Genomic DNA, 49,243 nt, shown 5'->3' with positions numbered 1-49,243 from the left:
AGCCTGCGCGTCGACCGACGCACCTACAAGGCCACCATCAGCATCGACGTCCTGTTGACAGAGCCGATCAGCCCGTAACTTCATGGCCTTGCCCTAAAGGCAGCCACCTGCCGTTTGCGCACGGCGATCCACGCCCTCCCGCCGCACTGGTCGAACGCGACGGCCGCCGGCATGGATTCACGCTTCCGGCCGGGTGCGTCGGGCGTAGGCGCGGGCGGCGCGGACGCGGTCGCCGCAGCGGGTGGAGCACCATTGGCGGCGCCCGTGGCGCAGCAGGTAGCGGTTGCAGGGGGCGGAGCCGCAGTTGGTGAGGCGGTCGGCGTCGGGGCCGGTGAGGAGGTCGGCCGCGTTGGCCGCGAGGGTCGCGAGGGCGCGGTCGAGGATCTCGTTGGTGGGGCACGGGGCCGCGCGGTAGGGGCCGTTCTTCTCGTCCCAGTACAGCAGCGCGGCCGTGGGAGCCCTGCTGAGCGCGTCGTTGACGGCGGACAGTGCCGGGGCCAGGGCCGGCAGCCCGGCGACGCGCGCGGCGAACAGTGATCTGAGGTGTTCGCGCAGGGAGCGAAGCTGCGCCGCGCACATCTCCTGCACCCCGGCGTCAGCCGGCGCGAGGCCGTGTTCGGTGAGCCACCGATTCGCGTCCCCGGGGGTGCCGAGGAGATCGGTGAAGTGCCCTCCGGGCAGCGCGACGGCGCTGTTGACGAAGTCGAGGGCGAGGTATTCCTCCGCCCCCGGCGCGGGCGGCGGCACGGATTCGGCGGTCGGGGGCTCGCTCATGACTGTCATGGTACGGCTTGCACTCATCCGTGAGACGCGGCTACCGTCACTCACGGATAAGCCGCTCAATATCCGTGAGGTTTCTATGTCCGGTACCAGTACGACCCCTGAGCAGATCCCCATCCGCGTCCTCGGCGGTCCGACCGCCCTCTTCGACTACGGGGGCCTGCGCTTCCTGACCGACCCGACCTTCGACGAGCCCCGCGACTACCACGTGCCGGGCGGCCGGCTGACCAAGACGGCACCCTCCTCCTCCGCGCCCGCCGATCTCGGCCGCATCGACGTGGTCCTGCTCTCCCACGACGAACACCCCGACAACCTCGACGAATCCGGCCGGGCCCTGCTCGCCGACGTCCCGCTGACCCTGACCACGCCCGGGGGCGGACAGCGACTGGGGGCGGGGGCCAGGGGGCTGGCCGACTGGGAGCCGGTCGAACTGGACCGCCCCGGCGGCGGCACGATCACCGTCACGGGCGTGCCCGCCCTCCACGGGCCCGGTGCGCGCGAGGAAGTCGAACCGGTCACCGGCCAGGTCGTCGGATTCGTCCTGACCGGGGAGGGGCTGCCGACGGTCTACGTCAGCGGCGACAACGCCTCGCTCGGCCTCGTCGAGGAGATCGCCGGACGGTTCGGCCCGGTGGACACCGCCATCCTGTTCGCCGGGGCTCCCCGCTTCTCCGTCCTCTTCGACGGCGCGCTGATCGTCCTCGACAGCGCGCAGACCGCCGAGGCCGCTCGGATCCTGGGCGCCCGCCGGGTGGTTCCCGTCCACTACGACAGCTGGGCGCACTTCACCGAGGGCCGTGACGAACTGGTCGCCGCCTTCACCGCCGCCGGGCTGCTCGACCGCCTGGACCTGGGCGACCGGGGCTGACCGTGCCCAGCGGCCCATGAGCCCCGGAATCAGACGCTGTACCCGCCGTCGACCCCCAGCGCCTGGCCGGTGATGAACCCGGCGCGCTCCGAGGCGAGAAACGCGACCGCCTCCGCGATGTCCTCCGCCCGGCCGAACCGGCGCAGCGGGATGTTGCGCCGGGTGACGGCGAGGGCGTCCTCGTCGAGTTCGCCGGAGCTGATCAGCCTGGCCGCGATCCCGTCCGTGAGCATGCCGGGGGCGACGCAGTTGACGCGGACGCCGTAGCGCCCCTCCTCGGCGGCGAGGGCGCGGGCCACCGCCTCGACCGCTCCTTTCGCGCCCGACGACAGCCCGTCGCGGACCGGGAAGCGGCGGGTGGCGACCGTGGTCACGGCGACGACCGCGCCCCGGCTCCTCCGCAGCGGCGGCAGCGCGGGATGGACGAGGTTGAAGAACGCCACCGCGTCGGCTTCGAGTTGGGCCCGGTACCGAGCGGGTGTGACCTTGCTGAGGTGGGTCATCGGGACGTGCGGCCCGGCCGCGTACACCAGGGTGTGCAGGCCGCCGCTCGCCGCGGCGGTGTCGGTGACGGCCCGCGCGGTGGCCTCCTCGTCGGTGAGGTCCACGCGCAGCGCGTGGACGCGGCGGCCGTACGTCCGCACCTCGTCGGCGAGGGCGTCGGCCGCTTCCCGGTTGGCCCGATAGGTGAAGGCGATGTCGCTGCCGCGCTCCGCGAGGAGCCGGACGACGGCCGCCCCGATGCCACCGGTGCCGCCCGCGACCAGGGCGACGCCCGGCCGGCCGGAGAAGTCGTGCACGGACATGTCTCACAACCCCAGGGACTCGGCGATGATGACCGCGTCCGCGCACAGAGGCGCGATCGGGTACTCCAGCATGTAGCCGTAATCGCCGAAGAGTTGAAGACATCGGTCGGAGGCGGCCGAGACCCGTGGGCGCCGGGCCACGGCAGCCCCTTACGACCGTGTCGGCCAGATCAGCGCCTGGGCGACGATGACCCGCTCACCGTTGAAGGTGACGGCGGGACCTTCGTGCAGTTCGTAGCCGAGACTGATCATCTCGCTCACACGCCGGCAGAACGTGGCGTCGTCCGGTCCGGTCAGGACACGGTAGATGGGCAATCCGTCCGGTGGTGTGCTCATGAGGTGAAGGATCCCAGAAGCGCTCGGCCACCGAGTCGGCGGGCCGACACTCGAGCTGTCGGCAATGAGCTACGCCCGCTCGGAGCGGAGGGCGGCTGCCCGGAGGAGGGCGTCCCGGCACGCGAGGACGGCGGGGTGCCGGCTGCGGCCGCGGCGTACGACGGTGAAGACGCGGCGCGTGCGCTGGCCGCGGGGGAGTCGCCGCAGGGTGACGGTCGGCGGCTGTCCGCTCCAGACGAGGTCGGGGAGGAAGGCCGCGGCGTGTTCCTGCTCGACGAGGCGGAGGTGGAGCAGCAGGTCGGTGGTCTCGAACCGTACGTCGGGTTCGAAGCCGGCGTTGCGGCACAGGGTCATGGCCCAGTGGCGCGCGGCTGTGCCCTCGGGTTCCATCACCCAGGGGTGGTCCGCCAGTGAGCGCAGCGTCGCCATCGGGCCGTTGTCATCCGGGCCGTTGTCATCCGGGCCGTCGGTGTCCGGGCCGTCGGCCGGCTTCGGCAGTGCGAGGTGCAGGGGGTCCTCGAGCAGGTCCTCCTGTTCGAGCTCGGCGGGCCGCGGGTTGGGGTTGCCGGGGTATTCCTCGGCGAGGACGAGGTCGAAGTCACGGGCTTGCAGGGCGGGCAGGGCCTTCTCCGGTTCCATGTGCGTGACATGGACGCGCAGCTGCGGGTGCAGTTCGCGCAGCAGGCTCAGTGCGGTCGGGACCAGGGCCAGGGCGGCCGTCTGGAACGAGGCGATGCGCAGGGTGCCGGTCAGCTCGGCGAGGGAGGTGGCGATATCGGCCTCCGCGCGCTCCAGGCGTTCGAGGACCGCTTCGGTGTGGGCGACCAGAATCTCGGCCTGCTCGGTCAGCCGCACCCGCCGGCCGACCGGTTCCAGCAGCGGGACGCCGACTTCGGCTTCCAGCTGGGAGAGCTGCTGGGAGACGGAAGAGGGAGCGTAGGACAGGGCGGTGGCGACGGCCGCCAGGGTGCCGCGGTGTTTGAGCTCGCGCAGCAGGCGCAGGCGGTGCAGGTCGAACATCGCCCGCTCACGCTCCTCCCGGCCGGCTCTGCTCGCCGTCACGGAGCGACAGCTTTTCTCGGTCGCCGACCAATAGTCGGTTTTTCCGATGAGTATAGGTCGAAAACATTCGCTGGACCGATCCCAGGAGGGTGTCGGACCCTGATCGTGTGCCTGAGAAACTTTCCTCCTCCCGTACGCCGCCGTGGCTTGTGCGGCCCGGTGCCCGTGTCTGGCGGTGTGATCCCGCACCCGCCGAGGTACGGGGCTTCCACGCCGCGCTGGCCGGCTACTCACCCACCCCGCTGACCGAACTTCCCCAGCTGGCCACCGAGTTGGGTGTCGGCCGGGTGTTCGTCAAGGACGAGTCATGCCGTCTGGGGCTGCCCGCCTTCAAGGCGCTGGGCGCGTCCTGGGCGGTCCACCGCGCCCTGGCCGAGCGGGCCGCGAGCGGCCACGCGGCGGGTCCGGTCACCCTGGTGACCGCCACCGACGGCAACCACGGCCGTGCGGTGGCCCGTACGGCACGCCTGCTCGGGCAGCACGCCCACGTCTTCGTCCCGCAGGGTGTGCACGCGCGGGCCGTGGCGGCCATCGTCGCCGAGCAGGCGGAGGTCACCGAGGTCGAGGGGGCGTACGACGAGGCCGTACGCCTGGCGGCCCGGGCGGCCGCCGCGCCGGACGCGGTGCTGGTCCAGGACACCGCCTGGCCGGGCTATGAGCAGATCCCGGGATGGATCGTCGAGGGCTACTCCACCCTCTGCGCCGAGATCGACGAGCAGTTGGCGGCCCAGGGCGTCGACGCCGGGCCCGACCTCGTCTCCATCCCGGTGGGCGTCGGGTCGCTGGCCCAGGCCGTGATCACTCACTACCGCAGCCACCCCTCGGGGCCGGCCCCGGCGCTGCTGTCGGTGGAGCCGGAGGCCGCGGCCTGCGTGCTGGAAAGCCTGACCCGCGGGGAACCCGTCAGCGTCACCACCGGCGAGACCACCATGGCCGGACTGAACTGCGGCACCCCGTCCAGCATCGCCTGGCCCCACCTGCACGGCGGGCTGGACGCCGCTGTCGCCGTCTCCGACGCCGACAGCGGCCAGGCGGCCGCCCGCCTGGCCGCCCTCGGCGTTTCCTCGGGCCCTTGCGGGGCCGCGACACTCGCCGGTCTGCGCGCGGTGCTCACCGGCGCGGGCGCCCTGGAACGCCGTGGCGCGCTGGGGCTCGACGCGACCTCGGTCGTCGTACTGCTGAGCACCGAGGGCGCGGCCGCCAACCCGCACTCCACCACCGACCACTGAGCACGACACCCGAAAGACCCCGCGTTGAACCACCGCTTCACCCTCCCGCCGGGGCTGCCCGCCGCGTGGGCCATGACGACGGCGCGTCCTCGAGACGCCGAAGAGGCGCCTGGTGCTCGGACGGACCACGGGCGTCGTCCTCATCGGCTTCGGGTTCGCGGTCGCGACCTCGGCCGGCCGATCCGCTCCCACCACCACCATTTCCGCCAACCCCCTGGAGACATGCCATGACAAGCCCGAAGATCGCTGTCAACGGTGACCGCCTGTGGCAGTCCCTCATGGACCTCGCCGAGATCGGCGCGTACGACGACGAACGCACCGGCCTGCGCGGCGTCAACCGCCTCGCCCTCACCGACGCCGACGCCGCCGGCCGCCGCCAGGTCATCGCCTGGATGGAGGAGGCCGGACTGGCCGTCCGTATCGACCGGATGGGCAACATCTACGGTCGCCGCGAGGGCACCGACCCGACCGCGGCCCCGGTCCTGACCGGCTCGCACATCGACAGCGTCGCCACCGCCGGCGCCTTCGACGGCTGCCTCGGCGTCCTGGGCGGCATCGAGGTCGTACGGACCCTGAACGAGCGCGGCATCACCACCCGCCGCCCGATCGAGGTCGGGGTCTTCACCGAGGAGGAGGGTGTCCGCTTCGGCACCGACATGCTCGGGAGCGCCGTGGCCGCCGGCCGCCTCACCCTGGAGTACGCCCACGCCCTGACCGACCGCGACGGCCACACCCTCGGCGGCGAACTGGTCCGCACCGGCTTCGCCGGCCCCGCCGGCGTACGCCTCGCCCCGCCCCACGCCTACGTCGAATGCCACATCGAACAGGGCCCCGTCCTCGCCGAGAACGACGTCACGGTCGGTGTGGTCACCGGAGTGCAGGGCATCTCCTGGCAGGAGATCACCATCCACGGCCGCGCCGCCCACGCCGGCACCACCCCCACCCATCTGCGTGCCGACGCCGGCCTCGCCGCCGCCCAGATCATCGTCCACCTGCGGTCCCTGGTCGACTCCGGGGAGTACGGCGATCTGCGCGCCACCGTCGGCCACCTGGTCGTCCACCCGGACCTGACCAACATCGTCCCGGCCCGCGCCGAGATGACCGTCGACCTGCGCAACCCCGACGACGCCCAGATGGCCCGCGCCGAGGAAGCGCTGGCAGCGTTCCTGCGCGAGTTGGAGAACAGCCGGCCGGGCCTGTCGACGGCCACCCGGCGGATGGCGAGGACCGGCTACGTACCCTTCGACGAGGGTGTGCGGAAGGTCATCGCCCAGGCCGCCGACGACCACGGCCTGGAGCACATCTCCCTGCTCTCCGGCGCCGGCCACGACGCCCAGGAGATCGCCGCGCTCTGCCCCACCGCCATGATCTTCGTGCGCGGCGAGTACGACGGCATCAGCCACAATCCCCGCGAGTACTCCACCCCCCAGGCGTGCGCCCACGGCATCGACGTCCTGGCCACCACCCTCCTTCGCCTGGCCGACCAGGACTGACCGCCGACAGCGCCCCGCCGCGGCCCGAGCAGAACACCGGGCCGCACCGCCCACGGCGGCCGGGGCACGGTGCTCGGCGACAGCGCCACCCCCGTATGCCACAGCCACCACCCCGCCCCCGGTCCCCGGGGCGGCATCGGACATGTCGGAAGGCCCCCATGCTCCCCGAGACCCCCTCGACTCCAGCGGCTCCCAATGCCCATGACCCTGACCCCGGACGCCTGCTGGCCGGGCTGATCTCCATCGACTCCGTCAACCCCGCCCTCGTCCCCGGCGGGGCCGGCGAGACCGTCATCGCCGATTTCTGCGGCCAATGGCTGACCGCCCGCGGCTTCGAGGTCCACAGACTGGAAAAGCACCCCGGCCGGCCCTCACTCGTCGCGATCGCCCGCGGCACCGGCGGGGGCCGCTCGCTCATGCTCAACGGCCACCTCGACACCGTCAGCCTCGCCGGTTACGACGGCGACCCGCTCGACCCGCAGATCCGCGACGGCAAGATGCACGGCCGCGGCACCTTCGACATGAAAGGAGGCATCGCCGCCATGATGGTCGCCGCCGCACGCGCCACCGCCCAGGGCCCCCTGCGCGGCGATGTGCTCGTCGCCTGCGTCGCCGACGAGGAGCACGGCAGCCACGGCACCGCGGAGGTGCTGGAGTCCTTCACCGCCGACGCGGCGATCGTCACCGAGCCCAGCCATCTCCAACTGACCCTCGCCCACAAGGGCTTCGCCTGGTTCGATGTGGAGATCGAGGGGCGAGCCGCCCACGGCTCGCGCCCCGACCTGGGCATCGACGCCATCGCCAAGGCCGGCCACTTCCTGGTCGCGCTGGAGCGACTGGGACAGCGGCTCGCGCAGGGCCCGGCCCACCCCCTCCTGGGCGCCGGCACCGTCCACGCCTCCGTCATCCACGGCGGCCAGGAACCCTCCACCTACCCGGCACACTGCCGTATCACCCTGGAACGCCGCACCGTCCCCGGCGAGAGCGCCAAGACCGTCGAGCGGGAGGTGACCGACGTCCTGGACCACCTCGCCGCCACGGTCCCCGACTTCCGCTACCGGCTCACCCCCGGCCTGCACCGCGAGCCCTTCGAGGCCGACCCCGAGGCGCCCATCGTCCGCACCCTCACCCGCCATGCCGAGCGGGCCCTCGGCCACCCGCCTGTCGTACGGGCCGAGCCCTTCTGGACCGACTGCGCCCTTCTGGACCGCGCGGGCATTCCCTGCTTGCTTTTCGGCGTCGACGGCGAGGGCGCCCACGCGGCCACCGAGTACGTCGACCTCGCCTCGCTGGACCGCCTCACCGACATCCTCACCGATACCATCACCGAGTTCTGTTCCTGAGCCCGCCGCCGGCCAGTGGCTCACGCCCATCGGCGCCGGGCGGTGACGGAGAGGACGAGGAGAACCAGCCCGGCGATCGGGGCCAGGGTGAAGGCGGCGGAGGCGCCCAGGCCGTCGGCAGTGCGGCCCGCGAGGGACGCCGCAAGCGCCGAACCGGCGGCGCCGGCGGAGTTGTTCCAGGTGAATGCCTCCGTGAGGACCGTCGCGGGGACGGACTTCTCGGTCAGGACGTTCAGCAGGACGAGCGTGGGCGGCACCGCCGCCTCCGTGACCACCACGGCCGCGCCGAGCCAGAGCGCGGAGGGTGCGAGGGGAAGCAGCAGCCCTGCGCCGGTCAGGTAGGCGGCGGCGATGACGAGTTGGAGATGTGCCGGGGCGCGGTACCGGCGCAGCCCGTACAGCCAGCCGGAGAGCAGCCCGCTGACGCCGGAGGCGGCGATGATCGGCGCGGCGGCCTCGGGCACGCCGTGTCCGGTGGCGAAGGCGCTCACCGAGACGCCCATGGTGCCGAAGTAGAGCCCGATGGCCAGGTTGAGCAGGGCGAGGAGGAGGAAGTCCGCCCGCAGCAGCGTCCGTTCGGAGTGGGGGCCGTTGGTGTGGCCGCGGGCGGGCCGGGGCGCGGTGCGGCGCTGGGCGGCCAGGGCGCCTCCTCCGCCCAGGATCAGGGCCGCGGCGATGGTGCTGGCCAGAGCCGCGTTGCCGGCCGCACCGAGCGCGGTGACCAGGACGGGCCCGAGGAGGAAGGCGGTGGCGTTGGCCAACGATTCCAGGGAGAAGGCGGTGTGCAGTTCACCGGTTCGCCCCTCGCGCAGCAGGTGGGCCCAGCGGGCCGCGGAGAGAGCCCCGAGCTGCGGGACTGCCGCACCGGCACAGACGGCTGAGAGGACCATGACGGCCGAGGAGGTGGCGGCCAGGACGCCGGCGATGGCGGTGCCATGGGCGAGGAGGGAGAACGGCAGGACGCGGATCTGGCCGAACCGGTCGACCAGACGGGCCAGAGCGGGGCCGATCAGGGCCTCGGCAAGGGCGAACCCGGCGGTGGCCAGGCCGGCGGTGCCGTAGGAGCCGGTGCGGGCGTGTACCAGCCAGACCAGGCCGAGGCCGGTCATGGCGATGCCGACGCGGCCCACGGCGGCGGCGAGGAAGAAAGCGGCGGCACCGGGGGCGCGCAGCAGCGGGCGGTAGCCGGATGTGGCGGACGGCATGAGGAGTCCTTCGTCGCCACCGGGCGGGGCGGGCCACCCCAGGTCGCCGGCGCCTGGCACCCCGCCGGGGTGCGAAAAAATGGTGCGACCCGTAGCCCGCCAGGGACGTCCATGACTGCGGAAGGACGGGACACGCGCCCTCGCCGCCACCCCGTTCACCAGGCGGAAGAGAAATGCCGGGCCCGGACCAAGGCGGGCCCGGGCGACTGGGAGGACGGTAACAGGACGGGGCAGGGTTTGTGCAGGGGCTTCCCGGACGGCGTGACCGCAGCGCCCCAAAGGCCGCTCCCGAGCGTCGGGAGCGGCCCTTCGTCACTTCCCCGTCAGTCGAGGATCGCGGTGGCTTCGATCTCGACGAGAAGGTCGGGCACGGCCAGTGCCGCGACCCCCAGCAGCGTGGCCGGCGGGGCCGGGGTGACCCCCAGCTTCGCGGTCGCCCGGGAGATCCCCTCCAGGAGGGCGGGCATCTTGTCGGGCGTCCAGTCGACGACGTAGAAGGTCAGTTTCGCCACGTCGTCGAAGGAGCCGCCGGCCTCGGCGAGGGCGGTGCCGATGTTGAGGTAGCACTGCTCGACCTGCGCGGCGAGGTCGCCCTCGCCGACCGTGACCCCTTCGGCGTCCCAGGCGACCTGTCCGGCGATGAAGACCAGCTTCGACCCGGACGCGATCGACACCTGCCGGTAGACATCGATTTTGGGCAATCCACTCGGGTTCACCAGGGTGATGGCCATACTGCCTGTCTCCTCATTCGATCTCTTGTGGTTACTCAGGAACTGTAGGAGAGTGGCCGCTGACATGGAAGAACGCACTTTTCAGTGACTGAGGAACCTTATGGTGACCAAGCGGTTCAAGGGCAGCCCGGCCGACGAAGCGGACCTGAGGCGCGCGGATTCCCTGGCGCGGGAGATCTTCACGGACGTCGCCAACAAGTGGGCGTTCCTGATCATCGAAATCCTCGGTGAGCGCACTTTGCGCTTCAGTGAGCTGCGGAGCGAGGTCGAGGGCATCAGCCACAAGATGCTCACCCAGAACCTGCGCATGCTGGAGCGCAACGGCCTGGTCGAGCGGACGGTGCACCCCACCGTGCCACCGCGGGTGGAGTACACCCTCACCGAGCCGGGCCGGGCCCTGCGGGCCACGGTCGATGCGATGTGTGGCTGGACGCACCAGTACCTGGGTCACATCGAGGCCGCCCGCCACCGCTTCGACGCCTGACGTGGGCACAAGCCGCACGCCCCGTCGCCTCGGCTGAGCCGTGGCCACGGGGCGCGCTCGACTTCCTGTCGCCTAGCCCAGCTCGACGAGGAGGTCACCGCCTTCGACCTGCTGGATCCGGCTGATGGCGAGACGGGACACCTTGCCCGCCTTGGGAGCGGTGATGGCGGCTTCCATCTTCATCGCTTCGATGGTGGCCACGGTGGCGCCCGCCTCGACCGTGTCGCCTTCGGCGACCGTGAGCGTGACGACGCCGGCGAAGGGGGCCGCGACATGGCCCGGGTTGGCCTTGTCGGCCTTCTGTGTCGCCGGGATGTCGGACGCCACGGAGGTGTCCCGCACCTGGATCGGCCGCAGTTGGCCGTTGAGTGAGGACATCACGGTACGCATACCGCGTTCGTCGGCCTCGCCGATGGCTTCCAGCTCGATGAGCAGCCGGACACCGGGCTCGAGGTCCACCGCGTACTCCTTGCCCGGGCGCAGCCCGTAGAAGAAGTCCTTGCTGGCCAGCAGGCTGGTGTCGCCGTAGTTCTGGCGGTGGGTGGCGAAGTCCCTGGTCGGCCCGGGGAACAGCAGCCGGTTCAGTGTCGCCCGCCGGTCCTTCTCCAGCAGTTCACGGTCCTCGGCGGACAGTCCGGGGGTCGGCTTGGGGCCCGGGCGGCCCTGCAGCGCCTTGGTGCGGAACGGCTCCGGCCAGCCGCCGGGCGGGGTGCCCAGCTCGCCGCGGAGGAAGCCGATGACCGAGTCGGGGATGTCGTACCTGTTCGGCTCGGCCTCGAAGTCCTCCGGTGCCACTCCGGCCCCGACCAGGTGCAGCGCCAGGTCGCCGACCACCTTCGACGAGGGGGTGACCTTCACCAGGTGGCCGAGCATCCGGTCGGCGGCGGCGTACACCGCCTCGACCTCCTCGAAGCGGTCGCCGAGGCCGAGTGCGATGGCCTGGGTGCGCAGATTGGACAGCTGTCCGCCGGGGATCTCGTGGTGGTAGACGCGCCCGGTCGGCGAGGCCAGACCGGCCTCGAACGGGGCGTAGACGGCGCGTACGGTCTCCCAGTACGGCTCCATGTCGCCAACGGCCTGGAGATCGAGGCCGGTGGGCCGGTCGGAGTGGTCGGTGGCGGCCACGATCGCCGACAGCGACGGCTGGCTGGTGGTGCCCGCCATGGAGGCCACCGCCCCGTCCACCGCGTCCGCGCCCGCCTGGATCGCCGCGAGGTAAGTCGCGAGCTGACCGCCGGCGGTGTCATGGGTGTGCAGGTGCACCGGCAGGTCGAACTCCCGGCGCAGCGCGGCCACGAGCTTGGCCGCGGCCGGGGCGCGCAGCAGCCCGGCCATGTCCTTGATCGCCAGCACGTGTGCGCCGGCGGCCACGATCTGCTCGGCCAGCTTCAGGTAGTAGTCGAGGGTGTACAGCTTCTCCGACGGGTCGGAGAGGTCGGCGGTATAGCAGAGCGCGACCTCGGCGATGGCGGTGCCGGTGTTCCGTACGGCGTCGATGGCGGGGCGCATCTGGCCGACGTCGTTGAGCGCGTCGAAGATCCGGAAGATGTCGATGCCGGTGGCCGTGGCCTCCTCGACGAAGGCGTCGGTCACCTCGGTCGGGTAGGGGGTGTAGCCGACGGTGTTGCGGCCGCGCAGCAGCATCTGCAGGCAGATGTTCGGCACCGCTTCGCGCAGCTGGGCCAGGCGCTCCCAGGGGTCCTCGGCGAGGAAACGCAGCGCGACGTCGTAGGTGGCGCCGCCCCAGCACTCCAGGGACAGCAGCTGCGGCAGCGTCCGCGCCACCACCGGGGCCACCGCGAGCAGGTCCTTCGTCCGCACGCGGGTGGCCAGCAGCGACTGATGCGCGTCACGGAAGGTGGTGTCGGTCACCCCGATGGTCGGCGAGGCGCGCAGCCACCGTGCGAAGCCCTCCGGGCCGAGTTCGGTGAGCTTCTGCCTGGAGCCGGCAGGCGGTTCGGCGTCGGGGGTCCGCGGCAGCTTGGCGGTCGGGTCGAGCAGCGCCGGCCGCTCGCCGTGGGGCTTGTTCACCGTGACGTCGGCGAGGTAGGTGAGCAGCTTCGTGCCGCGGTCGGCGGAGTGGCGCGCGGTCAGCAGCTGCGGCCGCTGCTCGATGAACGAGGTCGTGACCCGCCCGGCCCTGAAGTCCGGATCGTCCAGCACGGCCTGCAGGAACGGGATGTTCGTGGCCACCCCGCGGATGCGGAACTCGGCCACGGCGCGCCGGGCGCGGCCGACCGCGGTGGCGAAGTCCCGGCCCCGGCAGGTCAGCTTGACCAGCATCGAGTCGAAGTGCGCGCTGATCTCCGTGCCGGCGTGGGCGGTGCCGCCGTCCAGGCGGATGCCCGAACCGCCCGGCGAGCGGTACGCGCTGATCATGCCGACATCCGGGCGGAAGCCGTTGGCCGGATCCTCGGTGGTGATCCGGCACTGCAGAGCGGCCCCCCGCAGCTGGACGCTCTCCTGTGACAGCCCGAGATCGGCCAGCGTCTGGCCGGCGGCGATCCTCAGCTGGGCCTGCACCAGATCGACGTCGGTGACCTCCTCGGTCACCGTGTGCTCGACCTGGATGCGCGGGTTCATCTCGATGAACACGTGCTTCCCGGCACGGTCGAGCAGGAACTCCACCGTGCCCGCGTTGCGGTAGCCGATCTGCCGGGCGAACTTCACCGCGTCGTCGCAGATCCTCCGGCGGAGCTCCGGGTCGAGGTTCGGCGCGGGCGCCAGCTCGATCACCTTCTGGTGGCGGCGCTGCACCGAACAGTCACGCTCGAACAGGTGCATGACGTTGCCGTCGCCGTCGGCGAGGATCTGCACCTCGATGTGGCGTGGCTCGACGACGGCCTTCTCCAGAAAAACGGTGGGGTCGCCGAACGCGGAGGCCGCCTCGCGGGACGCCGCCTCGATGGACTCGCGCAGCGTCCTGCGGTCCTCGACCCGCCGCATACCGCGTCCGCCACCGCCGGCCACGGCCTTGACGAACACCGGGAAGCCGAGTTCCTCCGCCGCCCGGACCAGCTCGTCCACATCGGTGGAGGGCTGCGAGGAGCCGAGGACCGGGACGCCGGCCGCCCGGGCCGCGGCCACCGCCCGCGCCTTGTTCCCGGTCAGCTCCAGGATCTCCGCGTCAGGGCCGACGAACGTGATGCCCGCCTCCTGGCACGCACGGGCGAGCTCGGGGTTCTCGGACAGGAATCCGTACCCGGGGTAGACCGCGTCCGCGCCCGCTGCGCGCGCCGCGCGGACGATCTCCTCCACGGACAGATAGGCCCGCACCGGATGCCCGGGTTCGCCGATCTCGTACGCCTCATCGGCCTTCAGCCGGTGCAGCGAGTTGCGGTCTTCGTGCGGGAACACAGCGACGGTTTTCGCGCCCAGCTCGAAGCCGGCGCGGAACGCCCGAATCGCGATCTCACCACGGTTGGCAACGAGGATCTTCCGGAACATCGCTGTCCCCCTTGTTCGGTCGGGCCGTCGATCGGCTCTCCATCGCATCCTGGAAGCCCCGTGAACGTTAGTGGCACCAGGTGCCAAAGAAAAGAGATGCGACGCGTCTGATGGTGAAGAATATAAGCCGCAGAATCTCCGTAAATAGGAGGTATCGGTTGCGCCAAAGGGTCGATATCGAGCGCGAGGGGCTCCCGTATGTGGCACCCGGTGCCGCTCCGGCCGTCGCCCTCGGCCCGGCTCATGCCATCAGTGGGCCGCCGGGCTGTCCGCGCCGAAGGCCGCCCATGGCCCGAGGACAAACCCCTCGCCCTCCTTGCGGACCTCCATGGCGCCTGATCCGCCGAAGTGCGCGGGGACGACCAGTTCGCGGGCGGCGGCGGCCCGCTCGAGAATCCGGCGGCGGCTGGCCACTGCTTGTCCTGGGTCGAGACAGAAGCAGCTGTTCCAGCGGGGTTGGAGGATCTGCACCGGGCTGTGCAGCAGATCGCCGACGAAGACCGCCCGGTCGCCCGCCGATTCGAGCCGAAGCACCGAGGATCCGGGTGTGTGGCCGGGGGCTGCCTCCAGGGTGAGGTGTTCATCGATGCGGTAGGTGTCTTCCCACAGCACGGCCTGGCCCGATTGGTGGATCGGCGCGATGCTGTCCTCGTAGATCAGCCGGTCGTCCGCTCGTAGACCGTTTCCGTATGCGTTGTCCGGCCCGTAATGGAAGTCGTCGGCGGCCGGGATCAGGTACTGCGCGTTGGGGAACGTCGGCGCCCAGCCTCCGTCGACCCCGAGGGTGTTCCAGCCGACGTGATCACCGTGGAGATGGGTGTTGACGACGACGTCGACCTGCTCCGGGTGAACGCCGGCCCGTGTCAGCAGACCGAGGAAATCACCCTGCCACTGGTGGAAGTGTGGTGAGCCGGGCCGCTCGCGCCCGTTGCCGACCGAGGTGTCGACCAGGACGGTTCGTCCGCCGCTGCGCAACACCCAGGTCTGCAGTGCGACCACCACCCTGTCGCTGCCCGCGTCCCAGTGGCCCGGCGCGAGCCAGTCCTCGTTGTCCGTCCAGATCTCGGTGGTCGACTCCGGGACGAGGGTGCGGGCCGGCGCGTACGGGGCCTGCCACTCGACGACGCGGATGACCTCGACATCGCCCAACACGACGCTCTTGCCCCGGGAATTCTCGCTGTTCATGCCCTCGACCCTAGGGAGCGTCGGCAGAGCGCCTCAATGCTTGTCAGGCTCAACGCAATACGCGTCCGGCTCACATCGCCGTGGTCCGGGATAGGCTGGCGCGGTGGATGTGGTGAGTGACGCGATCGCGGCCGTGCGGATCGGACAGCCGTCCTCGAACCGGGTGCGGGTGAGCGGCAGCTGGTGCGCGCGACTCGCTCCGTATGACGGCGCGGGCTTCCATGTCGTCCTGAAAGGGAGCTGCTGGCTGCTTCCCGACGGCGGTGTTCCGGTCTCGCTCGGGACCGGAGACGCGGTGTTGCTCCCGCACGGCACGGGGCATGTGATCGCCGACTCGCCTGCCGACACGGAGGCCGTGAAGCGGGCGGTGTCGTTCGAGCGATGGCTGGAGGAGAGGGGGCCGCAGGAGCCACCGGCGCACGGAGAGGTGGAGATGCTGTGCGGCAAGTACCGGCTCGACCGCAGCCGCGCACACCCGCTCATGGCGGAGCTGCCCGAGGTCGTCCATCTGCCGCACCGTGTGGGCAGCCACCCCGAACTGCGCGCCGCGATCGTCCTGTTGGGCGGTGAGCTGGACGCACGGCGGCCCGGGTCGTGCGTCGCGGTCCCCAGCTTGCTCGACCTCTTCTTCGTCTACATGATCCGTTCCTGGATGGCCGAGGGCGCGGCCGGTGCGTGGCCGGCCGTACTGACCGATCCGGTGACGGCCGCCGCTTTGCGGGCACTGCACTCGGATCCGGCCGCCCCGTGGACCAACGACCGCCTGGCCGCCGAGGCGGGTGTCTCCCGCCCCACCCTGGCCCGCCGGTTCACCGCCCTGGTGGGCCGCCCTCCGATGGCGTACCTCACCTGGTGGCGCCTGACCCTCGCCGCCACTTTGCTCCGTGACACCGAAGAGCCCTTGGCCGCCATCGCCCACCGCGTCGGCTATGGCACCCCCTACGCCCTCTCACACGCTTTCAAAAGGGAGTTCGGAGCCACTCCGGGGCGCTTCCGCGCACAGCCAGCGGAGCGATCCGCGGTCTGAGCACCACCTACGGCACCGCCGTGTCCGGCATCCGGGCCGAGGCGCCGGGCCGGAGGTCACCCCATGTTCAGATGCTGGTGGATGCGGGCCGGGGTGCCGGGCCATGGCCGACCTGGAGGCGGAGCTCGCGCAGCTCCAGGCCGACGCGTAAGCGTGCGAGGTGGCGGCGCAGGGAGTTGCGTTAGCCTTGCGGCGACTTGTGCGAGAGGGAGACCGGATTGTCTACGTTCGTCGTGTTCGACCTTGAATTCACATCATGGCAGGGTGCGCTCGAGCGGGACTGGGGAGCGCCGGGGCAGCTTCGTGAGATTGTGCAGATCGGTGCGCTGCGCCTGGGTGAGGACTTTTCCGTCGTCGAGGAGTACGAGGCGCTGGTGCGACCCGTGGTCAATCCGCGACTGTCTTCCTACTTCACCGAGTTGACCGGAATCGACCAGGAGGCGGTGGACCGGGAGGGTGCTTCCGCGGCAGAGGCGCTGGGCGACTTCCTCGGGTTCTGCCGGGGGCAGTCGGTGCTCTCCTACGGTAACGACATGGTTGTTCTCGGGGAGAACGTGGGCTGGGTGCGAGCCCGGGGGGAAGAGGTCAAGAACGGGTATCTCGGCGCCCATTTCCTCAATGTTCGGCCCTGGCTGAACGCCGTCGCCCCGCAGACGGCAGAAGTGAACGTTGGCCGCCTGTGGCAGGTGCTCGACCTCCCCAAGCCCGCAGCGGGCAGCGAGCATTCAGCGCTTTTCGACTGCTATTCGTTCGCTGCGGCCATCAAGCACCTGTGCGGCACCGGGGCAGCCTTGCCCGAGGGCTGTGTGCGGCGTCTCTGACGGTGCGCCCTGTACGGCGTCTGTTCTCCCTGCTCAGCCGCGCTTTCCAGGGCGCTTCGGCGCGCCCGGGGAGCCGTCGTCGGAGCCGGTGTGACCGGGCCTGTGGGCGCCTTGACAACGGTTCGGCGCGGCCCGCAGACTGGCGTTGCGCACACCGCAATCCGTTTCGTTATATGCACCGAGGTGTCATGATGATTCCCGCGTGCCGTCTCGCGGATCTGCCGCGAGGCGAAGCCCCGCCGCCCCGCATCGCCTCCCGCCTGGCCGGGGACCCCGCGTGAGAACCGTGGCCGTGGTGGGCGCCTCGCTGGCCGGTCTGTCGGCCGCGCGCTCGCTGCGGAACCGGGGGTACGGTGGCCGGCTGGTCGTCATCGGCGACGAGGCCCACCGCCCGTACGACAGGCCGCCGTTGTCCAAGGAGTTCCTGACCGGCGTCATCGGGGAGGCCGATCTGGCGCTGGAGAGGGACGACGAGGAGCTTCAGGCGGAGTGGGTGCTCGGCGTCCGCGCCACCGGACTCGACCGCACCGGGCGGGCGATCGAGCTCGCCGACGGCCGGGAGGTACGAGCCGACGGCGTGGTCATCGCGACCGGCGCGGCCGCCCGCACCCTGCCCGGCACCGAGGGCCTTGCCGGAGTCCATGTGCTGCGCACCCTGGACGACGCCCGCGCCCTGCGGGAGCAACTGGCCCGGGGCGGGCGGCTGGTGGTGATCGGCGGCGGATTCATCGGCGCCGAGGTCGCCTCCACGGCCCATGCCCTCGGCCTCGACGTGACCGTGATCGAGGCGGCGCCGACACCGCTGGCCGGACCGCTCGGCGAGGCCATGGGCGGGGTCGTCTCCGCACTCCACGCCGACCACGGCGTGCGGCTGCTGTGCGGGGTGGGGGTCAAGGGGCTGAGCGGGGAGCGCCGGGTGGAGTCCGTACTGCTGGAGGACGGCCGCAGCGTTCCCGCCGACGCCGTGGTCGTCGGCGTGGGCGCGAGGCCCTGCGTCGACTGGCTGCGGGGATCCGGGATCGCACTCGACAACGGGGTGACGTGCGGCGCCGACGGCCGCACCAGTGTGGCCGGGGTGGTCGCCGTAGGGGACTGCGCCAACTGGTACGACCCGCACACCGGAACCCACCGCCGCGTCGAGCACTGGACCGGTGCCCTGGAGCGCCCCGACGCCGCCGTGGCCACGCTGCTCGCCCACGGTGCGAGGGAACCGGGCGTGCCCCGGCCGCCGTACTTCTGGTCCGATCAGTACGGGGTGAAGATCCAGTTCGTCGGCCACGCCGCCGGGGCCGACCGTGTGACGGTCGAGGAAGGCGCCACCGAAGACCGCAGTTTCCTGGCCGTCTACCGGCGGGCCGGCAGGCCGGTCGCCGTGCTCGGGATGGACCAGCCGCGGCTGTTCACCCGCTGGCGCAAGCAGCTCGCCACCGCCGCGTCCTGACACCACGCGCAGAACCGCCCTCCGTTGAGGAGGACGTCGTCCGAGGAGGGCGTCGTCGGTGCGCTCAGCCCAGGTGTCCCATGCGGCGGCTGATCTCCTCCGCGCCCTTGACCAGCACCGGAGCCAGTTCGTGCATACGCTCCTCGGTGAATCGGTACGAAGGCCCGGAGACGCTGATCGACGCCATGACCTGGCCTTCCCGGTCACGGATCGGTGCGGCCATGGCGTGCAGCCCGATCTCGAGCTCCTCCAGCGTCCAGGAGTAGCCGCGCTCCCGGGCCTCGGCGAGGTTCTTCTCGAGCTTCGTCCTGGACGCCATCGTGCGCGGGGTCAGTTTCTTCATGCCGGCCTCTGTCAACAGCGCGGCGCGTTCCTCGGCGGGCAGGTGGGCCAGGAGGATCTTGCCACTGGAGGTGGCGTGCAGCGGGGTCAGCTGGCCGACCCAGTTGTGCGCGGTGACGGCTCCCGGGCCGCGCACCTGGTAGAGGTTGACCGCGTAGTGTTCCTGCAGGACGGCGATGTTGACCGTCTCGCCGATTTCCTCGGCCAGGCGCTCGCACACCGGGCGACCCTGCTGGGTGATGTCGATGCGAGCCGTGACCGCGCCCGCCAGGCGTAGGATGCCGAAACTGAGCCGGTACTTGCCGCGTTCCCCCGACTGCTCCACCAGGTCGCGCGCCTCCAGGGCCCCGAGCAGGCGGAACGCGGTGGACTTGTGAACATCGATCTCGGTGGCGACTTCGCTGACGCCCGCCTCGCCACGCTGCGCCAGGATCTCGAGGACGCTGATGGCCCGGTCGACGGACTGCACCCCGCCGGTCTGGGGACCTGCCGTTTCGATATCCGGGGTGTAGTTGCTCATGGTGAAACTATACGCGGAATACACAACGTCCAGGCCGTCAAAACGGACGCCCGCCTCCGCAAGTTGCGTGCACCGCAACCTAGTGCGTATGGCGATACTCGTATTAGCATCCGTCGCGCATCTACAGCGCGAGCGAGACGAGGCACCATGGCTCCTCTGCAGTACGACTTCGTCATCGTCGGCGGTGGATCAGCCGGCAGCGCACTGGCAAACCGACTCTCGGCCGACCCCGGAAACCGGGTACTGGTCCTGGAGGCGGGCCGCTCCGACTACCCGTGGGACGTGTTCATCCACATGCCCGCGGCGCTGACCTACCCCATCGGCAGCCGTTTCTACGACTGGAAGTACGAGTCCGAGCCGGAGCCGCACATGGGTGGACGGCGCGTCTACCACGCCCGCGGCAAGGTACTGGGCGGCTCCAGCAGCATCAACGGCATGATCTTCCAGCGTGGCAACCCCATGGACTACGAGCGCTGGGCCGCCGACCCCGGCATGGAGACCTGGGACTACGCACACTGCCTGCCGTACTTCCGGCGGATGGAGAACTGCCTCGCGGCCGACCCCGACGACGAGTTCCGCGGCCATGACGGCCCCCTCGTCCTCGAGCGCGGCCCTGCGACGAACCCCCTGTTCACCGCCTTCCTCGAGGCCGTCCAGGAAGCGGGCCAGGCCCGCACCGACGACGTCAACGGCTACCGGCAGGAGGGCTTCGCGCCCTTCGACCGCAATGTTCACCGCGGGCGCCGCCTGTCGGCCTCCAAGGCGTATCTCAAGCCCGTGCGGAAACGGCCCAACCTCACCATCAGGACCCGCGCCTTCGTCAGCCGCGTCCTCTTCGAGGGCAAGCGTGCCGTCGGCGTCGAGTACCAGCACGGGCGCGGTGCGCCGCGGCAGGTCCGGGCGCGCGAGGTCATCCTGTGCGGCGGCGCGATCAACTCGCCGCAGCTGCTGCAGCTCTCCGGTGTCGGGAACGCCGCCGAGCTGTCCGCCCTCGGCGTCGACATCGTCCACGACCTGCCCGGCGTCGGCGAGAACATGCAGGACCACCTGGAGGTGTACGTCCAGTACGCCTGCAGACAGCCCGTCTCCATGCAGCCGTACATGGCGAAGTGGCGCGCCCCCTTCATCGGGTTGCAGTGGCTCTTCCGCAAGGGCCCCGCGGCCACCAACCACTTCGAGGCGGGTGGCTTCGCCCGCAGCAACGAGGACGTGGCCTACCCCAACCTGATGTTCCACTTCCTGCCCGTCGCGGTCCGCTACGACGGCTCCTCACCGGCCGGTGCCCATGGGTACCAGGTGCACGTGGGGCCCATGTACTCGGACGCCATCGGTTCGGTGAAGATCAAGAGCAGGGACCCGCGGGAACACCCCGCGCTGCGCTTCAACTACCTCTCCACCGAGCAGGACCGCCGCGAGTGGGTCGAGGCCATCAGGGTGGCCCGCCACCTCCTCAGCCAGCCGGCGCTCGCCGCCTACAACGGTGGCGAGATCTCGCCCGGCCCTTCCGTCGAGACCGACGAGGAGATCCTGGCCTGGGTGGCCAAGGAGGGCGAGACCGCTCTGCATCCCTCCTGTACCTGCAAGATGGGCACCGACGAGATGTCCGTCGTCGACCCGCTGAGCATGAAGGTGCACGGGCTGGAAGGGCTGCGCGTGGTGGACGCCTCGGTGATGCCGTACGTCACCAACGGGAACATCTACGCACCGGTGATGATGATCGCCGAGAAGGCGGCCGACCTGATCCTCGGCAAGGACCCGCTGCCACCCTCCACGGCCGCGTACTACCGGCACCGCGACGCCCAGGAGCAGGCCGGGTAGGCAGGCGCCGAACCCCTCCCCGCGCCCCGCGCGACACCGTGGTCACCGTCCCGGCGTCGCGCGGGACATGGGCCTGCCGCCCAACACCGAACTGCCGCTTTCGCGGACGTGTGCAAGTGAAATCGTGATTCGCCGCCCTCTTGACGTTTGTCGTCCATGCGGTGAAGGTGTTCCACCACAAGCAATTCAATGCGTGATGCGCAACGAATTCCGTTCGAAGGGCTCAGCCCGTGGCAGATCTGTATGTGGACGGAGAATGGCGCGATCCGGTGGCCGGTGGCCACCGTGAGATCCACTGTCCGGCGGACGGCACGCTCGTCAGGACGGTCTCGGAGGGAACGCGCCCCGACAGCAAGGCAGCGATCACCGCGGCCCGGCGTGCCTTCGACACCGGCCCCTGGCCGCACACCCCGGAGCGCGAGCGCGGCGCACTCCTGCTGCGCACCGCCGACATCCTCGAACGCGACACCGAGGAGTTCGCCCGCGCCGAGTCGCTGGACACCGGCAAGCGCCTGGTCGAGAGCGAGTTCGACATCGCCGATGTCGTCTCCTGCTTCCGCTACTACGGAGGCATCGCCGGCACCAACGCCGGCCGCGTGGTCGACACCGGTCGCGAGGACGCCCTCAGCCGGGTCACCCATGAACCCGTCGGCGTCTGCGCACTGATCACCCCCTGGAACTACCCGCTGCTCCAGGCATCGTGGAAGGTCGCCCCGGCGCTGCTCGCGGGCAACACGATCGTGCTCAAACCCAGTGAGCTCACGCCCTCCACCTCGATCCTGCTGATGCGGGCCCTGCAGGAGGCGGGGCTCCCGCCCGGCGCCGCCAATCTCGTGCTGGGCGCGGGACCCGAGGTGGGCGCGCCGCTCTCCGAGGACCCGGCCGTGGACATGGTGTCCTTCACCGGGGGCCTGGAGACCGGACGGCGCATCATGGCCACCGCCGCCACGACGGTGAAGAAGGTCGCGCTGGAACTCGGCGGCAAGAACCCGAACGTCGTCTTCGCCGACGCCGACTTCGAGACCGCCGTGGACTTCGCCCTCACCGCCGTCTTCCTGCACTCCGGGCAGGTCTGCTCCGCCGGCGCCCGCCTGATCGTCGAGGACCCTCTGCACGACGCCTTCGTCGAGGAGGTCGTACGCCGCGCCCGGCTCATCAGGCTCGGCGGCCCCTTCGACCCGGAGGCCGAGACCGGGGCGCTGATATCCGCCCGGCACCGGGAGAAGGTCGAGGCCTATGTCGCCGCCGGACTCGCCGAGGGCGCCGTCCTGCGCTGCGGGGGCGAGCGTCCCGACGACCCCGCGCTGGCAGACGGCTTCTACTACCCGCCCACCGTCCTCGACGAGTGCCGGCAGGACATGCGCGTGGTGCGCGAGGAGTCCTTCGGCCCCGTGCTCACCGTCGAGCGCTTCCAGGACGAGGACGACGCCGTCCGCATCGCCAACGACACGCAGTACGGACTCGCCGGAGCCGTGTGGACGCAGGACGCCGGCAGGGCCCAGCGGGTCGCGCGCCGGCTGCGCCACGGCACGGTGTGGATCAACGACTACCACCCCTATGTGCCACAGGCGGAATGGGGTGGCTTCGGCCACTCGGGCGTGGGCCGTGAGCTGGGCCCGACCGGCCTTGACGAGTACCGAGAGCCCAAGCACGTCTGGCAGAACATCCAACCCAGGCCGCAGCACTGGTTCCGCGGCTGATGCCGAAAAGAGGTCGAACATGACCACAGCACAGACCGAGGTGCCGCGGCGGCGCGGCACGTCCCACCACCCCCAGGACCGCACCCCGGTCATCTCCGTGCGCCGGCTGTGGAAGGTGTTCGGGCCCAAGGCCGACCGGGTGCCGGAATCCAAGGAGCTGTGCGGGCTGACCCGCCGCGAGCTCATGGACCGCACCGGCTGCACCGCGGCCGTGCGCGAGGTGGACTTCGAGGTGTCACCGGGCGAGGTCTTCGTCGTCATGGGCCTGTCCGGCTCCGGCAAGTCCACCCTGGTGCGATGTCTGACCCGGCTGATCGAACCCACCTCCGGCGAGATCGTCTTCGAGGGCGAGGACATCCGCGGCGCCGACCCCAAGCGGCTGCGCGAGCTGCGGCGCAGCAAGTTCTCGATGGTCTTCCAGCACTTCGGCCTGCTGCCGCACCGCAAGGTCGTCGAGAATGTGGCGTTCGGTCTGGAGATCCGGGGCATGGGCAAGGCCCAGCGCACCAAGCGCGCCCGGGAGGTGGTCGAACTCGTGGGTCTGGCCGGATACGAGAACTCCTACCCCGACCAGCTCTCCGGCGGTATGCAGCAGCGCGTCGGTCTCGCCCGCGCCCTCGCCGGCGACCCGGGCGTCCTCTTCTTCGACGAGCCGTTCTCCGCCCTCGACCCGCTGATCCGCCGCGATATGCAGAGCGAGGTCATCCGCCTGCACCACGAGGTCGGCAAGACCATGGTGTTCATCACCCATGATCTCTCCGAGGCCCTGAAGCTGGGCGACCGCATCCTGATCATGCGCGACGGCAAGATGGTTCAGTGCGGCACCGGGGACGAACTCGTCGGCGCCCCCGCCGACGACTACGTACGGGACTTCGTCAAGGACGTGCCGCGCGGCGACGTACTGACCCTGCGCTGGATCATGCGCCCCGTGGAGCCGGACGACGAGCTCGACGGACCCGAGCTGGGCCCGGACGTCGTCGTGCGCGAGGCCACCCGTGCGGTGCTCGCGGCCGAGAAGCCCGTCAAGGTCGTCGAGGGCGGCAAGCTGCTCGGCATCGTCGGCGACGAGGAGATCCTGTCCGTCGTCGCCGGTCAGGAAGGCGGGGTCTGATGGCCGTCACCGCCGATGTGACCGCGTCGGCCGCGACCGTACGCAGAAAGGTCAGCCGCCCCATGGTGGTGGCGGCGATCCTGATCGCCTGGCTGGCGCTCTTCGCCGTGCTGCGCGGACGGCAGACGCTGACGCTCGCGGCGGCCGAGCTGACCGGTCTGCACCGCTGGCTGAATGACGTCAACGACACCATCGGCGCGGGCCGCAACTCCAACCCGCTCTTCCTCTACTTCTTCAACGAGATCCGCCTGGTCATCGACAACCTGCTGACCTTCGTCCAGTCGCTGATCTCCCAGCCCACCGGCAGCCGTCCGCTCCCGCAGATCGGCTGGCTCGGCGTCGTCGGACTCACCGGCTATGTCTCCTGGGCCGTGGGCAACTGGCGGGTCGCCCTCCTGGCCGTGGCGGGCTTCACCTTCTTCGGGCTGCAGGGCCTGTGGCAGGAGAGCATGGACACGCTGGCGCTGACCCTGTCGGCGGTCGTCGTGGCGCTGCTCATCGGCGTCCCGCTCGGAGTGTGGGCCGGTCTGTCCGACCGGTTCAACCGGATCATGACGCCCTTCCTGGACTTCATGCAGACGATGCCGACCTTCGTCTACCTCGCCCCGCTGACCCTGATCTTCCTCATCGGAGGGGCCTCAGCGGTGATCACCACGGTGATCTACGCGGCGCCGCCCGCCATCCGCATCACCGCGCACGCCATCCGCTCCGTGCCCCGAACCACCGTCGAGGCAGCGGACTCGCTCGGCACGACGCGATCCCAGCAACTGCGCAAAGTGCTGCTGCCGATGTCCAAGCGCACGGTGGTCATGGGCGTCAACCAGACCATCATGGCCGCCCTGGCCATGGTGACCATCGCCGCCCTGATCGACGCCCCCGGTCTCGGCAAGACCGTCGTCCAGGCCCTGCAGTCACTCGACGTCGGCACCGCCTTCAACGCCGGCCTCGCCATTGTCGTCATGGCCATCGTGCTCGACCGGGTCACCACGGCGGCGGCCGCGCGCACCGAGACGGCCCGCCGCACGGGCGGCCACCTCCTCGCGTGGCGCCGGCCCCTGCTGGCGGCGGGCGGGATCGCGACCGCCGTCCTGGTCTACCTGTCCCACACCTACGTCTGGGCGGCCGAGTTCCCCGGCAACGGCAGCGTCGGCGGTCACATAGCGAGCGCGGCCGACACCACGACCACCTGGCTGCAGGACCATCTCTCGGGCCTGACCAACGCCCTGCGGGACGCCGTCACCAACGGACTGCTCAACCCGTTCCAGACGCTGCTCACCGACTCCCCGTGGTGGCTCGTCGGCGCCACCCTGGTCGCGCTCGGCGCGGTGCTCGGCGGCCGGCGCGCCGGGGCGACCGCCGTCGTGTGCGTCGGGCTGCTCGTCGGCACGGGCCTGTGGTCGGACGCCATGACCACACTCGCGTCGACCGCCGTGGCCACGGTGCTGGTGATGCTGCTCGGCGTGGTCTTCGGCGTGTGGATGGGGCGCAACCGGCTCGTGGACCGGCTGGTGCGGCCCACCCTGGACGCCGCGCAGGTCATGCCGCCGTTCGTCTATCTCGTGCCGTTCCTCGCGCTCTTCGGCGCCACACGGTTCACCGCGATCGTCGCGGCCGTCGTCTACGCGGCGCCCGTCGCGATCAAAATCATCGCGGACGGTGTGCGGAACGTGCCCCAGACCACCGTGGAGGCGGCCACCTCCGCCGGGTGCAACACCTTGCAGATCATCACCAAGGTCCAACTGCCGATGGCACGCGGCGCCCTGACGCTCGCGACCAATCAGGGGCTGATCTACGTGCTGTCGATGGTTGTCGTGGGCGGCCTGGTGGGTGCGGGCGCCCTCGGCTACGACGTCGTGGCCGGCTTCTCGCAGGGAGAGCTGTACGGAAAGGGCCTGGCGGCGGGGGTCGCCATCGTACTGCTCGGAGTCATGTTCGACCGGATCACTCAGGCTGCGGCGCGACGCACCCGGGCATAAGGAGCACGACATCATGGCAAGACACTGGAGAGCCGGCGCGGCCGGCCTGGCCGTCCTCGGCCTCACCCTCACGGCGTGCGGGGGAGCGAAGGTCGGGACAAGCTCCTCCGCGGGCGCGAAGGGGCCGGGCAAATGCGGCACGTTCAACCTCGCCGTCAACCCGTGGGTGGGCTACCAGGCGGACGCGGCTGTCATCGCGTACGTGGCGGAGCACGACCTCGGCTGTACGGTCAACAAGAAGGACCTGAAGGAAGAGATCGCCTGGCAGGGCTTCGGGACCGGCGAGGTCGACGCCGTCCTGGAGAACTGGGGCCACGACGATCTGAAGAAGAAGTACATCACCCAGCAGAAGACCGCCGTCGACGCGGGGCAGACCGGCAACGAGGGCATCATCGGCTGGTACGTGCCCCCGTGGCTGGCCAAGGCGCACCCGGACATCACCGACTGGAAGAACCTCAACAAGTACGCGTCCAAGTTCCGGACCTCGGAGTCGGGCGGCAAGGGCCAGCTCCTCGACGGCGACCCGTCGTACGTCACCAACGACGCGGCGCTGGTGAAGAACCTGAAGCTGGACTACAAGGTGGTGTACGCGGGCAGCGAGACCGCGCTCATCCAGGCCTTCCGGAGCGCCGAGAAGAACAAGCAATGGGTGATCGGCTACTTCTACGAGCCGCAGTGGTTCATGTCCGAGGTGCCGCTGGTCAAGGTCGACCTGCCGGCGTACAAGACGGGCTGCGACGCCGACGCGGCCAAGATCGCCTGCGACTATCCCGTCTACAAGCTGGACAAGATCGTCAGTGCGGGCTTCGCCACGTCGGGCAGCCCGGCGTACAACCTGGTGAAGCACTTCCACTGGACCAACGACGACCAGAACACCGTGGCCAAGTACATCGCGGTGGACAAGATGTCGGACGACGCGGCGGCGAAGAAGTGGGTCGAGGCCAATCGCGACAAGGTCAGCGCCTGGCTGAAGTAGCACGGATCCGAAAAGAGGCCGGTCGAGGATGCCGGCGGGCGGTGCGCGCCGCCCGCCGGGCATCGCACGTCGGGGCGCCCCGACCGGGGGCTTCAGCCCACGTAGCCCATCCGGCGGCTGATCTCCTCCGCGCCCTCGATCAGCACGGGCGCGAGCTCGTGCATGCGCTCCTCGGTGAAGCGGTACGCGGGGCCTGAGGCGCTGAGGGCGGCGATGACCTCACCGTGGTGGGAACGGATCGGGGCCGCCACGGCGTGCAGCCCGATCTCGAACTCCTCCAGCGTCACCGCGTAGCCGCGCCTCCGCGCCTCCGCGAGGTCCTTCTCCAGCTTCGCCCGGGCGGTCAGGGTGTGTGGCGTCAGCTTCTGCAGCCCGGATGCCACGAGCAGTTCGGCGTGCTCCTTCGCCGACAGGTGGGCCAGCAGGATCTTGCCGCTGGAGGTGGCGTGGGGCGGGGTGAGCCGCCCGACCCAGTTGTGCGTGCCGACCGCGCCCGGGCCGCGCACCTGGCAGAGGTTGACCGCGTAGTGTTCCTGCAGGACGGCGATGTTGACGGTCTCGCCGATGTCCTCGGTGAGGCGTTCGCACACCGGCCGGCCCTGCTGTGTGATGTCCAGGCGCCCCGTGACCGCACCCGCCAGGCGCACGAGCCCGAAGCCGAGCCGGTACTTGCCCCGCTCGGCCGCCTGCTCGACCAGATCGCGCGCCTCCAGCGCCCCGAGCAGGCGGAACGCGGTCGATTTGTGGACGTCGAGCTCGTCGGCGACCTCGCTGACGCCCGCCTCACCGCGCCGGGCGAGGATCTCCAGGACGTTGATGGCACGGTCGACGGACTGCACCCCCTGCACTGCGGGCGCCGTTGTTTCGCTATCTGCAGTGTCGTTGCCCATAGCGCAACTATACTCGCTACGCGGGGCGCCGGAACGGTAGCGACCAGTACGTGCGGGCGGCCACCAATACTTGGGGTATGGGCATCTCCAGATCCCGGCGCGAGGAGAGAGCCTCACGGCCACCGGCCCGCCTGTCCTCCGTGCTGAGCGCGCACAGCGTCGCGGGCCAGGTCTTCATCCTGCAGGTGGCGGTCGTCGTGCTGCTCGTCGTCGCCGCGGTGGCGGCCCTCGTGCTGCAGGCCCGGAGCACGACCCTGCACGAGGCCCGCCAGCGCTCACTCGTCGGAGCCGAGACCTTCGCGCACGCCCCAGGGACGGTGGCCGCCATGAAGTCCGCCGACCCCAGCGCACTGCTGCAGCCGCGCGCGGAGGAAGCCCGGAAGCTGTCCAAGGTCAACTACGTCATCGCGTTCAGTCCGGCCGGCTTCCGCTGGACCCACCCCGACCCGCGCCTCATCGGCAAACACGTCGTCGGCCCCTACGCGCACGCGCTGGCCGGCAAGGTGTACCAGACCACGTCCTACACGCCCGAAGTGGGCCGCGCCGTGAACACGACGGTCCCCGTCACCGACGCGCACGGCAAGGTCGTCGGTCTGGTGGCCGTCGGCATCTCGGTCAAGAGCGTGAACGAGAAAGTGGTGGAACAGCTGCCGCTGCTGTTCGGTTCCGCCGCCGGCGGGCTGGGGCTGGTCGCGGGCGGATCGGCGCTGGTGAGCCGGCGGCTGCGGCGACAGACGCACGGTCTCGGCCCGGCCGAGATGACGCGGATGTACGAGCATCACGACGCGGTCCTGCACTCGGTCCGGGAAGGCGTGCTCGTCATCAGCGGTGAGGGGCGGCTGCTGCTGGCCAACGACGAGGCGTGCCGACTGCTGGGTCTGCCCGGGGACGTGGCGGGCCGACCCGTCGCCGACCTCGGCCTGGCGCCACGTGCCGTCACGCTGCTGACCTCGGGCCTGGCGGTCACCGACGAGGTGCTCCTGGCGGGGGAGCGGCTGCTGGCGGTGAACCTGCGGCCGACCGCCCCCCACGGAGGGCCGGCCGGGAGCGTGGCGACACTGAGGGACACCACCGAGCTGCGCGCCCTGACGGGCCGGGCTCGGCTGGCGCGGGAACGCCTGCAACTGCTCTACGACGCCGGGGTGCGGATCGGCACCACACTCGATGTGGTGCGCACGGCCGAGGAACTGGCCGAGATCGCGGTCCCCCGGTTCGCCGACTTCGTCACCGTCGAGCTGCTGGAGAACGTCCGACGGGGTGAGGAACCGGACGGCGCGCCCCTGACCATGCGCCGTACCTCCGTGCGCGGCGTCCGGGACGACCATCCGCTGTGCCCGGTGGATGAGGAGATCACATTCTCGCCGGCGATGCCGCAGGCACAGGGGCTGCTCAGCGGCCACGCCGTGGTCGAGCCCGAGCTGAGTGCCGCACCGGGCTGGCCGGCTCATGACCCCGAGCGGGCGCGGCGCATCCTCGACTTCGGGATCCACTCGCTGATCGCCGTGCCGCTGCGGGCTCGTGGCACGGCGTTGGGGATGGTCGACTTCTGGCGCTCGGACCAGGGTTCCTTCACGGAGGAGGATCTGCCCTTCGCCGAGGAACTGGTCGCCCGTGCGGCGCTCGCGATCGACAACGCCCGTCGCTACACCCGCGAACACGCCATGGCGGTCACCCTGCAGCGCAGCCTGCTGCCTCGCGCCCTGCCCGAGCAGTCGGCCCTGGAGGTGGCCCACCGCTATCTGCCCGCCCAGGCCGGGGTGGGCGGGGACTGGTTCGACGTCATCCCGCTGCCCGGCACCCGGGTCGCCCTCGTCGTCGGCGATGTCGTCGGCCACGGCCTGCACGCCGCCGCGACCATGGGCCGGCTGCGCACCGCGGTCCACAACTTCTGCGCTCTCGACCTGTCCCCCGAGGAGCTCCTGAGCCACCTGGACGAGCTGGTCGACCGCATCGACCAGAGCGAGACCGCCGAGGACGAGAGCGAAGGCGTCACCGGTGCCACCTGTCTGTTCGCGATCTACGACCCGGTTTCCGGACACTGCTGCATCGCCCGGGCCGGCCATCCCGGACCCGCCGTCGTCCATCCCGACGGCACCGTCACCTTCCCCGAGGTACCCGTCTCACCACCGCTCGGGCTCGGTTGCGGCCTGCCGGTCGAGACCGCCGAACTGCACGTGCCCGAGGGCTCCCGGCTGGCCCTGTACACCGACGGGCTCGTCGAGGACCGCGACCGCGACATCGACACCGGCCTCGAGCTTCTGAGAGACGCGCTGGCACATCCCGGCCAGACCCCGGAACAGGCCTGCGAGTCGGTACTCGACGCGCTGCTGCGCCCCCGCCCCAGCGACGACATCGCCCTGATGGTGGCCCGCACCCGGCTGCTCGACGCGGACCGGGTCGCCGCCTGGGACGTGCCCTCCGATCCCGCTGCCGTCGCCGCCATCCGCGCCGCCTGCGCCCGTCAGCTGGAGACATGGGGACTGGAGCAGATCGCCTTCAACACCGAGCTCATCCTCAGCGAACTGGTCACCAACGCCATCCGCTACGGCGCCGACCCCATCCGGCTCCGCCTGCTCCACGACCGGGACACCCTGATCTGCGAAGTCGCCGACGGCAGCAGCACCTCCCCGCACCTGCGGCGCGCGGCCACCACCGAGGAGGGTGGGCGAGGGCTGTTCCTCGTCGCCCATTTCGCCCGGCGCTGGGGCACCCGTTACACCCCCCGCGGCAAGGTCATCTGGAGCGAACAGTCCCTGGACGCCGCCGCGGCCGGGCTGGACGCCATGGGCGACCTCATGCTGGGCCCGTGGGACGAGCCGGCACTGTGATGTGGCGCGCTGCTTGCGCACTCATTCTGTTGCACATCGCGCAGTCTTTTGCGTCATGGCGTACTGATGCTTGACAACCTCCTGGAGCAGCGGAAGCATGTTGCGTATAGCGAACTTTGTTGTGCCATTCGAGACGGGGTGTCTCTTGTCCCCGTAAGGCAGGCCGTCCCCCCTCGGCCGAAGACCCCAGGGGCGCGCCCAAGACACGTTCGGCACGCCTCTCCAACCCCACGGAGTATGGCGTGGCAATCAGCGTCTTCGACCTGTTCTCCATCGGCATCGGCCCGTCCAGCTCGCACACCGTCGGCCCGATGCGCGCCGCCGCGATGTTCGCCGCCCGGCTGAAGAGGGACGGCCTGCTCGCCCAGACCACCGCGGTACGGGCGGAGCTGTTCGGCTCCCTCGGCGCCACCGGACACGGCCATGGCACCCCCAAGGCCGTACTGCTCGGCCTGGAGGGCCACGAGCCGCACACGGTCGACGTCACCCAGGCCGAGCTGGACGTCGAGCGCATCCTCGCCACCCAGCGCGTTCGCCTCCTCGGCGCCGAGATCGGCCCGGCGCACGAGATCGACTTCGATGTCTCGACCCAGCTGGTCCTGCACCGCCGGCGCTCGCTGCCGTACCACGCCAATGGCATGACCCTCTTCGCGTACGACACGGACGGCCTGCCGTTGCTGGAGAAGACGTACTACTCGGTCGGCGGCGGCTTCGTGGTCGACGAGGACGCGGTCGGGGTGGACCGGATCAAGCTCGATGACACGGTGCGGGCCCACCCGTTCGGCACGGGCGAGGAGTTGCTGCGGCTCTCCAGGGAGACCGGCCTGTCGATCTCCGCGCTGATGCTGGAGAACGAGAAGGCCTGGCGCACGGAGGAGGAGATCCGCGCGGGTCTGCTGGGGATCTGGCGGGTCATGGAGGGCTGTGTCGCCCGCGGCCTGTCCCGCGAGGGCATCCTCCCCGGCGGCCTGAAGGTCCGCCGGCGGGCCGCGGCGGCCGCCCGGGCGCTGCGCAGCGAGGGCGACCCGGCGGGGCGCGCGATGGAGTGGGTGACCCTCTACGCGATGGCGGTGAACGAGGAGAACGCGGCGGGCGGCCGGGTCGTCACCGCCCCGACGAACGGTGCGGCGGGCATCATCCCCGCAGTGCTGCACTACTACCTCAACTTCGTGCCGGGAGCCGACGAGGAGGGCGTCGTCCGCTTCCTGCTCGCCGCGGGCGCCATCGGCATGCTCTTCAAGGAGAACGCCTCCATCTCCGGCGCCGAGGTCGGCTGCCAGGGCGAGGTCGGCTCCGCCTGCTCCATGGCCGCCGGCGGCCTCGCCGAAGTGCTGGGCGGCAGCCCGGAACAGGTGGAGAACGCCGCCGAGATCGGCATGGAACACAACCTGGGCCTCACCTGCGACCCGGTCGGCGGCCTCGTCCAGATCCCCTGCATCGAGCGCAACGGCATGGCGGCGGTCAAGGCCGTGACCGCCGCACGGATGGCCCTGCGCGGCGACGGCCGCCACCACGTCTCCCTCGACAAGGTCATCAAGACCATGAAGGAGACCGGCGCCGATATGAAGGTCAAGTACAAGGAGACCGCCCGAGGCGGCCTCGCCGTCAACGTCATCGAGTGCTGAGGAAGGCGAGATCTCCTCCGTGAGCCCCATCTGGCCGCGCGTACCCGGGCGCCACCGTACAGGGCCCTGCCTGCGAGACTGCCTGCCATGACCACGCAGCAACGCCGGATTCTCGTCATCGGTATCGGAGCGGGCGACCCCGACCACCTGACGCTCGGGGCAGTGAAGGCGATGCGCCGCGCCGACGTCTTCTTCATCGTCGGGAAGGGGGACGACAAGTCCGCACTCACCGGTCTTCGCCACCGCATGCTGGACGAGCACGCGCGGGCGCCCTACCGGGTCGTGGAAGTGGACGACCCGAGCCGGGACCGGCGCCCGATGGGCCGGAGCGACTACACCTCCGCCGTCCACGACTGGCGCACCCGGCGCGCGGACATCTTCGAGAGCCTGCTGCGCGACGAGATGACGGCCGGCGAGACCGGAGCGTTCCTCGTGTGGGGCGACCCGTCGCTGTACGACAGCACACTCGGGATCCTCGCCGATATCGAGGCGCGCGGCTCCGTCTCCTCGACCGTCGAGGTCATCCCCGGCATCAGCAGTGTCTCGTCGCTCGCCGCGCGGCACCGCATCCCACTCAACCAGGTGGGCCGGCCGGTGCACATCACCCCGGCCCGCCGGCTCTCCGACGTGGCGCAGAACGACGACGGGGACATCGTCGTGATGCTCGATGCGCACGAGTCGTTCACCCAGGTCGAGGGGGACGTCTGGATCTACTGGGGCGCCTACCTCGGCACGCCGGACGAGTTGCTGGTCGCCGGTCCACTGCGGGAAGTGTCCGACCGCATCCGCCGGTTGCGGGCAGACGCGCGTGAGCGGCATGGATGGATCATGGACACCTATCTGCTGCGTGCGGCGCCTTCGCCCCGTCAGGGAAAGGTCAGGGTCTGAGCGAGCAACGTCACAAGGACCAGCACCGTGGGGAACAACGCCAGGAACATGGCGAAGGTGTAGCCCATGATGTCACGCGCCTTCAGACCCAGGATGGCCAGGGTGGGAAGCATCCAGAACGGCTGGAGCAGATTGGCGCTGGCCTCGCCGAGGTCGTACACCACGACCATCCACCCCTGGTTCACATGCAGTTCGTTGGCCGCCCCGAGCACGTACGGCGCCTCGACCACCCACTTGCCACCGCCACTGGGTACGAACACCCCGAGCACACAGCTGTAGACGCCGATGAGGGCCGGGTACAGGTACTCGTTCGACACCGAGACCAGCCAGTCCGCGATGGTCTGGTGCAACCCGGTGAAGGCGATCATTCCGAAGATGCCGCCGTACAAGGGGAACTGCAGCAGCACGCCCGAGGCGGCCGGCGCCCCCTCCCTGAAGGCGCGGGCGAGGTGCACGGGCCGCCAGTGCAGGATGAGGGCCAGCAGGATGAGGATCAGATTGACGGTGTTCAGATCGAGCGCGTTGAGCGCGTTTCCCTTGGCCTGCGCGAAGTGGCGGACGAGGTACCACACGCCCAGCACGAAGAGCGCGATCGTGAAGGTCGGACTGAACTCGACCCACTCGCCGGGGCGGCTGCGCCGGGAGTCCGGGCTCTTCGTGCGGAGCGCGGGACCGAGATCGATACCAAGGCGCTCCGCGGTCATCGCACGCTCCGGTGACGGGGCCAGGAACCACGCCATGGTGACCGCGACCGCGAAGACCACCACCGTGGCCAGGATGCCCTGCCAGAGGAAGATGGTGTCGGTCAGGGGGATGACCCCGCTGCCACGTCCCTCGGCGATGATCTTCTGCACCGCGGCGGGGCTGGAGACCGCGCTGGCCACCTGGAGCGCGGCCGATCCCGACAGGCCCTGGGCCCATACGGTGCCGAGGCCGAGGAAGGCCATGGCCCCGATGGCGCGGTAGTCGACTCCGGGCAGCCGACGGGCGATCTCCTTGGCGAGGATGGCGGTGAAGACGAGGCTGAACGCCCAGTTCACATAGGAGGTGGCCATGGCGACCGCGGCGGTGAACGGGATGGCGCCGCGCGGAGTTCGAGGGAGGGCGGCGAGCCGGGCGATGAGGCGGGCGACCGGCGGGGAGACCGCGACCGCGTAGCCCGCGATCACGATGATCGCCATCTGCAGGGTGAACTCGATGAGCGACCAGAATCCCTTGCCCCATGCGTCCACCAGGCCGAAGCCGCTGGTCGCTTCCGGGTCGCTCGGCTTGCCGAGCAGGCTCTCCCCGGACACGAGCCCCAGGGCGAGGACCACGAAGGTGCCGATCAGGACGAATCCGAGAGCGTCGGGCAGCCACTTCTCGGAGAAGCGGGTGAACCGCAACGCCAGCCGGGCGAGCCAGGTTTCACCGCCGCTCACCTCCGCTTCCGCTGTCTTTCGGGGTTTGGTGGTCATGCGGATCTCCTGATCGCGGGGCCGGGTGCCGCAAGATCCTCATGGGGAGCGGGCGAACGAGACAATGGAGGAACCGCACACCGGTTGCCGCCGCACCATGTGGAACCTGCCCATGGGCGATCACCGGCGCGTGGGCGGGGTCGGCGTGGCAGTGCAGGTCGGGGAAGAACTGGCACTAGACAGGACTGGACATGTATGGCCAGCTTCCAGACATGCCTGAACAGGTCCTCAAGCATCAGCGCATCGCCCGCGTTCTGGCCCGCGAGATCCACAGCGGCGCTCTGGAGCCTGGCAGCAGGCTGCCCGGCGAACACGCGCTCACCCGGCGCTTCGCGGTCAGCCGGACCACGGTCCGCCAAGCGTTGGACGAGCTCAGCAAGCAAGGGCTGATCTCCACGCACGCGGGCGTCGGCTCGTTCGTCGCCTTCGACGGCAGCCTGCTGGACAACAGCTTGGGATGGACCAGAGCCCTGGCCGACCAGGGCGCCTGGATCACCACCGAGGTGCTCCGTCTCGAAGCGGTGCGCGATGCCCGACTGGCGGGCGAACTCGGCCTGGACGGCGACGAGTTCATGGCGCTGGACCGGTTGCGCGTGCTGCCGGAGGGCACACCCGTCTCGCTGGAGCGCAGCAGGGTTCCGCTGGCCCCGGCGCTGGCCGACGTCCCCGTCCGCGGGCTCCTCGACGACTCGCTGACCAAGACCCTGGCCGCGGCCGGACTGCGGGCCACGCACGGCGACGAGTGGGCGTCCGTGAAGCCGCTGGCCGCCGAGGAGGCGACACTCCTCCGTCGCCCGGAGGGAGAGGTCTGGCTCAACACCCGCCGGGTCAGCCGCGGAGCGGACGGCCGGATCGTCGAGCACGTGACCAGCCTGCTGGACCCCGGCCGCTTCCAACTGCACCTCGGCTTCGGCGAGCAGCCCCAGTGAGCCGGCCCGGGCCCGACGTACCTCCGCACACCGACAGAAAGCCCCGAATGAACCACCAGCACGACCGCGCGCTCGGCGCCCTGTACGGCCTGGCCATGGGTGACGCCCTGGGCATGCCGACCCAGATCATGTCCCGGCGGTCGATCACCGCCCGGTTCGGCGCCGTCACCGGCTTTGAAGCCGGTCCGGCGGACAACCCGGTGAGCGCCGGAATGCCCGCCGGTTCGGCCAGGGACGACACCGATCAGGCCCTCATCGTCGGCCGGCTGCTGACCGAGAACGGCGGGCGCGTCGACCCGCTGCGGCTCGCGCACGAGTTCCTGACCGGGTGGCGGCGGCATGTCAGGCCACCCATGACACCGGCATCGGCATCGCCTCCGCGGCCGCCGTGTTGGCGGCCGTGAGCCGGGGCGTCGACGGCGGAGACCTGGAGGACGCCTTCGCCACGGCGATCGCGGCGGCCGAGGCCGGCGCCGAGCGGGGCCACTGGGTCGCCGGTGCCGATATCGCCGCCCGCATCGGCTGGGCCGTGGACCTGGTCCGCGGTCTGCCCGAGGACCAGGCCCTGGACCGCGTCTGCGACCTGGTCGGCACCAGCGTCGCCAGCCAGGAGTCGGTCCCCGCGGCCTTCGCCGTACTGGCCCTCGCCGAGGGCTCCCCCTGGCGGGCGTGTCTGCTGGCGGCCAACCTCGGCGGTGACTGCGACACCATCGGCGCCATCGCGGGCGCCGTCGCCGGTGCCGTCAGGGGGGCCTCGGCACTGCCCGCCGAGGCGCTGGCCACCCTGCGCTCGGTCAACGGCCTGGACCTGGAACCCCTGGCCACCGCCCTGCTCGCGCTGCGCGCGGGCACCGCCGAGTGACCACACGCCCGCCCATCCCCCCGCCGGAGCGCCCCCCCGCAGCCTCTGGCCTGTCGCAGCCAGTGACGCCCGTTGTGCAAGCTCGTCGATTTATCGACGGGTAGTTGACAGAACGACCGCGTCGTATCCGTGAGACCCGCGGCGTCGAACCGGTTCCGGACACCAGCGCGTTCGGGGGCCGCGGCAACGCGGGCCCCACGCTGGTCACCTGGATGAGCCGGCTCGGCTGGGAGACCATCAACACCACCACGGCCGCCTTCGCCCTGCTGGCGTTGGGCGACGTCGCCTTCGGTATTCGGCGGAACACCGTGCTCACCGCGGTGTGTCTGCTGGTCTTCATCGGCTGCACGCTGCTGATCAGCGGCCTCGGACACGCCACCATCATGTGGATCAACAGGTGGGCCAGCTATGTCTTCGGCCTGCTCAACCTGGTGGTGATTTTCTCGCGGCCACCGTGGACTGGGGCAAGGTGTTCCACGCCCCGCTCGGGTCGGTGAGTTCGATGGTCGTGGGCGTCGGCATGATCGCCGCCGGGACCGGGATCGGGTGGGCCAACACGGGCGCCGACTACGCCCGTTATCTGCCCCGGCGGATCCCCGGCGGGAGACTCGTGGCCGCGTCCGCGTTCGGCGCCGGCCTTATCCTGATCGCCAAGGACTTCTACGGCCCGTTCATCACCTTCCTCACCCTTCTCGCCGTGCCGATCAACGCCTGGGCGGTGGCCATCGTGGTGGGCCTGCTGTTCACGGAGGCGAGCACCAGCGCTACCGACGTGTGGTTCTCCGGGCCGCTGTCCCACAGCTGGATCGGCTCCAACGGACTGGGGTGGGTCGTGCCCCTGACCCTCGCGGCCGCCGGCTACGCGCTCCTGCGCAGGCTGGACGGCACCGTACGCCAAGAGGCCGCCGGACAGCGTCCCCAGCAGCAGGTCCTGTCCGCTCCGGCCACGCGGGAGATCTCATGAACGGAATCGTGAACCCCGGCGCCGGGGACGGCGCCCCCGGCGGGCCCACGGGCGGCCGGCTGGTCCTGGTCGGCAACGCCATCGTCGACCTGGTGATGCGCGTGCCCGCACTGCCCGAACGCGGCGGCGACACCGTGGCCCAGGACACCGACCTCACCACGGGCGGCGGATTCAACGTCCTCACCGCCGCCCGCCGCCTCGGCCTGCCGACCCTGTACGCGGGCGCCCACGGCACGGGGCCGTTCGGCGACCGGGTGCGGGCGGACCTCGCCGGGGAGGGCATCGAGATGGTGTTGGACCGGGTCGCCGAGGTGGACACCGGATTCTGCGTCGCCTTCGTCGACGACGGAGGCGAGCGCACCTTCGCCACCAGCCTCGGCGCGGAGGCCCGGCTGACAGAGACCGACGCCAAGGCCGTACTCGCCGCGCTGCGCCCCGGCAGAAGCGGTGCCTCCTGGAGGCGGTGCCTCAGGCCGCGGCCGCCATCGGGTGACCGCGGTGGGCGAAGTTGTTCCAGACGTGGGTGAGCAGGCGCATCGCAAGCGCCTCGAGTACGGCGACAGCCGCCTTGGTGAGAAGAGTGGTGAACAGCTGCGGCATGACAGCAGCCTTTCTTGTGCATGTTTCACTTACGTCTCCCTTTGTGCGGTGCCAGAGCTTCGTACGCATGGAGCGCAGGGGACCATCAGGTGAATCGTCGGTGTCCGTCCGGGGCCGGTGAGAGCTGGGCGGTGAGGAGCCGCCAGACGGCGGGCAGCGCGACGGGGGCCACTGCTGCTGCCAGCCCGATCGTCCAGCCTGCTGGGCCGAGGGGCCGGCTGCCGAAGAAGTGGCTGAGGCCGGGGACCGCGACCACCAGGGCGAGGGCGGCGAGAGAGCCGACGGCGGCGAGGGCGACCACGGGGTCACGGCCCGCGTCGGCGAGGGTCTGCAGCAGCTGGGAGGCGACGAGGGCGACCAGGGAGACCGTGTCGGCGCGGGCCCTGGTGCCGGTCGCCCGGGCGACGGTCCACGCGCTGCCCGCGGCGAGCGCCGTGAGGGTGGCGCGCAGACGGAGATGGCGCGTGAGGGCTCTGCCCAGGGAGACCTCGGGCCCCTCCGCGAGCAGTTTCTCGGCTCTGCCCGCCGGGGGACGCGCGGCGATGGCCATGGCCGGCAGCATGTCCGTGAGCAGATTGACGAGGAGCAGCTGACGTGCGTTGAGCGCGCTTCGTCCGGTGAACACGGAGGTCGTCAGGACGAAGGCGATCTCCCCGAGGTTGCCGCCGAGCAGGATGCCCAGCGCCTTGCGGACCGAGGCCCACATGGCGCGGCCCTCCACGATGGCATCGACAATGGTCTCGATGCGATCGTCGGTGACCACCACATCGGCGGCGGTGCGCGCCGCGGGGGTCGCCCGGGAGCCGATGGCGATGCCGACATCGGCGAGCCGGATGGCGGGGGCGTCGTTGGCGCCGTCGCCGGTCACGGCCACGACCCGGCCGACCGAGCGCAGCGTGGTGACGATGCGCACCTTGTGGGCCGGGGTGACCCGGGCGAAGACCGAGATCCGCGGCAGCGCTTCCGCGAGGGCCGCGTCGTCGAGAGCGTCCAGCTCCACTCCGGTCATCATCCGCAGCCCCTCGTCCGGCTGCAGCTCACCGGCGATCGCGGCGGCGGTGCTCGGATGGTCTCCGGTCAGCATGACGATCCGTACGCCCGCCCGGGTCAGACGGCGGACGCTCTCGGCGGCGGTGGCCCGCACCGGGTCCGCCAGCCCGAGCAGGCCCAGCAGACGCAGCCCGCCCACGTCCGTGTCGTCGAGGGCCGGGTGAGTGTCGGCGACGCCGCCCGGGCCGACGCGTTCGGCGACCACCAGCACCCGCAGGCCGCGTCGGGCCATGCGGTCGATGTCCCGGTCGATCGTCTCCCGCGTCCTCGCGGTGAACGGCGTGGTGGCGTCGTCGCGCCGGACCTGCTCGCAACGGGGCAGGACGACCTCGGGCGCGCCCTTGACCACCAGCCGTGTCCGTCCCCCGGCCCGGCCGAGTACCGCGTGATATCCGCGCCCCGGTTCGAACGGCAGCTCCGCCAGACGCTGCCAGCCGTCCGCCGCTTCCTGCCCCTCCGGGGCCGGGGCGGCGCCGACCCGCTCGGCCCCGGTGGCGATGGCACGGTCCGTGGGGTGGGTGAGCGCCGACGCCGGGCCGGCAGGTCCCGCGAGGGCCGCGGTGGCGACGACGTGGCGCAGTCGCGGGGTGAGCGCGTCGAGCGGGCGCCGCTGGAGGCCGTCGGACACCTGCTGGAGGCTGATTCTGCCTTCGGTGAGCGTGCCGGTCTTGTCGAAGCACAGCACATCGGTGCGGCCGAGCGCCTCGATGGTGGGCGCGCTGCGCACCAGGGTGTTGCGGGTGGACAGCCGACGGGCCGCGGCCAGTTCCGCGACGGTGGCGACGAAGGGCAGACCTTCGGGCACGGCGGCCACGCAAAGGCTGACCGCCGAGCCCAGGGCCGCGCCCAGGGGCCGCCTGCGGGTGAGGTCGGCGAGGAACAGCGCGACACCCGAGGCGATGGACAGGGGCAGGAACCAGTGGCCCAGAGCGTTCAGGCGGTGTTCCACACCGCTTTCCGGGACGCCGCCCGCCGGCGCGGCCTGAGCGGCGCTGCCGGCCTCGGTGGCGGTCCCGGTGGCGACGACGACGGCGAGAGCGCCGCCGGCCGCCACCGTCGTGCCCTGGTACAGCATGGACCGCCGGTCCGCGACCGCCCTCGCCGCCGTCGGGACGGGCGTCTTCAGCACGAGCTGGGATTCGCCGGTGAGGCTTGATTCATCCACCTCCAGACCCGTCGCTTCCAGCACACGGCAGTCGGCCGGGACCGCGTCACCGGCGCGCAACTCGATGACATCGCCGCTCACCAGGTGGTCGGCGGAGGCCTCCAGGACGCCCGGCCGGCCCGCCCTGCGCAGCCGGGCCCGGGCCGAGGTCGCCTCGACCAGCCGCTCCGCCGCGCGGTCGGCGCCCAGCCGCTGGGCCCCGCCCACGAGCGCGTTGACGGCGAGCACGACACCGATGAGCACCGCGTCCAGTACGGAGCCGAGAGCCGCCGAGATACCGCCGCCGACCGCGAGGACGGGCGTGAGCGGATTGGCCAGCTCCTCCGCGACCCTCCCGACGAGGGTGACGGCGGCGGTCGGCTCCTCGCGCCCGGCGAACCGTCGCCGCCGCCCGGCCTCGGTCTCGTCGAGCCCCCGAACCGACGTGCCGAGCCGGGCGATGACCTGACGTACCGTCATGGCATGCCAGGGCGTCCGCTCGACGGCGGCGGGGACCGGACGGCCGCGCAGCGCCCGCCCCGCCCAGACACCCGCCCCGAGCCCGGCGATGGCCATGCCGTCGGTCACCAGGCGGGCACGCGCCCAGGCGCCGCGCCGGGGAACGGCCAGGGCCAGCGTCCCACCCGCGAGAGCGGCGACCGCTTCCATCCGGACACACAGCCGGCTCAGCCTGCGGGCTTCCGGCACGGCGGTCAGCAGCAGATACGCCACATCGGGCGGAGCGGCGACATCCGCGTCCCACGCCACCCGGCGCAGACCACCGGACACCCCGATGCCCAGATCCGCCTGGACCAGGGCGCGGCGGGCGCGGGTGGCGACCACGGCGACACCGCGGCCCTCGCCCTGGAGGGAGCGGACCAGAGCTGCCGTGCGGGTGCCGCCGGTGGGAACGGCCTCGTCCAGTCCGAAGCGGCGGTGCAAACCGGCCGGACCACCCGCGAGCACCACCCGGCCGCACCCGCGCGCCGCCCGCACCAGGTGCTCGGCGAGCGGGTGCAACTGCGGCACCAGGCCCGCCACCGCGACGGGACGGCCCTCCCGGACGACCAACAGCACTCTCGCGCCCTGCTCGGCCCACTCCTCGGCCATGGCGGCCGCCTCCCCGGGCAGCCCCGCCTCCTCGGCGCGGTGCTCGGCGAGCGGCCGCAGCGCCCACGCGGCGTGTTCCTGCGGCTGTGACGGGTCGGTGTCGTCGATCAGCTCGAGGATCACGGCGTGGATCTCATCGAGGTCCGGACCGGCGACCGCGATCCCACCAGAGGGCCGCCCCGGGGCCCGCTCCCGGCCGGGGGCGCCCGCCTGAGCGCCGCCATCCGCGCACGGCACACCACCACCGCGCTCATCGGGCTGCTCAGCAGGCGGCGCCAGGGGCACCACCGTGCCGACCGTCCACGCACCGGTGGCCAGCACACGGGCGTCGAGGACGACCGTGTCGATGCGGTCGAGCAGCCGCAGCGCCTCCGGCCGCAGCACGAGGGCTCCCCGGTCGGAGGCGCTCTGCCCCACGGTGGTCGCGAAGCTCTCAAGGCCGGACCAGGCACATCTCGGGACACCCGCGATCATCGAGGCCAGCGCCCGGTCATGGCTGCGCGTCGCGGCGCCCGTGAGGCCGTAACCCGCCAGCGCCGCCGGGACAGCCGCACGCGCGTACCGCCCGGCCGGCCCCTGGGGGAGCGGCATCGGCCGCTCGTGGGCCGGAGCGGCATCGTGGCGGTAGGCCCCCTCGCGCCCGCCCAGCCGTCGCGCCCAGTCCTGCCAGGCCCGGCGCCGGGCCTTGGCCTCCGTGTACCGGACGGCGGCCAGGAGACCGGACACGACGGGGCCGAACGGGCGGAACGTCAGCGTCGTGGTGATCAGGTTCACCGTCGCCCAGCCGGCCTCGGCAGCCGCCACCCCGAGCTTGCGGGCGGCGGCGTCACGCAGCCGTGGAGTGGCCTCGGCGAGCTGGAACAGGGCCGGTACGGCCGGTTGCAGGCCGGGGAGCCTGGCGATCCGCCCCACCACCGCCACGCCGAAGGCCACACAACCCCCGGCGACCTGGACCGCGGCACCGATCTGCGCCTCGGGGCCGCCGGGGTATCCGACCGCGCGCGGCAGCCGCACCGCGTCGGCGCCCGCCTTGCCCATGCCCTCCCCGCGGGCCGCCTCCCGGGCGGTCGCACCGGCCGCCTCCTCGGCTTCCGCGACCAGGCGGGCGACCGAGTCCAGATCGGTTCCGGCCGGATCGCAGCCGACGAACACGCAGCCGAGCGTCCCGTTCACCTCCGCCCGGCCCACTCCGCGCACGCCGCCCAGCCGGACCTCGAGCCCACGCGCGATCTCGGCCGCTCCGGGCCGTCTCACGTACCGGACCTCGATCTGCACCCCGCCGGGGACCCGCCACGTACGACGCGTCCGCGGCGTCAGCATCCGCCCGAGCGCCGAGAACACCACGGGCGCTGCCGCCACCGCCCCCGCGGCACTCCGGGCGGCCCCGGAAAGCAGGCTTGAGATCACATGGCCTCCACCCTCGGTGGCCACTGGCGCGGCACCGCCCCGACAGGCCGCGCCCCTCATTCCCTCAAGTATGGACACAGCCCCACGCCACCGTCCTGCCGGAGCGCTGGGGCCGTACACCTGCCCGCGCCGGAGGCCTTCAGCCGTTCGGCCGGTAGGAACCGTTCCGCGTCGCCGGCGCTTCCTACTGGGCGAAGAGCTGACGACATGGGGGTTCTGTTGAGCAATGACGCACTTCCGCACCCTGACCGCATCAGAGCGAGCCACTGGATCACCGTGTTGGCACGGCAGTTCCCCGAGCTGCGGGCGGAGTTGGCACCCTCCCCGCACCGCCCCGGGGTCGGGCGGCGGCGCGGGGGCGCCGACCGGCACGGGCCCTCGACGCCGCTGCGCATGCGGGTCTGTGACACCGTACGGGACATCACCGACGGTGTGGTGGAGCTCGAGGAGGCCGTCCACGACCGGCTGGGTCTGCCGCCCGCCGGCAAGGGATCGGTCGAGGTGAGGCTGGGCCGCCTGGCGGGGCTGCTGGACCGGGTCGAGACCGACCCGGTGCTGATGCGGCACCTGCTGGACGAGGTCGGCGGAATGGCGCGACGCTGTTCCGGCGCGCTCGGGGACGCCGAGCCCGTGGTGCGGCTGCGCGGCAGATGTCCGCTGTGCGCAGCGTCGCCAAGAGCGGCCGTTCCATGTCCACCGCGGGCCGCAGCGCGGCGACGGGCGGGGGGCTGATGGGGCGGATGAAGACGGGGCTCCAGGGGGTGACCACGGCCCAGAAGGGCCTGAACACCGCCATGAAGTCGAATGTCTTCGGGGCCATCATGGCGCTGCTGATGCCGCTGATCATGAAGCTCGTCGACATGGCCATGCAGTCCAAGACGGTCCAGCGCATCGTTCAGGCGGCCTTCAGGATCATCGGCCAGGTCATCGGCACCACGATGCGCGTGGCCAAACAGGTGGTGCAGTCGACCTGGAACGCCATCAAGGCGGCGTTCACGGTCGTGCTGAAAGTCATCTGGACCGTGGTGAAGACCTACTTCAACATCTACAAGACCATCATCACCACGGTCATCCACGCCATCATGGCCGTGGTCCGCCCCCTGCTGTCCTTCTTCTCGGAGAAGATCCCCTCCGCGTTCCGGGCCACCAGGAACGGCATCCAGCGCGCGTTCAGCGGGCTGGCGGGGATCGTCCGGGGCGCGTTCAGCGCCGTGCTCGGCGCGGTGCGGGGGCCGCTGAACGGGGTGATCGGGCTGGTCAACCGGGCGATCGGGGCGCTGAACCGGGTCAAGGTGTCGGTCCCCTCGTGGGTGCCGGGGATCGGCGGCAAGTCGTTCGGGGTGAACCTGCCCACCATCCCCACCCTCGCCCAGGGCGGCATCGTGCTGCCCCGCCCCGGCGGCACCCTCGCGCTGCTCGCCGAGGCCGGGCAGGCCGAGGCCGTGCTGCCGCTGAACCGGCTGAACACCTTGCTGGCCCGCACCGGGCCCGCGCCCGGGCTCGCCATGGCGGGCAGGCCGGGCGGCGGGTTCGTCATCGAGCACTACTACGAGGCCCCGGGCGCCAGCGCCCGGCAGACCGCCGAGGATCTGATGTTCCTGATGAAGGCCAGGGGGTGACATGGCCGGCGAGACGACCACCGCCGCCGAGCCGGGGCCGCTGATCACCGCCGATGGGCAGGTGCAGTGGGCCGGGCTGCTGATGGGCCCCGGCACCGACTACTGGATCGCCGCCGAGGGGCTCACCGGCTGGGAGGAGCTGCCCGCCCTGGACACCGCCGACGCCGACCGCCCGGTCGGGCACGGCGGCTGGCCGGGTTCGCAGTGGGCGCAGGCCCGTACGGTCACCGCGCAGGTGTGGTTCGCGCCGGACCCGGACGGCGGGCCCGAGGCCGTACGGGAGGCCCTGCGCGCGCTGCGCGTGGCCACCGCCGTGCGCGACGAGGAGGAGTGGCTGGCGGTGCGGCTGCACGGCGAGACGCTGGCGGTGCGGGCCCGCGTCACCCAGCGCGTCGTCCCCACCGACCGGCAGTTCGCGGCGAGCCGCCTGGCGAAGATGACGCTCCAGTGGAAGGCGAGCGATCCCCGCCGCTACGAGGCGGTGGGCCGGCGGGACACCGCCGGGCTCCCCGAGCGGGAGCCGGGCCTGACCTGGCCGCTCGCATGGCCACTGGCCTGGGGCACACCCGGTTCCACGGGCGACCTCACCATCGAGAACGACGGCAGCGCCCCCGCCCATCCGGTGATCACCTTCACCGGGCCCTGCACCCGGCCGCGCCTGGCCAACCGGGTCGGCGGCGACTGGCTGGAGTACGCGATCACACTGGCCCCGGACGACGAACTCGTCGTGGACACCGCCGAGGGGACCGTGACATTCAACGGCACCGCGTCGCGCCGCCACACCGCCGTCCCGGGAAGCGCTCCGGAGGAGTCCTTCACCTTGCCGCCCGGCACCTCACAGCTGTCGTTCCGGGCCGCGTCGGGAGGGGCGGGCGCCACCGCCACGATCGACTGGCGGCGCGCGGAGTGGTGAGCTCGCCGCGCACCGGCACACCACACCACCGCACCACCCACCACACAACGAGAAAGACAGAAGCCCTGTGACCACCGTGGGAGACGTCCTATGACCGTTCGTTCCGCCTGGCATCCGCCCACCGGCCAGACCCGCGAGGACACCCGGCTCGCCGTCGGCCTCGGCATGGCGTCCGCCGGGCCGCTGCTGACCCGCGCCGGGTGCGTGTTCGGCGGGCTGCAGCTCACCGGCACCGCCGCCACCAGCATGCAGGCCAAACTCTCGCCCGGGCAGGTGTGGATCGCGGGCACCTCCACCGGTTCGCAGGGCGGCTACCCGGTCACCGTCGACTCCGACACCCTGCTGACCGTCGCCGACGGGCACGCCAGCCTGCCGCGTGTGGACGCGCTGGTCGTCCGGGTCCACGACAACGACTACGACGGCTCCGGCAGGTACGAGACCACCCTGGAACTCCTCCAGGGCACCCCGGCCGGTTCCCCGACCGCCCCGGCCGTGCCCAAGAACGCCGAACTGCTCTACGAGATCGCCGTTCCCGCCGGGGCGTCCGCCGCCAAGGGCATCACCTGGGCCTCCGCCATCACCGACCGCCGCCGCTACACCGCGGCACTGGGCGGCATCGTCCCCGCGGCGGGCGGGGCGCCGCACAACGGGGCGTACGTCGGGCAGTACCGTGACGCGGGCGGCCGGCTGGAGCGCTGGGACGGCGCCCAGTGGACGAAGTTCATTCCGAACGCGGTGCTGATGCACACCGCGGACTGGGGAGGCACCACCTCCACCTCGTATGTCGAGGTCCTTCCCATCGACACCACCGTCCCCCTCGTCGCCACCTTCACCGCGCCGCCCTCGCGGTGGGTGTCCCTCACCTTCGGCGCCTTCACGGCCGCCGACGGGGACGCCACCGCGTACATCTCCTTCAGGATCAGGCTGCAGAGCGGCACCGAGGTGCTCGCCCCCTCCGACGACCGCGCGGCGATCCTCGTCGGCGCGGGCAAGGCCTCCATCTCCACCTGCTTCCCGGTGGGGAACCTCACCCCCGGCGCCGTCTACACCGCGACCGCCGCCTACCGGTCCTCCGTCGCCGGGACGCGTGTGCACTTCGACAGCCGTTTCATCCGCGTCGACCCCGTGGCGTGAGAGCCGTGGGCGCCCGCTACCGCGCCGTGTTCACCGATCTGCGCACCGACCAGGCCATCGATGTGCTGCCTCTGCAAGGCGTGGAGTACGACGACTACATCGGCAAACCCGGCTCGCTCACCGCGACCCTGCCGGTGCCCGACACCCGGATGGCCCGGCGCGTCCGGGAGCTGGTGGAGGGGCGTACCGCCGTCTATCTGGAGCGTGCGGGCGAGGTCTGCTGGGGCGGCATCGTATGGACCCTGACCCCGGCCACGGACGACCGGGGCAGCACGACGGTCGCGCTGCAGGCGGCCACCTTCGACTCGTATGCGGGCCGCCGCTACATCCGGGCGAATCTGAACTTCTCCGCGATCGACCAGCTGGAGATCGTCCGTGGGCTGTGGGAGTACATGCAGGGGGCGGAGGGCGGCCGGATCGGGGTGGAGTACGAGACGACGGCCCCGAGCGCGTCCCGTACGGTGGCCTACCGCGACGGTGACGAGACCCTGGTGGAAGAGGCGATCGGGCAGCTGGCCGCGATGGAACCCGGCTTCGAGCACCGGATCGCGGTGTACCGGGACCCGGTGACGGGGCGTCGGGTGAAGCTGCTCCAGCTCGGCTCGCCGAAGATCCGGGTGGGCAGCCAGCCCGTGATGCTGGATCTGCCGGGCGATGTGCTGTCGTACGCCTTCCCTCGCGACGCCACGCGCGGCGGGACCACCGCGCGCGCCAGGGGCGGTACCCCGGAGGGCGGTGCGAGCAGCCCGGTCCTCTCCGGGGAACAGGTGGCCCAGGACCTGATCGCGGCCGGGTTCCCCCGGCTGGACACCTCCTCCGACCACAGCAACGTCACCGACAAGGCGACGCTCGACGCGTTCGCCCGTTCCGAACTCGCCGCCCTGCGCGGCCCCGTGGTCATCCCCTCGGTCCGGATCCGCCTCGGCTCCGACACCACGCCCGCGCTGCTCGGCACGACCGTGCGGCTGCGGATCAAGGACGTGTGGTTCTCCGAGGGCCTGGACGCCCGCTATCGCGTGGTCGGCATCAAGGTCACCGCCCCCGAACGGGGACGCCCGGAGACCGCCGACCTGTATCTGGAGGAGGCAGACTGATGGCGAACCTGCCCGAGGACATCGTGGACCGGATCAGGGCTCTGGAGCGGCAGGTCCACCGGCTCACCACCTACGTCAACAGCAAGCCCGGCGCGATGCCGGCCACCCTGGCGGCAGCGGAGCCGCCGCCACCCCCGGCCCAGGACGACCCCGCAGACGAGCCGCCGCGCGATGGTCCGGCCGACGGCACGGGGCCGACCGCGCCGTTGGGGTGATCTCGTCGCGCTGGTCCGGGGCCGGCCGGCCGGACGGAAGCGTGGTGCGCTAGAAATTCCGTCATGGGGGATGTCCGCGACGAGCTCAGCGGAACGGCGTTCGGCCCGGCCGTGCAGACGGGCGGCAGCAGCAGTGTTTTCGCCACCGCCTTCCCGGCTGATTCCCGGGAGGCCGACGGCCTGCCGCCCGGGCCGGATGTCTTCGTCGGCCGCGCACGCGAACGTGAGGCCTTGCTGGCGGACCTCAGTCCTCGTAAGGCTCCGAGAACGTCTCCGGATGCGCGTACCACGCGCTCGGCCGGACGGCAGGCGCAGCGGGCCTGGGCGGCAGAACACAGGGCGCTGGTGCTGTCGGGCCCGGCCGGGGTGGGGAAGACGGCGCTGGCGCTGCGCGCCGCCGGGGAGGCGGTCCAACGCCACTGGTACGTCAAGGGCATCTACGTGGATCTCGGCCGCGCCTCGGAGCCGTCCTTGAAGACCGCCGTGTTCACCGCGCTCGGTGAGCTGCTGCACGTGCTGGGAGTGTCCGCGTCGCAGGTCGCGGCCACGGCCGACGGGCGCGTGGCCCAGTACCGGTCCGTGATGAGCACGCTGGCCAGGCGGGGGAAGCCGGTGCTGGTGGTGCTGGACCATGTCCCCTCGCTCGCCGAGGCCGAGCCGCTGCTGCCGCCGCATCCCCGTAACTGCGCGGTCGTCGTCAGCCGCAACCGGCCGACGGGCGACGCGCTTGCGGGGGCCTGCCATCACGCCCTGGGCCCGCTCGGGCCCGCGGAGGCCGCCGAGTTCGTGGTACGTGCGCTGGCGGCCGCGGACGAGCACGACCGGAGGGCGGCCGGTGACCCGGGCGCGGTCCGCGGAGTGTCGGAAGCCTGCGGGCGGTTCCCGCTCGCGCTGGACCTGGCCGTGGGGGAGTTGGTCACGGACCGGCGGATGCCGGTGTCGGCGCCGGCCGACCGGTCGCACGACACCCCGGGGCTGTCGGCGCGGGATTCCCAAGCGGACCGTGTCCGAGTGGTATGCGCATCGTCCTACGGTCGGCTGCGCGCCGGGCAGGCCCGGCTGTTCCGGCTGCTGTCGCTGTATCCCGGTGCCCACTTCGGAGCCGAGGAGGCCGCGGCGCTCGGTGGGCTGTCGGTCGCCGAGGCGGCGGAGGGGCTCAGGGAACTGTGCCGTGCCCGCCTGCTGGCGGCAAGCGGGCCGAGGTTCGGCGGTTACCGTTTCCAGGGGCTGCTGCGGTCCTACGCCGCCGACCTGGCCCAGACCGAGGAGTCCGGGCCACAGCGCAGGGACGCCGTCGAGCGGTTGCTCCGGTTCCACATGGAGGCCACCGCCGAGGCCGGCACATGGCTGGCCCGGGACGCCACGCCCGCGGAGGGCGGCCGCTTCACCGGTGTCCGGCAGGCCCTCCGGTGGCTGGACGAACACCGCCCGATCCTGCTCGAATCGGTCCGCGCAGCGGTGGCCGTGGGATCACACGGCCCGGCCGTACAGCTCGCCCTGGGACTGACCGGATATCTCGAGCTTCGCGGTCGAGCCGCCGACCGGATGGCCGTCCTGGAGGTGGCCGCTTTTGCGGCGCACTCGGCCGGGGACCGGGGCGCGGAGGCGGAATGCCGACGCCGACTCGGCCACATCCACGCCCAGTCGTCCGGTGTCCCGTCCGCTCTGCCGTACTACGGCAACGCCATGACGCTCTTCCTGCTGGCCGATGACCGCAGCGGGGCCGCGGCGGTCATCGGCGACGTGCTCGCGCTCCTCGACCGATACCGCGCGCGGGAGCGGGACACCGCCACCTTGATCATCCGGTATGAAT

38 protein-coding genes and 2 pseudogenes (1 of these 40 cut by a window edge) are annotated in these 49,243 nt (G+C 71.5%); 27 read left to right on the top strand and 13 right to left on the bottom strand.

Features of this window, described 5'->3' with window-relative positions; all coding sequences use genetic code 11:
- Positions 1 to 177: 177 nt before the first annotated feature.
- Complete coding sequence (locus tag ACFZDL_RS41370) at positions 178 to 774, bottom strand: ABATE domain-containing protein (RefSeq protein ID WP_353597005.1); 597 nt, start codon at positions 772 to 774, stop codon at positions 178 to 180.
- 85 nt (positions 775 to 859) lie between these two features.
- Here ACFZDL_RS41370 and ACFZDL_RS41365 point away from each other — a divergent pair, with 85 nt between their 5' ends.
- A complete protein-coding gene (locus ACFZDL_RS41365) occupies positions 860 to 1,648 on the top strand; it encodes an MBL fold metallo-hydrolase (protein WP_353597006.1) in 789 nt (262 codons plus the stop codon).
- A gap of 29 nt (positions 1,649 to 1,677) precedes the next feature.
- Here ACFZDL_RS41365 and ACFZDL_RS41360 read toward each other — a convergent pair whose 3' ends face one another.
- The 4 genes from ACFZDL_RS41360 to ACFZDL_RS41345 form a co-directional block, all read right to left on the bottom strand.
- Positions 1,678 to 2,454 carry an SDR family oxidoreductase gene (locus ACFZDL_RS41360; RefSeq protein WP_353597007.1) on the bottom strand — a complete coding sequence of 259 codons (777 nt, stop codon included), beginning with the start codon at positions 2,452 to 2,454 and terminating at the stop codon, positions 1,678 to 1,680.
- 3 nt (positions 2,455 to 2,457) lie between these two features.
- Complete coding sequence (locus tag ACFZDL_RS41355) at positions 2,458 to 2,595, bottom strand: hypothetical protein (protein WP_353597008.1); 138 nt, start codon at positions 2,593 to 2,595, stop codon at positions 2,458 to 2,460.
- 9 nt (positions 2,596 to 2,604) lie between these two features.
- Positions 2,605 to 2,790, bottom strand: a complete 186-nt coding sequence (locus ACFZDL_RS41350) for a DUF1737 domain-containing protein (protein ID WP_353597009.1) — start codon at positions 2,788 to 2,790, stop codon at positions 2,605 to 2,607.
- Positions 2,791 to 2,859: 69 nt separating this feature from the next.
- Complete coding sequence (locus ACFZDL_RS41345; RefSeq protein ID WP_353597030.1) at positions 2,860 to 3,810, bottom strand: LysR substrate-binding domain-containing protein; 951 nt, start codon at positions 3,808 to 3,810, stop codon at positions 2,860 to 2,862.
- Positions 3,811 to 3,959: 149 nt separating this feature from the next.
- On the opposite strand from ACFZDL_RS41345, the gene ACFZDL_RS41340 reads away from it, so the two are divergent.
- From ACFZDL_RS41340 to ACFZDL_RS41330, 3 genes are all read left to right on the top strand, one after another.
- Entirely contained in the window at positions 3,960 to 5,081 is a 1,122-nt protein-coding gene (locus tag ACFZDL_RS41340) for a diaminopropionate ammonia-lyase (protein ID WP_353597010.1), read from the top strand.
- A 227-nt stretch (positions 5,082 to 5,308) separates the two neighbouring features.
- Positions 5,309 to 6,574 carry a Zn-dependent hydrolase gene (locus ACFZDL_RS41335; RefSeq protein ID WP_353597011.1) on the top strand — a complete coding sequence of 422 codons (1,266 nt, stop codon included), beginning with the start codon at positions 5,309 to 5,311 and terminating at the stop codon, positions 6,572 to 6,574.
- 158 nt (positions 6,575 to 6,732) lie between these two features.
- The gene (locus ACFZDL_RS41330) at positions 6,733 to 7,917 is read left to right on the top strand and encodes an ArgE/DapE family deacylase (RefSeq protein WP_353597012.1); all 1,185 of its coding nucleotides are present in this window, start codon (positions 6,733 to 6,735) and stop codon (positions 7,915 to 7,917) included.
- A gap of 20 nt (positions 7,918 to 7,937) precedes the next feature.
- Here ACFZDL_RS41330 and ACFZDL_RS41325 read toward each other — a convergent pair whose 3' ends face one another.
- Both ACFZDL_RS41325 and ACFZDL_RS41320 read right to left on the bottom strand, forming a co-directional pair.
- Positions 7,938 to 9,122: an MFS transporter gene (locus ACFZDL_RS41325; protein ID WP_353597013.1), complete on the bottom strand. Its 1,185-nt coding sequence runs from the start codon at positions 9,120 to 9,122 to the stop codon at positions 7,938 to 7,940.
- Positions 9,123 to 9,445: 323 nt separating this feature from the next.
- Positions 9,446 to 9,853: a RidA family protein gene (locus tag ACFZDL_RS41320; RefSeq protein WP_353597014.1), complete on the bottom strand. Its 408-nt coding sequence runs from the start codon at positions 9,851 to 9,853 to the stop codon at positions 9,446 to 9,448.
- A 100-nt stretch (positions 9,854 to 9,953) separates the two neighbouring features.
- Between ACFZDL_RS41320 and ACFZDL_RS41315 the strand changes: the two genes are divergently transcribed.
- Positions 9,954 to 10,337 carry a helix-turn-helix domain-containing protein gene (locus ACFZDL_RS41315; protein WP_353597015.1) on the top strand — a complete coding sequence of 128 codons (384 nt, stop codon included), beginning with the start codon at positions 9,954 to 9,956 and terminating at the stop codon, positions 10,335 to 10,337.
- Positions 10,338 to 10,409: 72 nt separating this feature from the next.
- Here the strand turns inward: ACFZDL_RS41315 and ACFZDL_RS41310 are convergent, their stop codons facing one another.
- Together ACFZDL_RS41310 and ACFZDL_RS41305 are read right to left on the bottom strand one after the other, a co-directional pair.
- Positions 10,410 to 13,784 (bottom strand): pyruvate carboxylase, encoded by a 3,375-nt coding sequence (locus ACFZDL_RS41310; protein ID WP_353597016.1) that lies wholly within the window; start codon positions 13,782 to 13,784, stop codon positions 10,410 to 10,412.
- A 249-nt stretch (positions 13,785 to 14,033) separates the two neighbouring features.
- Positions 14,034 to 14,969 carry an MBL fold metallo-hydrolase gene (locus ACFZDL_RS41305; RefSeq protein ID WP_353597017.1) on the bottom strand — a complete coding sequence of 312 codons (936 nt, stop codon included), beginning with the start codon at positions 14,967 to 14,969 and terminating at the stop codon, positions 14,034 to 14,036.
- Between the two features lie 103 nt (positions 14,970 to 15,072).
- Here ACFZDL_RS41305 and ACFZDL_RS41300 point away from each other — a divergent pair, with 103 nt between their 5' ends.
- The 3 genes from ACFZDL_RS41300 to ACFZDL_RS41290 all read left to right on the top strand — a co-directional run bounded on the left by ACFZDL_RS41300 (position 15,073) and on the right by ACFZDL_RS41290 (position 18,258).
- The gene (locus ACFZDL_RS41300) at positions 15,073 to 15,996 is read left to right on the top strand and encodes an AraC family transcriptional regulator (protein WP_353597018.1); all 924 of its coding nucleotides are present in this window, start codon (positions 15,073 to 15,075) and stop codon (positions 15,994 to 15,996) included.
- 218 nt (positions 15,997 to 16,214) lie between these two features.
- The gene (locus ACFZDL_RS41295; protein ID WP_353597019.1) at positions 16,215 to 16,817 is read left to right on the top strand and encodes a 3'-5' exonuclease; all 603 of its coding nucleotides are present in this window, start codon (positions 16,215 to 16,217) and stop codon (positions 16,815 to 16,817) included.
- A 277-nt stretch (positions 16,818 to 17,094) separates the two neighbouring features.
- On the top strand, positions 17,095 to 18,258 hold the full coding sequence (locus ACFZDL_RS41290) for an FAD-dependent oxidoreductase (protein WP_353597020.1): 1,164 nt from the start codon (positions 17,095 to 17,097) through the stop codon (positions 18,256 to 18,258).
- 64 nt (positions 18,259 to 18,322) lie between these two features.
- Here ACFZDL_RS41290 and ACFZDL_RS41285 read toward each other — a convergent pair whose 3' ends face one another.
- The gene (locus ACFZDL_RS41285; RefSeq protein WP_353597021.1) at positions 18,323 to 19,120 is read right to left on the bottom strand and encodes an IclR family transcriptional regulator; all 798 of its coding nucleotides are present in this window, start codon (positions 19,118 to 19,120) and stop codon (positions 18,323 to 18,325) included.
- A gap of 147 nt (positions 19,121 to 19,267) precedes the next feature.
- Between ACFZDL_RS41285 and betA the strand changes: the two genes are divergently transcribed.
- From betA to ACFZDL_RS41260, 5 genes are all read left to right on the top strand, one after another.
- A complete protein-coding gene (gene betA, locus ACFZDL_RS41280) occupies positions 19,268 to 20,938 on the top strand; it encodes a choline dehydrogenase (protein ID WP_353597022.1) in 1,671 nt (556 codons plus the stop codon).
- Positions 20,939 to 21,168: 230 nt separating this feature from the next.
- Positions 21,169 to 22,638 (top strand): aldehyde dehydrogenase family protein, encoded by a 1,470-nt coding sequence (locus tag ACFZDL_RS41275; protein WP_353597023.1) that lies wholly within the window; start codon positions 21,169 to 21,171, stop codon positions 22,636 to 22,638.
- 19 nt (positions 22,639 to 22,657) lie between these two features.
- A complete protein-coding gene (locus ACFZDL_RS41270) occupies positions 22,658 to 23,749 on the top strand; it encodes a glycine betaine/L-proline ABC transporter ATP-binding protein (protein ID WP_353597024.1) in 1,092 nt (363 codons plus the stop codon).
- Positions 23,749 to 25,725, top strand: a complete 1,977-nt coding sequence (locus ACFZDL_RS41265) for an ABC transporter permease subunit (RefSeq protein ID WP_353597025.1) — start codon at positions 23,749 to 23,751, stop codon at positions 25,723 to 25,725. The genes ACFZDL_RS41270 and ACFZDL_RS41265 overlap by 1 nt, the downstream gene beginning before the upstream one ends.
- Before the next feature lie 13 nt (positions 25,726 to 25,738).
- On the top strand, positions 25,739 to 26,701 hold the full coding sequence (locus ACFZDL_RS41260; protein WP_353597026.1) for an ABC transporter substrate-binding protein: 963 nt from the start codon (positions 25,739 to 25,741) through the stop codon (positions 26,699 to 26,701).
- Positions 26,702 to 26,793: 92 nt separating this feature from the next.
- On the opposite strand, the gene ACFZDL_RS41255 is transcribed toward ACFZDL_RS41260, so the two are convergent.
- The gene (locus ACFZDL_RS41255) at positions 26,794 to 27,591 is read right to left on the bottom strand and encodes an IclR family transcriptional regulator (protein WP_353597027.1); all 798 of its coding nucleotides are present in this window, start codon (positions 27,589 to 27,591) and stop codon (positions 26,794 to 26,796) included.
- 77 nt (positions 27,592 to 27,668) lie between these two features.
- Between ACFZDL_RS41255 and ACFZDL_RS41250 the strand changes: the two genes are divergently transcribed.
- From ACFZDL_RS41250 to cobF, 3 genes are all read left to right on the top strand, one after another.
- On the top strand, positions 27,669 to 30,419 hold the full coding sequence (locus ACFZDL_RS41250) for a SpoIIE family protein phosphatase (RefSeq protein ID WP_353597028.1): 2,751 nt from the start codon (positions 27,669 to 27,671) through the stop codon (positions 30,417 to 30,419).
- Positions 30,420 to 30,661: 242 nt separating this feature from the next.
- A complete protein-coding gene (locus ACFZDL_RS41245) occupies positions 30,662 to 32,044 on the top strand; it encodes an L-serine ammonia-lyase (protein ID WP_391193896.1) in 1,383 nt (460 codons plus the stop codon).
- Positions 32,045 to 32,131: 87 nt separating this feature from the next.
- Positions 32,132 to 32,932 (top strand): precorrin-6A synthase (deacetylating), encoded by an 801-nt coding sequence (gene cobF, locus ACFZDL_RS41240; RefSeq protein WP_353596253.1) that lies wholly within the window; start codon positions 32,132 to 32,134, stop codon positions 32,930 to 32,932.
- Here the strand turns inward: cobF and ACFZDL_RS41235 are convergent.
- On the bottom strand, positions 32,911 to 34,389 hold the full coding sequence (locus ACFZDL_RS41235) for a TIGR00366 family protein (protein ID WP_353596254.1): 1,479 nt from the start codon (positions 34,387 to 34,389) through the stop codon (positions 32,911 to 32,913). The genes cobF and ACFZDL_RS41235 overlap by 22 nt on opposite strands.
- A gap of 212 nt (positions 34,390 to 34,601) precedes the next feature.
- Between ACFZDL_RS41235 and ACFZDL_RS41230 the strand changes: the two genes are divergently transcribed.
- The 4 genes and pseudogenes from ACFZDL_RS41230 (at position 34,602) to ACFZDL_RS41215 (ending at position 37,671) form a co-directional block, all read left to right on the top strand.
- Positions 34,602 to 35,318, top strand: coding sequence for a GntR family transcriptional regulator (locus ACFZDL_RS41230; protein ID WP_353596255.1), 717 nt, complete (start codon positions 34,602 to 34,604; stop codon positions 35,316 to 35,318).
- Positions 35,319 to 35,365: 47 nt separating this feature from the next.
- Positions 35,366 to 36,180, top strand: a pseudogene (locus ACFZDL_RS41225) (ADP-ribosylglycohydrolase family protein).
- Between the two features lie 164 nt (positions 36,181 to 36,344).
- Positions 36,345 to 37,144, top strand: a pseudogene (locus ACFZDL_RS41220) (cytosine permease); the annotation flags it as partial.
- Positions 37,141 to 37,671, top strand: coding sequence for a PfkB family carbohydrate kinase (locus ACFZDL_RS41215; RefSeq protein WP_353596256.1), 531 nt, complete (start codon positions 37,141 to 37,143; stop codon positions 37,669 to 37,671). The pseudogene ACFZDL_RS41220 and the gene ACFZDL_RS41215, both read left to right, overlap by 4 nt.
- Positions 37,672 to 37,829: 158 nt before the next feature.
- Here ACFZDL_RS41215 and ACFZDL_RS41210 read toward each other — a convergent pair whose 3' ends face one another.
- A complete protein-coding gene (locus tag ACFZDL_RS41210; RefSeq protein WP_353596257.1) occupies positions 37,830 to 42,455 on the bottom strand; it encodes a cation-translocating P-type ATPase in 4,626 nt (1,541 codons plus the stop codon).
- 219 nt (positions 42,456 to 42,674) lie between these two features.
- Between ACFZDL_RS41210 and ACFZDL_RS41205 the strand changes: the two genes are divergently transcribed.
- From ACFZDL_RS41205 to ACFZDL_RS41175, 7 genes are all read left to right on the top strand, one after another.
- Positions 42,675 to 43,187 carry a hypothetical protein gene (locus ACFZDL_RS41205; RefSeq protein WP_353596258.1) on the top strand — a complete coding sequence of 171 codons (513 nt, stop codon included), beginning with the start codon at positions 42,675 to 42,677 and terminating at the stop codon, positions 43,185 to 43,187.
- The gene (locus ACFZDL_RS41200; RefSeq protein WP_353596259.1) at positions 43,145 to 44,074 is read left to right on the top strand and encodes a hypothetical protein; all 930 of its coding nucleotides are present in this window, start codon (positions 43,145 to 43,147) and stop codon (positions 44,072 to 44,074) included. Before ACFZDL_RS41205 ends, ACFZDL_RS41200 begins: the two co-directional genes overlap by 43 nt.
- Before the next feature lies 1 nt (position 44,075).
- Positions 44,076 to 44,987 (top strand): phage distal tail protein, encoded by a 912-nt coding sequence (locus ACFZDL_RS41195; protein WP_353596260.1) that lies wholly within the window; start codon positions 44,076 to 44,078, stop codon positions 44,985 to 44,987.
- 90 nt (positions 44,988 to 45,077) lie between these two features.
- Positions 45,078 to 46,121, top strand: a complete 1,044-nt coding sequence (locus ACFZDL_RS41190) for a hypothetical protein (RefSeq protein ID WP_353596261.1) — start codon at positions 45,078 to 45,080, stop codon at positions 46,119 to 46,121.
- A gap of 5 nt (positions 46,122 to 46,126) precedes the next feature.
- Positions 46,127 to 47,215, top strand: a complete 1,089-nt coding sequence (locus ACFZDL_RS41185) for a hypothetical protein (RefSeq protein ID WP_353596315.1) — start codon at positions 46,127 to 46,129, stop codon at positions 47,213 to 47,215.
- Entirely contained in the window at positions 47,215 to 47,430 is a 216-nt protein-coding gene (locus ACFZDL_RS41180) for a hypothetical protein (RefSeq protein WP_353596262.1), read from the top strand. The genes ACFZDL_RS41185 and ACFZDL_RS41180 overlap by 1 nt, the downstream gene beginning before the upstream one ends.
- A gap of 63 nt (positions 47,431 to 47,493) precedes the next feature.
- Positions 47,494 to 49,243: the 5' portion of a hypothetical protein gene (locus ACFZDL_RS41175; RefSeq protein ID WP_353596263.1), read on the top strand. Its footprint extends 773 nt past the window's final position; 1,750 of the gene's 2,523 nt are visible here — the first part of the coding sequence; it begins with the start codon at positions 47,494 to 47,496; its stop codon lies beyond the right edge, outside the window.

This window comes from Streptomyces sp. NPDC007917, assembly GCF_042959105.1.
GTDB lineage: Bacteria > Actinomycetota > Actinomycetes > Streptomycetales > Streptomycetaceae > Streptomyces.
Note: the sequence above shows the minus strand (reverse complement) of the source record. Positions and strands in the feature narration are given on the sequence as shown.

Bases quoted from the DNA above. Each gene is read 5' to 3' on its own strand.
- ACFZDL_RS41370 (WP_353597005.1), bottom strand. From the start codon at position 774: ATGAGCGAGCCCCCGACCGCCGAATCCGTGCCGCCGCCCGCGCCGGGG.
- ACFZDL_RS41365 (WP_353597006.1), top strand. From the start codon at position 860: ATGTCCGGTACCAGTACGACCCCTGAGCAGATCCCCATCCGCGTCCTC.
- ACFZDL_RS41360 (WP_353597007.1), bottom strand. From the start codon at position 2,454: ATGTCCGTGCACGACTTCTCCGGCCGGCCGGGCGTCGCCCTGGTCGCG.
- ACFZDL_RS41350 (WP_353597009.1), bottom strand. From the start codon at position 2,790: ATGAGCACACCACCGGACGGATTGCCCATCTACCGTGTCCTGACCGGA.
- ACFZDL_RS41345 (WP_353597030.1), bottom strand. From the start codon at position 3,810: ATGTTCGACCTGCACCGCCTGCGCCTGCTGCGCGAGCTCAAACACCGC.
- ACFZDL_RS41335 (WP_353597011.1), top strand. From the start codon at position 5,309: ATGACAAGCCCGAAGATCGCTGTCAACGGTGACCGCCTGTGGCAGTCC.
- ACFZDL_RS41330 (WP_353597012.1), top strand. From the start codon at position 6,733: ATGCTCCCCGAGACCCCCTCGACTCCAGCGGCTCCCAATGCCCATGAC.
- ACFZDL_RS41325 (WP_353597013.1), bottom strand. From the start codon at position 9,122: ATGCCGTCCGCCACATCCGGCTACCGCCCGCTGCTGCGCGCCCCCGGT.
- ACFZDL_RS41320 (WP_353597014.1), bottom strand. From the start codon at position 9,853: ATGGCCATCACCCTGGTGAACCCGAGTGGATTGCCCAAAATCGATGTC.
- ACFZDL_RS41315 (WP_353597015.1), top strand. From the start codon at position 9,954: ATGGTGACCAAGCGGTTCAAGGGCAGCCCGGCCGACGAAGCGGACCTG.
- ACFZDL_RS41310 (WP_353597016.1), bottom strand. From the start codon at position 13,784: ATGTTCCGGAAGATCCTCGTTGCCAACCGTGGTGAGATCGCGATTCGG.
- ACFZDL_RS41305 (WP_353597017.1), bottom strand. From the start codon at position 14,969: ATGAACAGCGAGAATTCCCGGGGCAAGAGCGTCGTGTTGGGCGATGTC.
- ACFZDL_RS41285 (WP_353597021.1), bottom strand. From the start codon at position 19,120: ATGAGCAACTACACCCCGGATATCGAAACGGCAGGTCCCCAGACCGGC.
- betA (WP_353597022.1), top strand. From the start codon at position 19,268: ATGGCTCCTCTGCAGTACGACTTCGTCATCGTCGGCGGTGGATCAGCC.
- ACFZDL_RS41270 (WP_353597024.1), top strand. From the start codon at position 22,658: ATGACCACAGCACAGACCGAGGTGCCGCGGCGGCGCGGCACGTCCCAC.
- ACFZDL_RS41265 (WP_353597025.1), top strand. From the start codon at position 23,749: ATGGCCGTCACCGCCGATGTGACCGCGTCGGCCGCGACCGTACGCAGA.
- ACFZDL_RS41260 (WP_353597026.1), top strand. From the start codon at position 25,739: ATGGCAAGACACTGGAGAGCCGGCGCGGCCGGCCTGGCCGTCCTCGGC.
- ACFZDL_RS41255 (WP_353597027.1), bottom strand. From the start codon at position 27,591: ATGGGCAACGACACTGCAGATAGCGAAACAACGGCGCCCGCAGTGCAG.
- ACFZDL_RS41250 (WP_353597028.1), top strand. From the start codon at position 27,669: ATGGGCATCTCCAGATCCCGGCGCGAGGAGAGAGCCTCACGGCCACCG.
- cobF (WP_353596253.1), top strand. From the start codon at position 32,132: ATGACCACGCAGCAACGCCGGATTCTCGTCATCGGTATCGGAGCGGGC.
- ACFZDL_RS41235 (WP_353596254.1), bottom strand. From the start codon at position 34,389: ATGACCACCAAACCCCGAAAGACAGCGGAAGCGGAGGTGAGCGGCGGT.
- ACFZDL_RS41230 (WP_353596255.1), top strand. From the start codon at position 34,602: ATGCCTGAACAGGTCCTCAAGCATCAGCGCATCGCCCGCGTTCTGGCC.
- ACFZDL_RS41215 (WP_353596256.1), top strand. From the start codon at position 37,141: ATGAACGGAATCGTGAACCCCGGCGCCGGGGACGGCGCCCCCGGCGGG.
- ACFZDL_RS41200 (WP_353596259.1), top strand. From the start codon at position 43,145: ATGTCCACCGCGGGCCGCAGCGCGGCGACGGGCGGGGGGCTGATGGGG.
- ACFZDL_RS41195 (WP_353596260.1), top strand. From the start codon at position 44,076: ATGGCCGGCGAGACGACCACCGCCGCCGAGCCGGGGCCGCTGATCACC.
- ACFZDL_RS41190 (WP_353596261.1), top strand. From the start codon at position 45,078: ATGACCGTTCGTTCCGCCTGGCATCCGCCCACCGGCCAGACCCGCGAG.
- ACFZDL_RS41180 (WP_353596262.1), top strand. From the start codon at position 47,215: ATGGCGAACCTGCCCGAGGACATCGTGGACCGGATCAGGGCTCTGGAG.